This is a genomic window from uncultured Pedobacter sp. (assembly GCF_913776295.1).
Taxonomy (GTDB): domain Bacteria; phylum Bacteroidota; class Bacteroidia; order Sphingobacteriales; family Sphingobacteriaceae; genus Pedobacter.
This window is the reverse complement of record NZ_CAJYOJ010000025.1, coordinates 1-57,671: the sequence shown is the minus strand read 5'-3', so window position 1 is coordinate 57,671 and position 57,671 is coordinate 1. Positions and strand designations below refer to the sequence as shown.

46 protein-coding genes (1 of these 46 running past the window's edge) are annotated in these 57,671 nt (G+C 40.1%); 25 read left to right on the top strand and 21 right to left on the bottom strand.

Going from position 1 to position 57,671, the window contains the following annotated elements; translation table 11 throughout:
* On the top strand, positions 1–166 hold the end of the coding sequence (locus QZ738_RS05075) for a helix-turn-helix domain-containing protein (protein WP_293785290.1). 236 nt of this gene lie to the left of the window's left edge; the window shows 166 of its 402 coding nt (coding positions 237–402); its start codon lies off the left edge, out of view; it ends in the stop codon at positions 164–166.
* A gap of 39 nt (positions 167–205) precedes the next feature.
* Here QZ738_RS05075 and QZ738_RS05070 read toward each other — a convergent pair whose 3' ends face one another.
* Both QZ738_RS05070 and QZ738_RS05065 read right to left on the bottom strand, forming a co-directional pair.
* Positions 206–919 (bottom strand): response regulator transcription factor, encoded by a 714-nt coding sequence (locus QZ738_RS05070; RefSeq protein WP_293785288.1) that lies wholly within the window; start codon positions 917–919, stop codon positions 206–208.
* Between the two features lie 14 nt (positions 920–933).
* Entirely contained in the window at positions 934–2,367 is a 1,434-nt protein-coding gene (locus tag QZ738_RS05065) for a sensor histidine kinase KdpD (RefSeq protein ID WP_293785286.1), read from the bottom strand.
* Positions 2,368–2,602: 235 nt separating this feature from the next.
* Between QZ738_RS05065 and QZ738_RS05060 the strand changes: the two genes are divergently transcribed.
* Positions 2,603–4,009 (top strand): alpha-L-fucosidase, encoded by a 1,407-nt coding sequence (locus QZ738_RS05060; RefSeq protein WP_293785284.1) that lies wholly within the window; start codon positions 2,603–2,605, stop codon positions 4,007–4,009.
* A gap of 70 nt (positions 4,010–4,079) precedes the next feature.
* Here QZ738_RS05060 and QZ738_RS05055 read toward each other — a convergent pair whose 3' ends face one another.
* A complete protein-coding gene (locus tag QZ738_RS05055) occupies positions 4,080–4,589 on the bottom strand; it encodes a sigma-70 family RNA polymerase sigma factor (RefSeq protein WP_293785282.1) in 510 nt (169 codons plus the stop codon).
* 410 nt (positions 4,590–4,999) lie between these two features.
* Here QZ738_RS05055 and QZ738_RS05050 point away from each other — a divergent pair, with 410 nt between their 5' ends.
* On the top strand, positions 5,000–6,007 hold the full coding sequence (locus QZ738_RS05050) for a PAS domain-containing sensor histidine kinase (RefSeq protein ID WP_293785280.1): 1,008 nt from the start codon (positions 5,000–5,002) through the stop codon (positions 6,005–6,007).
* A gap of 172 nt (positions 6,008–6,179) precedes the next feature.
* Here QZ738_RS05050 and QZ738_RS05045 read toward each other — a convergent pair whose 3' ends face one another.
* Entirely contained in the window at positions 6,180–7,067 is an 888-nt protein-coding gene (locus QZ738_RS05045; protein WP_293785278.1) for an AraC family transcriptional regulator, read from the bottom strand.
* Between the two features lie 108 nt (positions 7,068–7,175).
* Here QZ738_RS05045 and QZ738_RS05040 point away from each other — a divergent pair, with 108 nt between their 5' ends.
* Genes QZ738_RS05040 through QZ738_RS05020 form a run of 5 tightly spaced genes read left to right on the top strand, consistent with a single transcriptional unit; the run spans position 7,176 to position 12,371 of the window.
* A complete protein-coding gene (locus QZ738_RS05040) occupies positions 7,176–8,693 on the top strand; it encodes an alpha-L-fucosidase (protein WP_293785276.1) in 1,518 nt (505 codons plus the stop codon).
* A gap of 21 nt (positions 8,694–8,714) precedes the next feature.
* A complete protein-coding gene (gene fucP, locus QZ738_RS05035; RefSeq protein ID WP_293785274.1) occupies positions 8,715–9,983 on the top strand; it encodes an L-fucose:H+ symporter permease in 1,269 nt (422 codons plus the stop codon).
* Between the two features lie 6 nt (positions 9,984–9,989).
* Positions 9,990–10,325, top strand: coding sequence for an L-rhamnose mutarotase (locus QZ738_RS05030; RefSeq protein ID WP_293785272.1), 336 nt, complete (start codon positions 9,990–9,992; stop codon positions 10,323–10,325).
* A complete protein-coding gene (locus QZ738_RS05025) occupies positions 10,318–11,349 on the top strand; it encodes an aldo/keto reductase (protein WP_293785270.1) in 1,032 nt (343 codons plus the stop codon). The genes QZ738_RS05030 and QZ738_RS05025 overlap by 8 nt, the downstream gene beginning before the upstream one ends.
* A gap of 2 nt (positions 11,350–11,351) precedes the next feature.
* Positions 11,352–12,371: a zinc-binding alcohol dehydrogenase family protein gene (locus QZ738_RS05020; protein WP_293785268.1), complete on the top strand. Its 1,020-nt coding sequence runs from the start codon at positions 11,352–11,354 to the stop codon at positions 12,369–12,371.
* A 438-nt stretch (positions 12,372–12,809) separates the two neighbouring features.
* Here the strand turns inward: QZ738_RS05020 and QZ738_RS05015 are convergent, their stop codons facing one another.
* Positions 12,810–13,703 carry a winged helix-turn-helix domain-containing protein gene (locus tag QZ738_RS05015; protein WP_293785266.1) on the bottom strand — a complete coding sequence of 298 codons (894 nt, stop codon included), beginning with the start codon at positions 13,701–13,703 and terminating at the stop codon, positions 12,810–12,812.
* A gap of 102 nt (positions 13,704–13,805) precedes the next feature.
* Between QZ738_RS05015 and QZ738_RS05010 the strand changes: the two genes are divergently transcribed.
* Positions 13,806–14,414: a hypothetical protein gene (locus QZ738_RS05010; RefSeq protein WP_293785264.1), complete on the top strand. Its 609-nt coding sequence runs from the start codon at positions 13,806–13,808 to the stop codon at positions 14,412–14,414.
* A gap of 307 nt (positions 14,415–14,721) precedes the next feature.
* Here the strand turns inward: QZ738_RS05010 and QZ738_RS05005 are convergent, their stop codons facing one another.
* Positions 14,722–15,345 carry a TetR/AcrR family transcriptional regulator gene (locus QZ738_RS05005; protein ID WP_293785262.1) on the bottom strand — a complete coding sequence of 208 codons (624 nt, stop codon included), beginning with the start codon at positions 15,343–15,345 and terminating at the stop codon, positions 14,722–14,724.
* A gap of 153 nt (positions 15,346–15,498) precedes the next feature.
* Between QZ738_RS05005 and QZ738_RS05000 the strand changes: the two genes are divergently transcribed.
* From QZ738_RS05000 to QZ738_RS04985, 4 genes are all read left to right on the top strand, one after another.
* Complete coding sequence (locus QZ738_RS05000; RefSeq protein WP_293785260.1) at positions 15,499–15,756, top strand: hypothetical protein; 258 nt, start codon at positions 15,499–15,501, stop codon at positions 15,754–15,756.
* A gap of 6 nt (positions 15,757–15,762) precedes the next feature.
* A complete protein-coding gene (locus tag QZ738_RS04995) occupies positions 15,763–16,503 on the top strand; it encodes a DUF3667 domain-containing protein (RefSeq protein WP_293785259.1) in 741 nt (246 codons plus the stop codon).
* 473 nt (positions 16,504–16,976) lie between these two features.
* Positions 16,977–17,444 (top strand): ribosomal protein L7/L12, encoded by a 468-nt coding sequence (locus tag QZ738_RS04990; protein ID WP_293785258.1) that lies wholly within the window; start codon positions 16,977–16,979, stop codon positions 17,442–17,444.
* Positions 17,445–17,532: 88 nt separating this feature from the next.
* The gene (locus QZ738_RS04985; RefSeq protein ID WP_293785257.1) at positions 17,533–17,808 is read left to right on the top strand and encodes a hypothetical protein; all 276 of its coding nucleotides are present in this window, start codon (positions 17,533–17,535) and stop codon (positions 17,806–17,808) included.
* Between the two features lie 164 nt (positions 17,809–17,972).
* Here QZ738_RS04985 and QZ738_RS04980 read toward each other — a convergent pair whose 3' ends face one another.
* From QZ738_RS04980 to QZ738_RS04945, 8 genes are all read right to left on the bottom strand, one after another.
* Positions 17,973–19,613: a TldD/PmbA family protein gene (locus tag QZ738_RS04980; protein WP_293785255.1), complete on the bottom strand. Its 1,641-nt coding sequence runs from the start codon at positions 19,611–19,613 to the stop codon at positions 17,973–17,975.
* Positions 19,614–19,765: 152 nt separating this feature from the next.
* Positions 19,766–21,082, bottom strand: a complete 1,317-nt coding sequence (locus QZ738_RS04975; RefSeq protein ID WP_293785253.1) for a TldD/PmbA family protein — start codon at positions 21,080–21,082, stop codon at positions 19,766–19,768.
* A gap of 2 nt (positions 21,083–21,084) precedes the next feature.
* The gene (locus QZ738_RS04970) at positions 21,085–22,719 is read right to left on the bottom strand and encodes a TldD/PmbA family protein (RefSeq protein WP_293785251.1); all 1,635 of its coding nucleotides are present in this window, start codon (positions 22,717–22,719) and stop codon (positions 21,085–21,087) included.
* A 542-nt stretch (positions 22,720–23,261) separates the two neighbouring features.
* Entirely contained in the window at positions 23,262–25,046 is a 1,785-nt protein-coding gene (locus QZ738_RS04965; RefSeq protein ID WP_293785249.1) for a hypothetical protein, read from the bottom strand.
* Between the two features lie 2 nt (positions 25,047–25,048).
* Complete coding sequence (locus QZ738_RS04960; protein WP_293785247.1) at positions 25,049–27,184, bottom strand: DUF4175 family protein; 2,136 nt, start codon at positions 27,182–27,184, stop codon at positions 25,049–25,051.
* On the bottom strand, positions 27,162–28,538 hold the full coding sequence (locus tag QZ738_RS04955; protein ID WP_293785245.1) for a BatA domain-containing protein: 1,377 nt from the start codon (positions 28,536–28,538) through the stop codon (positions 27,162–27,164). The genes QZ738_RS04960 and QZ738_RS04955 overlap by 23 nt, the downstream gene beginning before the upstream one ends.
* A 3-nt stretch (positions 28,539–28,541) precedes the next feature.
* On the bottom strand, positions 28,542–29,429 hold the full coding sequence (locus QZ738_RS04950; protein ID WP_293785243.1) for a DUF58 domain-containing protein: 888 nt from the start codon (positions 29,427–29,429) through the stop codon (positions 28,542–28,544).
* Complete coding sequence (locus QZ738_RS04945; protein WP_367268563.1) at positions 29,426–30,466, bottom strand: AAA family ATPase; 1,041 nt, start codon at positions 30,464–30,466, stop codon at positions 29,426–29,428. Before QZ738_RS04945 ends, QZ738_RS04950 begins: the two co-directional genes overlap by 4 nt.
* Positions 30,467–30,577: 111 nt before the next feature.
* Between QZ738_RS04945 and QZ738_RS04940 the strand changes: the two genes are divergently transcribed.
* Both QZ738_RS04940 and QZ738_RS04935 read left to right on the top strand, forming a co-directional pair.
* The gene (locus tag QZ738_RS04940) at positions 30,578–31,207 is read left to right on the top strand and encodes a DUF4159 domain-containing protein (protein WP_293785241.1); all 630 of its coding nucleotides are present in this window, start codon (positions 30,578–30,580) and stop codon (positions 31,205–31,207) included.
* A gap of 256 nt (positions 31,208–31,463) precedes the next feature.
* A complete protein-coding gene (locus QZ738_RS04935; RefSeq protein WP_293785239.1) occupies positions 31,464–32,255 on the top strand; it encodes a DUF4350 domain-containing protein in 792 nt (263 codons plus the stop codon).
* Position 32,256: 1 nt separating this feature from the next.
* On the opposite strand, the gene QZ738_RS04930 is transcribed toward QZ738_RS04935, so the two are convergent.
* Positions 32,257–32,820, bottom strand: coding sequence for a DUF1543 domain-containing protein (locus QZ738_RS04930; protein ID WP_293785237.1), 564 nt, complete (start codon positions 32,818–32,820; stop codon positions 32,257–32,259).
* Between the two features lie 764 nt (positions 32,821–33,584).
* Here QZ738_RS04930 and QZ738_RS04925 point away from each other — a divergent pair.
* On the top strand, positions 33,585–35,288 hold the full coding sequence (locus tag QZ738_RS04925; RefSeq protein WP_293785235.1) for an FAD/NAD(P)-binding protein: 1,704 nt from the start codon (positions 33,585–33,587) through the stop codon (positions 35,286–35,288).
* Between the two features lie 108 nt (positions 35,289–35,396).
* Here the strand turns inward: QZ738_RS04925 and QZ738_RS04920 are convergent, their stop codons facing one another.
* From QZ738_RS04920 to QZ738_RS04900, 5 genes are all read right to left on the bottom strand, one after another.
* Positions 35,397–36,023: a M23 family metallopeptidase gene (locus tag QZ738_RS04920; RefSeq protein WP_293785234.1), complete on the bottom strand. Its 627-nt coding sequence runs from the start codon at positions 36,021–36,023 to the stop codon at positions 35,397–35,399.
* 210 nt (positions 36,024–36,233) lie between these two features.
* Positions 36,234–38,012 (bottom strand): IucA/IucC family siderophore biosynthesis protein, encoded by a 1,779-nt coding sequence (locus QZ738_RS04915; protein WP_293785232.1) that lies wholly within the window; start codon positions 38,010–38,012, stop codon positions 36,234–36,236.
* 202 nt (positions 38,013–38,214) lie between these two features.
* Positions 38,215–39,561, bottom strand: a complete 1,347-nt coding sequence (locus tag QZ738_RS04910; protein WP_293785230.1) for a SidA/IucD/PvdA family monooxygenase — start codon at positions 39,559–39,561, stop codon at positions 38,215–38,217.
* On the bottom strand, positions 39,561–42,014 hold the full coding sequence (locus tag QZ738_RS04905) for a GNAT family N-acetyltransferase (protein WP_293785229.1): 2,454 nt from the start codon (positions 42,012–42,014) through the stop codon (positions 39,561–39,563). The genes QZ738_RS04910 and QZ738_RS04905 overlap by 1 nt, the downstream gene beginning before the upstream one ends.
* Positions 41,965–43,506 (bottom strand): pyridoxal-dependent decarboxylase, encoded by a 1,542-nt coding sequence (locus QZ738_RS04900; RefSeq protein ID WP_293785228.1) that lies wholly within the window; start codon positions 43,504–43,506, stop codon positions 41,965–41,967. Before QZ738_RS04900 ends, QZ738_RS04905 begins: the two co-directional genes overlap by 50 nt.
* 326 nt (positions 43,507–43,832) lie before the next feature.
* Here QZ738_RS04900 and QZ738_RS04895 point away from each other — a divergent pair, with 326 nt between their 5' ends.
* On the top strand, positions 43,833–46,268 hold the full coding sequence (locus tag QZ738_RS04895; RefSeq protein WP_293785227.1) for a TonB-dependent receptor: 2,436 nt from the start codon (positions 43,833–43,835) through the stop codon (positions 46,266–46,268).
* Positions 46,269–46,369: 101 nt separating this feature from the next.
* Here the strand turns inward: QZ738_RS04895 and QZ738_RS04890 are convergent, their stop codons facing one another.
* Positions 46,370–47,590: a metallophosphoesterase gene (locus tag QZ738_RS04890; protein ID WP_293785226.1), complete on the bottom strand. Its 1,221-nt coding sequence runs from the start codon at positions 47,588–47,590 to the stop codon at positions 46,370–46,372.
* Between the two features lie 213 nt (positions 47,591–47,803).
* Between QZ738_RS04890 and QZ738_RS04885 the strand changes: the two genes are divergently transcribed.
* From QZ738_RS04885 to QZ738_RS04850, 8 genes are all read left to right on the top strand, one after another.
* Positions 47,804–48,250 carry an Rrf2 family transcriptional regulator gene (locus QZ738_RS04885; RefSeq protein ID WP_090499724.1) on the top strand — a complete coding sequence of 149 codons (447 nt, stop codon included), beginning with the start codon at positions 47,804–47,806 and terminating at the stop codon, positions 48,248–48,250.
* A 392-nt stretch (positions 48,251–48,642) separates the two neighbouring features.
* Complete coding sequence (locus QZ738_RS04880) at positions 48,643–50,733, top strand: HEPN domain-containing protein (protein WP_293785222.1); 2,091 nt, start codon at positions 48,643–48,645, stop codon at positions 50,731–50,733.
* Positions 50,734–50,851: 118 nt separating this feature from the next.
* Positions 50,852–51,622 (top strand): uroporphyrinogen-III C-methyltransferase, encoded by a 771-nt coding sequence (gene cobA, locus QZ738_RS04875; protein WP_293785220.1) that lies wholly within the window; start codon positions 50,852–50,854, stop codon positions 51,620–51,622.
* On the top strand, positions 51,606–53,117 hold the full coding sequence (locus QZ738_RS04870; RefSeq protein ID WP_293785218.1) for a TSUP family transporter: 1,512 nt from the start codon (positions 51,606–51,608) through the stop codon (positions 53,115–53,117). Before cobA ends, QZ738_RS04870 begins: the two co-directional genes overlap by 17 nt.
* 2 nt (positions 53,118–53,119) lie before the next feature.
* On the top strand, positions 53,120–53,818 hold the full coding sequence (locus QZ738_RS04865) for a phosphoadenylyl-sulfate reductase (RefSeq protein WP_293785296.1): 699 nt from the start codon (positions 53,120–53,122) through the stop codon (positions 53,816–53,818).
* 185 nt (positions 53,819–54,003) lie between these two features.
* Positions 54,004–54,909 (top strand): sulfate adenylyltransferase subunit CysD, encoded by a 906-nt coding sequence (cysD, locus tag QZ738_RS04860; RefSeq protein ID WP_293785216.1) that lies wholly within the window; start codon positions 54,004–54,006, stop codon positions 54,907–54,909.
* A gap of 187 nt (positions 54,910–55,096) precedes the next feature.
* The gene (locus tag QZ738_RS04855) at positions 55,097–56,347 is read left to right on the top strand and encodes a GTP-binding protein (RefSeq protein ID WP_293785214.1); all 1,251 of its coding nucleotides are present in this window, start codon (positions 55,097–55,099) and stop codon (positions 56,345–56,347) included.
* A gap of 273 nt (positions 56,348–56,620) precedes the next feature.
* Positions 56,621–57,085 carry a hypothetical protein gene (locus tag QZ738_RS04850; RefSeq protein ID WP_293785212.1) on the top strand — a complete coding sequence of 155 codons (465 nt, stop codon included), beginning with the start codon at positions 56,621–56,623 and terminating at the stop codon, positions 57,083–57,085.
* Positions 57,086–57,671 lie beyond the last annotated feature (586 nt).

Genomic DNA, 57,671 nt, shown 5'->3' with positions numbered 1-57,671 from the left:
AGTGGAGTATTCCCTTACTGATTTCGGTCAAACCCTGGTGCCGGTAATTTCTACATTAGGATTTTGGGGCGACGAACATGAAAGCAGGCTGAGAAGAGTAATTTTAAAAAGAATGGAAACCTCACAGGATCTTTCAGGTTATACAAAAGAAGTGTCCACCATATAGCTTTTAAGTTAATTTCTACTCTTGCTCAAAAGGTACATTTCAGGCTTGGTTATTTATCTTCAAAATATATCCCAAACCATATACATTTTCTATACTCACCTGATCTGAAGACTTGAAAAGCCGACGAAGTCTGGAAATGAATACTTCAAGACTTTTTCCACTAAAATAGTCGTCGTTTCCCCACAACGCTAGCAGCAGATCCTTTTTTTTGACTACCTGATTGATATGGCCAGCAAGCTGATCCAATACTTCTGCTTCTCTTACGGTAAGGGAAACTTCTTTACCATTGGGCATCAAAACAAATAACTGATCTTTTTGATACCTGATATCGCCCAGATTGATGTAGCCAGCTTTTGCCATAGCTAGGGTTTTTTGATCCGGTGAAAATTTGTTGATGATGTTTGCGATTCTCAGTACCAGTTCCTCAATTTCAAATGGTTTGGATATATAATCTATTGCGCCGATCTTAAGCCCACGGAGCCGGTCTTGTTTTTCGTTGTGTGCCGTAAGAAAAAAGAACGGTTGGTTAGGGTTTATTTTCACCAGCTCAGCAGCAAGATCAAAACCATTTAGGTCAGGCAATTGTACATCAACAATCACCAGCTTATTTTCAATGGGGTTTGCAGCATAATAATCGAGTGCTGCTGTAGCAGTTTTGAACCATTGTACACTAAAACCCCGTAACCTTAAGTATGATGAGATGACGTTGCCCAGGTCTGTTTCATCTTCAATTATGATGATATCGTTAAGCATAGGGTTGCAATTTATTAATCATTTATAACAATCTTAATCTGCTCTACAGGTATATGCACCAGGAACTCTGTTCCCTGATCAGCCGTTGTTTTTATACTGATTTTCCAACCATGAATATCAAGACATTGTTTAACATAATATAGGCCCAGGCCCAGGCCAGACACTGTACTATCTTTACCTCCACGAAAGAATTTACCAAATATTTTTTCTTTCATATCGTCTTCCATTCCCCTTCCGTTATCCTTGATATGCAGGGCATAACCATCCTTATCTTTAGTAATAAATAGCACGGTCGCTTTAACATCGCTATCGTTATGTTTAAAAGAATTGTCAAGTATATTCTGCAGCATGGTGGTAAACACAAAAGGATCCATCATCACCAGTATTTCCGAATCATGAGGATCAAACGTAAGGCTGTTTGGTTCATGTATTTTTATTTTATAATCGTTGATCAGGGTAAGCACAGCATAATTAAGATCTGTTTCTTCTAAATTGATATGATGGTTCATTTCCGAGACCTCCAACATTTGGTTAATGTGTGAATGAAGCCTTCTGGCCTGTCTTTCAATAATATTTATAAGTGTACTTACACGATTCCGATCGTTGAGTACGTCATTTTCATGCAAGCTTTTGCTTGCTACTAAAATGGTGGTGATAGGCGTGTTAAATTCGTGCTTGATGCTGTTCAGGAAGTCTGATTTGACATCTGTTTCTTTCTTTTGGCGCATCCAGCTCATGTAGGTGTAATAGTTAATGCCTACGATGATCAAAATACACAGTGACACCAATAAAAATGTAGGCAGCATCTGATAAGCCACTTTGAGCATACGGCCCGGGGAATCAACAAAAAGGTTGAAGGTTACCCTATAATCGTAAACCAGTTTATCACTAACAGAGAGATGAGTAATTCTGTTCTGTAGGGTTGGATGAGTCAATGTACCATCAATGATTATACCGAACGGCGTTTTTTGGTTTGCTTTAAAATCCGTAGGGGTATGTCTGTCGAACAGGATAATGTCTCCGATTTTGGTGTCGAAGTTGATGTCGATCTGCTGAAAGGTAAGCAGGTATTTTAAGTTGCTGTCCAGGCCATTTCTTTTCACTATTGATTGGAAAACACTGTCCATAGTGCTTTTCTTTTGAAGTTCCTTCAATAAGTTATTGCTAATGCTTTTCGAAAGTTTGATGAATTCCTTCCGGTTGCTGAGATAAGCTTTTTTAAGCGCGGGCATATTGATGGTGAGGATCGAATCGATAATCTTGCCACCGCCTTTGTAAACTTTATCTTCGGAGATACTGCGGCCATATTCATCGTTAATCAGTGTTTTTTCTTTTAAACTATAATCCCTGTCTCTCAGTACGTAAGAGTTATAAGTTAATCTGAATTGCACGAGAAGTAATATCAGAAAACTGAGCAATACGACTGATTTATATATCCGGTTTTTCATTTTATACTTTAAAAATAGACGTATTATTCCATAAATAGTATGCCGTTAAGCTTTTGTTAGGTTTCTGTTACGTTTTCGTTTGGCAAATTATTGCGATGTTGGACGTAGCTTTGAATAATGAAGATAGACGACGCTTATCAATCAGATTTTTATTGATCAGTCTAATTCTCAGCAACAATAGCAGATAAATCTATTATTCAGAAGATTCACCTTATACTTAAACCCTAAAAAGAAAATGGCCTTTAAAAGGATTTTATTATTACTTATTGTCTCAGCTGCAACATCAATTTATACGGTTAGGGCGCAGCAGAAAGCTGCCAACAAACCCTTATCCGAATTGCAACAGGATTTTGTCGACCTCGGATTGGGTATGTTCATTCATTACGGCATGCCCACTTTTATGGATCAGGACTGGTCGGATCCGGATGCAGATCTTTCCCTGTTTAAATCGCCAAAACTTAATGCCGATCAATGGGCGAAAGCGGCAAAATCGGCCAATATGACCTATGGTTGTTTAACCACCAAACACCATAGTGGTTTTCCGATCTGGAATACCAAAACAACAGCTTACAACGTCATGAATACGCCGTTAAAGCGTGATGTGGTAAAAGAGTATGCAGATGCTTTTCGCCGAAATGGCTTAAAGGTAATGCTTTATTATTCTATACTGGATACCCACCACGGGATCCGTCCAAATCAGATTACACCGGATAATGTGAAAATGATTAAAGACCAGCTGACCGAATTGCTCACCAATTATGGCGAGATCACCGCCCTGATTATTGATGGATGGGATGCACCATGGTCCAGGATTTCTTATGATCAGGTGCCTTTTGAAGATATTTATTACCTGATTAAATCGTTACAGCCAAATTGCCTGGTAATGGATCTCAATGCAGCCAAATACCCTACGCAAGCGCTTTTTTATACTGATATCAAATCTTACGAACAGGGGGCAGGTCAGTTTATTTCAAAAGAAAACAATAAGCTGCCAGCGCTGGCTTGTCTTCCGCTCCAGGCCAACTGGTTCTGGAAAACATCTTTCCCAACAACTGCGGTAAAAAACGTACCTGAACTGGTTAACAAATTTATTATTCCATATAACGGTGCGTACTGTAATTTTATTCTCAACGTGGCGCCGGGTAAAAACGGTTTGATAGACGACAATGCCCTGTCGGCTCTTAAGGAAATGGGACAGCTCTATAAAAAACCTGTAGGTCTCCCCCGTATCCCACAACATGCTGCTCCAATTATTTCCAGTAATATCGCTAAACACGTTAAAAGCAATAGTAGCTGGAGTGATGATATGAATATAATGGATTTTGCCAACGATGATAATTTTGGCTCAAGCTGGTCTTCCAATTATACCGTAAAATCACCATGGTATGAATTGAATTTTGAAAAGGTAGTACCTTGTAATATGGTGGTGCTTACCGCAGGCAATAACCACAAGGCAACTTATCATTTACAATATTATGCAAATGGCCAATGGAATGCATTGCCGGCGAATAACGAAGGCGAAAAAAAGGTGAACATTTTCAGGTTTGAGCGGATCTGGTGCGAAAAAATAAAAGTTACCATTACAGATTTTGACAGTCCACCGGTTATCGCTGAACTCGGTGTATTTAACGAAAGGAAATAAAATAGCTTAGCCGGATCAGTTTTAGTCCGGCTAAATTATTAATACGCTGATCAACCAATTTTTGGCACCATCATGCTATCCTATACTGTTTCAGATACGTTTTCAAAATTTGCCGGGCTTGATGAATATGAGTTTTCACTGTTCCCAATGGAATACCCCGCTCTTCAGCGATTTCTTCATATTTATAGCCTTCAAAATACCGCTGAAACGGGATCCGGTATTGATCAGGTAAACTCTGTAATGCTTTTTGGATGTCATCCATCACGAACTTTCCTTCAGAAGAAATTTTAGTTGAACTTTTAAGCAGGTTAGGACTTGACAAATCTTCATCTCTACTGATCACTGAATGTCTTTTCTGAGCTTTACGATAGTCGTTGATAAAGGTATTTCGCATAATTACATAAAGCCAGCCACGTAAATTTGTGCCTTTATCAAACTTAGCGCAAAATCGAATTCCTTTAATCAGTGTATCCTGCACAAGGTCTTTTGCATCATCTTCATCATGGGTAAACCGCATCGCATGGCTAAAGAGGGCAATAGCATGCCCATCAGCCGCTCTGCTGAATTCATTTTGATTCATAATTTTTCAATTAGGTAGATAGGTTATGTAAGAACAGGAGGAATTAAATTAAGTTTTAATTAATCTTCTCACACAGAAAAATGAGTGCCTGCCTGGTAACCTATATTAAAGATTGAAAACATAAGATTTAGGTATGGCCAGATAGCGTAACAAAACTTTTTTGTATACCACAGTGTTTAAAAGTCCAAATAAACCTACAATAATTTCAATTAATATCAGTATGATTGTTACATACGACTATGAACTTGGGCCAAATCAGCTTTATTGTTAAAGTGATTTGATCGTAACTGATTTGGCTAATTTCTTTTTACAGCTATAGCAAAACAAAAAAATGTTTAGGACGAAATGGATGTTCAAAATATCTTCGATAAATTTGATAGGGCTCTTCAACGGAATTAATTGCTATTAATATGATAAAATCAGCCCATCTTCCTGATCTTTTTACGCTTCAATCCATTTTTGAAGGCATTCAGGATGCTATATACTATCATGACCTTGAATTCAAGATTACCAACTGGAACCCCGCTGCGGAGCGTATGTTTGGCTATACTGCAACAGAGGTACTGGGGAAATCTGTTTTTCTGCTGATTCCGGAAGACAGATATTCAGAAAAGAAAAAGCTGATGCAGGAGATTTTAAACGATAAACGAATCAGACAGTACAGAACTTTCCGCCTTACCCGTTCAGGCAAGAAAATACCTGTTTCCTTAACCTTTTCACCGATCAAAGATCAGGATGGAAAAATTATTGGCACCTCGCAAATTGCCCACGACATATCTTTTGAACACCAGGCCGAAGAAAAACAGTCTATGCTCGCTGCCATCATAGAAAGTTCTGAAGATGCCATTATCAGCAAAACGCTTGATGGAATCATTACCACCTGGAATAAAGGAGAGTTGCAAAAAATGATCGTTTTAGTTACTGATCTTTTTGATGTTTCCAAGATACAGTCTGGAAAATTACAATTGAACATGGAACAAGTTAATCTGGCTTTACTTGTTCAGGAGATGAAAGAATCTTTTTTGCAAGCGCACCCGGAGCATATCTTAAAGATTGAAATGCCTGAAGAAAGTTTTGTTCATGCTGATCGGATGCGTCTTGAACAGGTATTAACAAATTTATTGGACAATGCCGTTAAATATGCGCCTCAACAAAAAAAAATCGAATTAAAGATACTCCATATGGATAAAGTGGTACATACTTCGGTTAAAGATTTTGGTCCGGGGATTTCAGAAGAAAACCAAAGTTACATATTCGGCCAGTTTTATCAATCCAAAGAACATCGAGATAGTTCGTCAGGTTTGGGCCTGGGGCTTTTTATATCAAAGGATATCATTGAACGTCATGGTGGCCAGATTTGGGTAGAAAGCAAGCCAGGTAAAGGTGCTACCTTTAATTTTTCTTTACCGTTGGTTTAATATATTTGAGCTTTAAACAAAGGTCAGATTGCTTTTTTATTTACCTGATGAATAACTAATCCGGAATAAAGGAATATTAACCAACATATTTTGGCAGAGGATATCTTTAAATGCCCATATCATTTTTTACTATTCAGGGCTAAAACTAAGGTTCTGTTCTTAGAGTATTCATTTATAACGTAAAACCTACTGTATAAACCTGTTTCTTATAAGCACTGGGCGACATCCCAGTAAGTTTTTTAAAAGATTTTGAAAAGTAGGATAGATTGTCAAAACCGGTTTGTGTTGCAATTTCTGAATAGGAAAGCCGACTGGTAGCCAATAAATACTGCGCCCGTTCGATCCGTTTTTCAAGGATATAGCTAACCGGGCGTTGGCCGGTAAAGATTTTAAATAAACGGGAGAAATAATCGGGATGCTGATTAACACGTGAGGCTAAACTGGTTACAGATAATTCCTGGTGCAGATTGACAAGGATATAACCCACGGTTTCTACTATCTTGACCGGAACATGTTGCTCTTCAGGTTTGCGTTGTAACTGTGGTTGCAGCAAGCGCCCCATCAGTTGAAGCAGTATGCCCTGGGTTTCAAGGTAACTGGCTAAACCCTGCATGTTATTCAGCTCCTGATATTCTTTATAGTAAATATTTTTCTCGTAAATCTTTGGATCATCAGATCGATTGATGCCACGGCCGGGATTAATTTCAAGCAATCGTTTAAAAAGATCAATATCCATCTGTTTAGCCTTAACTTTCGAAACATTCCGGCTTCGGGCAAAGAGAGAATTTCCATCCACAGATTCTTCAAAGAACTGCACAAAGTACTGGCTTAGATATCCATCACAATGTAAATTACAAAGGGTAAAACTGGGTATAATATAGAGGTATCCGGGTTCAAGTTTTAAAGCGCCCGATTGGTGGGATATCTCACCGCTTCCTTCGTCTATGTAATAAATCCGGAAATAAGGACTGATTACATTTGAGTAATTCCATTTTTCCGATAATTTCACATAATCTACGTTGAGTAGTGAAAAGGTATTTTGCAATACTCGTTTAATCATTTTTAAATGTCGGATTTTTACAACAAATAGTCTAATTTAGTTAAAAATAGATCGGATAACTTGTTTATTTTTGAAATAGCAACCAAATATAAAACCGTTATCACACAAATGAAAAAAAAAATATCCGTAAGCATTATTGCAATTTTCCTGTTGCTAAATGCAAAAGCTCAGCAAAAAAACATTAACCCTGGGCAGGGTAAATTCAATCCTACAGACGAATCTTTGAAGCAATATGAATATCCGGAGTGGTTCCGTGATGCCAAATTTGGTATCTGGTCGCATTGGGGCCCTCAGGCCGTTCCCCGTCAGGGCGATTGGTATGCACGGGGCATGTATCTGCAGGGAAATGATCAGAATAAATATCATGTAGCGCATTACGGTACACCATCCAAATTTGGTTATAAGGACATTATTCCGCTTTGGAAGGCAGAAAAATGGAACCCCGAGCAATTGATGGCCCTTTATAAAAAAGCAGGTGCCAGATATTTTGTAAGCATGGGCTCACATCATGATATGTTCTTTTTATGGAATTCGAAAATCCATAGATGGAATTCGGTAAAAATGGGCCCCAAAAAGGATATAGTTGGACTTTGGCAGAAAGCGGCAAAAAAAGAAGGCCTCCGTTTTGGAGTTTCTGAACATCTGGCTGCAAGTTTCAATTGGTTCCAGCCCAGCCATGGTTCCGATAAAACCGGACCGTTTGCAGGGGTTCCGTATGATGGGCATGACCCGCAATACGCAGACCTGTATCATTTGCCAGCTGACTCCAGCGATATAAAAGAATGGCTGACTAATAATCCGGTATGGCATAAAAAATGGTTAACCTATGTAACCGAACTCATTGATCATTACCATCCTGATCTGCTTTATTCAGATAGCAAAGTGCCTTTTGAAGAATATGGCCGTAAAATGGTGGCACATTATTATAATCAGGATCTGGCTAAAAATAAAGGTAAACTGGAAGCGGTTTATACACCTAAAGAAGCTTCAGGAGGTAAATGGGCACAGGATGTAGAACGCGGGGTACTGGATTCGATCAGTCCTTTTCCCTGGCAAACCGATACTTCAATCGGTGATTGGTACTACAGAACAGGACAACGTTACAAAAGTACAAATGAGATTGCCCAGCTATTAACTGATGTAGTTAGTAAAAACGGAAACTTGCTGATTAATGTGGTGCAAACCCCTGAAGGCGACCTGGAACCTGATGTTATTAAAATTGTAACGGAATTAGGCGAATGGACCAAAACTTATGGAGAAGGGATTTATGCCACAAGGCCCTGGAAAGTATACGGAGAAGGACCATCTACGATTAAATCCAACCAGAAAAAAGGCGATTTTGGTGGATTGGCGGATACACGTGATTATGAAGCTACGGATATCCGTTATACTACAAAAGGCGGCAACCTGTTTGCATTTTGCATGAGTGTGCCAAAAACGGAGATTAAAATGGAATTACTGGGAAAAAGCTCTAAATATCTCGAAAAAACAATTCGCTCGGTTACCCTTTTGGGCAGCAAGGAAAAACTAGACTGGACACAAAACGATGCTTCACTGGTGATCAGAAAGCCGAAAAATTACCCTGCCTGGGCTGTTACAGGATTTAAAATTGAATTTAATAAATAACAATATACATAATATTCTCTGATGGAAACCAAGCGCCCTGCACTGGCCGTAATATTGATTACCTCACTGTTTTTTTTATGGGGATTTGCCCATAATCTCGATCCGATATTAATTCCGCATTTAAAACGGTCATTTACGCTCACTACGGTACAGGCCACACTGGTAGATTCGGCTGTTTTTATCGCCTATTTTGTGATGGCGCTGCCGGCAGGCATCATCATGAAGAAGTATGGATACAAAAGTGGAATCATTATCGGCCTGCTGATATTCTCGGTAGGATGTTATCTGTTTTTGCCTGCAGCCGAGGTACAATCTTACAACTTTTTCTTAGCCGCGCTCTTTATTATTGCCTGCGGACTTACTATTCTGGAAACAGCAGCAAATCCATATATCACCTTAGTTGGAAAACCGGAAACTTCTACTTTCAGGCTAAATCTTGCCCAGTCTTTTAATGGGCTTGCAGCTTCACTAGCACCTATCATCGGAGGTAAACTGATCCTGGTAGAGGGTGTACCAGATAGCGCGCTTGCCAAAATGGATTTAGCTACAAGAAAATCTGTGCTGGCATCAGAAGCTTCCTCTGTTCAGGGACCATACTTTGTATTGGGAAGCATATTGGTCCTACTGGCGGCTATATTTTATTTTATCAAACTTCCCGATATCAGGACAAGTGATGAAGGCCGTGGCAGGCACAGTTTTTGGCAAGTTTTTAAACATAAACATTTATCATGGGCAATAACTGCACAGTTTTTTTATGTTGGTGCACAAGTATCTGTATTTAGCCTGTTTATCCTTTATGCAACCAAATCAGCGGGCATTACAGAAAAAGAAGCAACTTATTATCTGGGTGTATGTGGTTTTGCATTTCTGATCGGACGTTTTTTTACCACTTTTCTCATGCGCTTTTTTAAGGCCCAATATCTATTGGTTACCTATGCCTTTATCAGCGCATTGCTCTGCTTTATTGCCATAATGGCATCTGGCATTACAACGGTGTATGCCGTTATCGGCATTTGCTTTTTTATGTCGGTTATGTTTCCTACCATTTTCTCTTTGGGCATTAAAGACCTTAAAGAGGATACCGAACTGGGAAGTAGTTTAATTATCATGTCGATTGTAGGAGGTGCAATACTTCCACGTTTTTTTGGATATTTAAGTGATGGAACGGGCAATATCCAAAATGGATATTATGTGCCAATGGTTTGTTTTGTTATCATTATGCTATTTGGTTTAATGGGGCAAAAAACGACAAGAAAAGACATCATTAATCAACCTAATGAAATTTTATAATTAAAAATGAAAAGATACTGTTTGGCCCTTGATCTGGTTGATGATGAAAAACTGATCGCAGAATATGAAGCTTACCACGAAAATGGATGGCCTGAAATTAAAAGCAGCATAACCGGTTCGGGTATACTGGATATGGAAATTTATCGTGTTTCCAACCGCTTGTTTATGATCATGGAAACGGAAGACGATTTCAGTTTCGAAAATAAGGCAATTATGGATGCTTCTAACCCAAAGGTACAGGAATGGGAAACATTGATGTGGAATTACCAGCAAGCATTGCCATTCGCAAAACCAGGAGAAAAGTGGGTATTGATGAAAAAAATATTCGAATTAAATGGTTAGCGATAATGGACAGCTGGAGCCGGGCCAAAGGCTGCCTCCGGTTATTTTCGGGACCAGTAGTTTGGGAAATCTCTATCAGGCGGTAGATTATGGCATTAAACTGGAAATAGTAAAAGCCTGTTTAGCCTCCTCAAAACCGGTTGCATTTTTCGATTCTGCCGGAAAATATGGGGCAGGTCTCGCCTTGGAATCACTGGGGAAATGTTTGGCAGATTTAAAGGTAAATCCTCAACAGGTAGTCATCAGTAATAAACTGGGCTGGTACAGAACGCCGCTTCTAACTCCCGAACCTACCTTTGAGGCCGGTATCTGGAAGGATATCGAACATGATGCAGTGCAAATGATCAGTTATGATGGGATCTTAAAGTGTTTTGAACAAGGGAATAAACTGTTGGGTACTTACCAGGCACAGATGGTATCCGTACACGATCCTGATGAATATCTTTTTGCAAGCCATAATGAGGAAGATTATAAAGAACGTTACCAGCAAATCCTTGATGCCTATAGGGCATTGGCAGAATTAAAAGCTGCTGGTTTGGTATCTTCCATTGGGGTAGGTGCAAAAGACTGGAAAATTATCCAGGCCGTTGCAGCAGATGTTGATCTCGACTGGGTAATGATTGCCAACAGTCTCACCGTCAAATCGCATCCTACTGATCTGATTACGTTTATAAAAGAACTTAACCAAAAAAATATCAAAGTAATTAACTCTGCCATATTTAATGGTGGCTTTTTAACCGGCGGGGATTTTTATAATTACCAGCCGGTTGATGGAAATAGTTCGGCGGGAAAAGCACTTTTAGATTGGAGAGATAAATTTTATCAGGTTTGTAAAACTTTCGATGTACTTCCTGCAGAGGCCTGTTTTAGTTTTTCTGCAGGTTTCCCCGGAGTAAAAAGCATTGCCTTAAATACTACCCGGCCTGATAAAGTAGCTGTAAATGCGGCGTTGGCCCAAAAAGAAATTCCTGCCGGGTTTTGGCAGGAAATGCAAACACAGGGATTGATTGAATTTTTAAAATAAAGATGAAAGCATTAGTTTGTAATACACCAGGAGAATTTAGCTATATCAATAAAGAGATGCCAGCTGTTGAAGATGGAATGGTATTGCTCAAGATGCGAAGATTAGGGATTTGCGGTACCGATTACCACGCATTTGAAGGCACTCAGCCATTTTTCGAATATCCCAGAATCCTCGGCCATGAGATTGCTGCCGAAGTGGTAGATGCAGGGGAGGGGGCAGACTTTAAATCCGGAGATCTGGTTACCATTAGTCCATATTTTTATTGTGGAAAGTGCATCGCATGCCGAAGCGGCAGAACCAATTGTTGCGTAAACATTAAAGTTTTCGGTGTTCATATAGACGGTGCCATGCAGGAGTACATCACGGTTCCTGCATCCTCAATTGTTAGTGGCGAAGGATTAACAGTAGATGAACTGGCACTCATAGAACCATTGGCCATTGGTGCGCATGGCGTTAGTCTGGCACAACCGAACAAAGGCGACAATGTGGTGGTCCTTGGCGCCGGACCGATTGGTTTGGGTACTATTGCATTTGCCAAAATCAGCGGTGCCGAAGTGACAGTTATAGATGTGAATGACAACAGGCTGTCTTTTTGCAGGGAACGTTTCGGCATTACAAACACCATTAATCCCTTGGTAACAGATGCTGTAGAGCAGCTGTCAAAAATTACCAATGGAGAAATGGCGAAGGTGGTTATTGATTGTACCGGAAACTTAAAGGCCATTAACAATGCCTTCCGGTTTTTAGCGCATACTGGTAAATTTATCATGATAGGCCTTCAGAAAGGTACGATTGAAGTGGTACATCCTGAGTTTCATAAGCGCGAAGCCGTATTAATGAGTAGTAGAAATGCGCTGCCGCACGATTTTGCCCATGTAATTGATTGCATTAGAAACGGACTGGTTAAACCGACTGATTTTATCACCCATCATGTTCCGTTTACGGAGGTAAAAGAAAAATTTAATCATCTACTCCATGCAAATGATTCGCTGATCAAAGCATTGATCAGTTTTGACGAATAACGCCAGGTATTTAATGTTGATTTGAAAAAGTAATTTCAGTATTTAAAGAGCAGGACTAGTTTTGCCTATCAAATCTAGTTTTGCTTTTTTATCTATTATTTCGACTACAGCCTGGAATTGTAGTGCAAAAGCTGTTGTTTACATTCATTACGAAGATAAATTACCTAATCATTGACAAATTTACCCGTACGGTCGTCATTTCCGCACATGCGGCAATCTTAGGCGGGCTGCACTATGGCTCTCTTCATGGCTATACCAGACGGATCTGGCAAACAAATCGCTTTTCTGCTTATAGTCTTAATTTGTAAGCTTCAAACCTGAGCTTACTAAATGGCCTTCCTGGCATACACAGCTAACTATTTTAATAGTGGGTAAACTCACCTGAACAAATTGTAGGTGAAATTAATTATAATATAGCTTCTTATCCATATTCGCTATTTAACCTTTAATTTCAAGCCTATATCCCTTAGTGCGGATCACAACGATATTGATATGAGGATCGGCTTCCAGTTTTTTTCTAAGCTTTGATATAAACATATCCAGGCTACGGCCCACAATAACACCTTCATCTTCCCAGATCTCTTTTTGCAGCCGACTTCTCTCAATGATTTCGTTGGGAGACTTTGCAAAGATGAGCAACAACCTGGTTTCGGTACCGGTTAATTGCATTACCTTTTCATTTATGGTGAGCTTTCGGCTTTCCGTGTCAAATACAGCTGCACCTAACGTAATCAGGTCTTCGTGTTGATTTTTATTGTATGAAGTTTTTTGAGGCTTAACCGATCTAAAAAAGATAAAGCCAACAAATGCCAGAAATGGCAGACTGCCCAGAAGATATCCATTTTTCTTCGTGATAATTCCTTTTGGTTTCAGTTTAATGTCGATGATATAACTTGCTTTTGGCTGCTTTCTTCCTATGCATGCTATAATTTCATCTTCTTTATGCTGAGATATTGCATATCCGTAAGTAACACTGGAATCCTTTAAATTTAATACTTTAACTACATAATTATTTGCCATCGGGTCTTTCACCAGCAAACGTTTAGTCGTGCTTATCAAGGTAATCGGGTTGAAAGTGAATTCGTGATCAAACTGAATTTGATATTCGTTTGCTGCAACCTTTTTTATGGGGAGTACCCTGGATGTCCTGTCGCCCGATTGTAAGAGCAGTTCATGTCCGATCTTACGGAGCAACATCTCCCTTCTTGCCAAATCAAACCCCTCATTGTCGGTCATACCGGGAATCGCGCAAATGAGCGCAATAAACAGCACTAGCATCAATCCAAAAAGATATTTTCCTTTTCCGGAGAAGCGAATTAGGCTATCAAACATATTGTCAAGGGTTTATTTACAAAGTTTACAATTTTATTTACAATTCTTCCTCTTCAGACCGAAAAATATCGGGGTAGTTTTGTTACAACAAATTAAAAAGATATGAAAAATAAAGAAAATTCCTTTAACAGCTCCGGTTTATCATCGGATAGATCAGCGTTAGTTGCGCCAAAAACGGCTAAAAAAGTCATGTATGGATTTATTTTGCTGCTGGCAGTGGCAAGCGGATTAGCATTTGCTAACCAGAAGATTCAAAATACGAAGATGCCAAAGCCAAAACCGCTTTCCGCTCAACAGAGAGATGCCGAAAGGAAGAAATGGGAGGCAAGCCCCGATGGCGTGAAATTTAAAGCATGGGAAACATCGCCCACAGGTAAAAGAGTGAGTGCCAGTGCTGCGAAAATAAAGGAGGAGATAAATGCCTTTATTGATATGGATGCTGTGGTAACCGGATTATCGCTTCCTCCGGGATCGAGATTAGGGTTCGGTATAATGGCCAGGATTAACGGTGCTGATTACATTGTAAATTTTGAGGCGGAAAGATCGCAACTTGCACAATTGCATAACATCAAGGTTAACGATAAGATCATGGTCAGAAGCCGTAACCTCTCATATGCACCTAAGTACGCCTATCCAATCGTATCAGCTGAATATGCAGAATGGGATGGTAAAGAAATTTTTAAACGTCTACCCCGAAAAGGAGGTTGCTAAGCAATAAACAACGAGGCTGTATCAGCATTTTAGATTTATAGCTTGCAAAGAAATTCTATTTGGCGGTGTCGTCATGCTTAGCTGATCCGAAGGGCATCCTGTGATCTGGCAATGACTTACTTATGTGCCGTTAGATTGTTTTTAGGGTTTCCCTTTTCCCGGGAATGACAACCTTTCCGAATATTATTGCAGCAAGAATCGCCAAAAGCACTTCTGATACAGCCTCAGCTTCTGATAGAGGAACCAGTAAGGTTTATCTGCAAGAAAAAAATGAAAGGCAGGTTCCGGGAACTTTACTTCATTTTTTTTACTCATAAGTTTTATCGACCAAAAAAGAAATGGCGTTTTCAATTTCTGACCTTCCAGACGTACTTTTAAGGTCCAATCCACAAAAGGTACAGTCGTTTGTGGCGGCGTAAATGTCCAGATAGTAGATTCCCGAAATCAGTAATGCAATAATGGCCCTGTATCGTTTGGCATTTTCTTTAAAATGTGGGTCGGTAATGCCTTCAAATAATCGCGCTCCATTTTCCTCGCGATCGTTTGCCAGTTTTCTTAGCGATTTACGGTTCTCTATCAATCCCCAAAGCAGAATTTTTTGTATATTTTTATTCTTAAAAATATAATCAAATTGAGAGAGTAGCATGGTTTTCGAGAATTCTTTTCCCCCATCGTTTATCAAAGTCTCACCTGATTCATCTTTTACATTGCTCCAGAAATCCTGTGAACGGATATATTCATCAATCAAACCATCTTTTCCACCAAAATAATTATAGATCAATTTTTTGTCCAGGCCTGCAGTACGCGCAATATCATTAACCTTAAGGCCTGAGAAACCCTTGGTGTGAAGTATTTTTTCTACAGCAGCTAAAAATTTCTGTTTGCTTTTTTCTTTGTTTCTTAACGATTTCGCTTCTGTTTTCTTTTCCATATCATAAAAATAACCGTTTGGAAAATTACGCAATCATTTTAAATATTTTTATCACCAATTGGTGATATGTTGTATATTTGTCTGGTCGGGGAGATGCCTGAAATAATGACGAAGCTCCACGACACCCAAACTACATTAATCTGAGCAAACAATATGAAAAAGGAGACTTCCATTTCGGCAATACCTGTAGAAGAATTGTATAAAAAGAAAAAAAGTTTGCAGGGTGCACTGTTTGGACTTGGCCTGGTATTGCTTATTGCTACCGCTGTTATAATTTATCTGGCCTTTTCATCTAATATGCCCAAAGTACTGATGATCGTTCCATTCTGCAGTTCGCTAACACTTTTGCCAACTTTGATCAGCTTGTCTCAGATTAATACTGAACTTAAAAACAGAAACGCCAAATCGTAGCCAGCCATGTCAACAGATTGCCTGAATTGTGGGGCTCCGGTGATGCAGAATTACTGTGCTAACTGTGGGCAAAAGTCTACTACACATCGTTATTCTATTAAACACTTTGTCGAACATGACTTTATTCACGGGGTTTGGCATGTAGACAAAGGCATTTTATTTACCCTAAAAAGTCTGTTCACCCGGCCGGGGCACAGTGTCCGCGAATACATTCAGGGCAAAAGGGTTCCTTATTTTAGTTTTGTTACGCTCATCCTGCTCATTCTTACGGTATCAGGTCTCATAGCGCCCTATGCACATGGTAATATGTCCGATCTGATGCCTAAGGGGAGCAAAGCAATGATGAACGATCTCGAGAAATTCATTTCTCATTATCCTAAACTAATACTCATCATCACAATTCCCATTTATTCGTGCTTTAGTTTAATATGGTTTAGAAAAGCGAAGCTCAATTTTTCAGAACACCTGGTTTTAAACTCTTACCGTGTGATTGTGGAAATGATTATCGGTCTTCTTGTTTCGGTGTTGACCATATTCTATCATAATACCCAGGTGCTGTTATTTCTATACTTCGGTGTATTAAGCTTTTTCGGTCTTTTCTATAGCATTTTGTTTTATTATCAGTTTTTTTCGGTCTTTAACTATAGTAAGGTAGCCTTGATTTTAAGAAGTATCCTCGTTCCCATATCATACAATTTACTAGCGCTTATACTGGGGATTGCTTTCGCTGTCATTGCAAAACGTTGATTTTAATAGGCCAACACCGTTTAAACCAGGAAGTTTATATTTCATTGCTAACAGAATCAGTGCTAAAGCCAATTTTTTTAGGTCCGGATCTGGTTGCTGCCTGGTATAAAAGAAATGTGATTATGTAGGCAAACTTGCATAACCAGGTTTTGCAGGCAGATAAAAATGTGGTGGTTATTGTGGGAATGGGGCAGGCTGCTGTGATGGAAGATTTGATTAAAAATTGATCCCTGTTTTAATTTAACAAAGATTAATGAGACCCTATAGATACATATTTCTTTAACAGAAAGGAAAATCTGTCCTTTTTCTTTAGTTGGATACTGCTTTTAAAATGGAAAGATTTATCCGGAAGATTACTTTATTCAGAATGACTGTAAGGTCTGTTTTCTGATGAAATTTGAACAAGATAGCTTGATCTTAGAATCAAGGTCAAAATCTCTTTTTTCGGAATATATTTTGCTAACTTAAAAATTATGATTCATGTTAGCCCCGAAGCAAAACAACAAGCCTTAGTATTACTCGCAAATGATCAGAAAGTAGCAGCTGTTAAGATAATCAAAGATCATAGTGGTTGTGGTTTAAAAGATGCCAAAGATTATGTTGATAGCTTAGAGGGAGGGATACAGGAACCGATAGCCAATCTCCCCAATCTGGATGCAGAGCTGTTGGCTATCTTGAGGAATGGCAATAAATTAAATGCTATCAAACATTATAAAGATGCCACAGGTTTGGGTTTGGCGGAAAGTAAAGACTATGTTGAAAAGTTGCTCCGGTATAAGGTTACCGGCAATGTAGTGCGGCAAAGCAGGGATACGGAAATCAAAGATCTCGTTGCTGACCACGTAGCGGCTAACCAAAATCCCATTCGAAAATTTTTGATAAAACTATTGCTTATTGTTCTGGCTGCAGCAGCTTTAACCTGTATTATGTTTAACATTTAGTAAAAAGTGATGCAATATTTCTGATAGAATTAAAATGCGTGAACTAAAATTATTAATTTGATTTCACACACAAATAAATCTTAAGAATATGAAAATCACATTGGATTCCAAATCCCTTTTATTGGGATTTTTAGGCGCTGGCATCATGTTTACCGCCATCAGTTTTAAAAATAGCCAGGATCAAACAGGCGGAAGGTACCGCACTGAAGTAAATGCCACCAACATGGTAGTGATCCTTGATAGTGAGACAGGGAATTACATCATTGCGCCAGAGATGAAGGATTTTGGTAAGGTGCAATGGATCAAGGGTGAATTTTACAAGACTTTTAATATTGCAATAGATAATGCAAAGGAATCGAAATAAAACATAACTGGTGTTTTTACAGGGTATGTGGGCTTACTGAACAATTATTCTGATGCAACGGAGGATCTTTAGACGATCAGCAGTCGCCTGACAAAAGATTCTTCATTGCATTCAGAATGACAGCAGAAGTCTGGAACTTACAAAAACGATGTGTATACGGAATGCTAACCTAACCTCCTGCCGGTATTGATTACATTAACGCCATTAAAACGGGTGGTAGGGCTACCATGCGAAACTGCGCTTACCTGCCCTGGCTGACCTTTGCCATCCGAAAATGTCCCGCCCAGGCGGTAATCATTTCTGTCGCAGCGTTGCACGCATGAATTCCAGAATTCCTGGGTATTGGCTTGATAGGCGGCATCTTTTAGCATGCCAAAAATCTTTCCTTCTTTAATTTCGTACGCCAACTGCGCGCTGAACTGGAAGTTATAACGCTGTTGATCGATAGAATAAGAATTCCGGCCGAACATATAGATGCCTTTCTCTACCTTTTTAACCATTTCGGCAGCGCTTAAAGCCTGATCTCCAGGCATCAACGAAACATTTGGCATCCGCTGAAACTGAAGGCTGTCCCAGCTGTCGGCATAACAACAGCCCTGCGATGCTGCCAAGCCTAAAATATGTGCCTGATCGCGGATGGTTTGATAATTTACCAGAATCCCATCTTTAATAATATCCCATTTACCACATTTTACGCCTTCATCGTCATAACCCACCGCACCTAAGGAACCTGGTTCCAGTTTGTCGCCGATAATATTTACTTCTTTGCTGCCAAAGTTGAATTTTTTGGATTCCCATTTATCCAATGTCAGGAAACTGGTTCCGGCATAATTGGCTTCGTAGCCCAAAACCCGGTCGAGTTCGGTGGGATGGCCGACAGATTCATGTATGGTTAAAAATAGATGTGACGGATCTAGAACAAGATCGTATTTGCCCGGTGCTACGGGTTTCGCCTTTAATTTTTCGTCAACATGTACTGCAGCTTCACGCACATCTTCAAGGATATCGTAGCGTTTTTTGTACATCGTAACCGGTCCGCCTTTTATTTTTTCTTCATCTTTCGGTTGCAGATATTCAAAGCCCATTCCCATGGGTGCGCTTAAGGCATTTCTGGTTTCAAATTTTCCGCTTGCCGAATCCGTTTTGGTTAGGGTAAAGGTTGGCCATATCCTGTGAATATCCTGATCAATATACGATCCGTCAGTAGAGGCAAAATATTTTTGTTCATTGACCATGAAGAGATTGGAACTGATATATTTAGCGCCACCTTTCATGGCCTCGCTATTTACATTTAAGAGGAGATCAACTTTGTCGGCAATGGGCACTTCAAAGGCATTGATTTCAATGGGTGTTTTCCAGCTTACCTCGCCAAAACCCTTTTGCGCGGCTAGTCTTACAGGTTCTTCCATTAATCTGGCATTTCCTTTAGCTATGGCCACAGCAGCTTCAGCAGCCTTGGCAATGCTGCTGTCGTCCATGTTGTTTGTTGCGGCAAAACCCCAGCTTCCATTGGCAATCACACGTACACCTAAACCGTATGATTCAGAATTGGAAATGTTTTCTACCCGTGTTTCTCTGGTGGCTACAACCTGGTTCAAATACCTTCCTATACGAACATCAGCATAAGTGGCACCTTTGCTTTTTGCTGCATTGAGTGCAATTTCAGCCATTTTTTTCTTTAAGGCAACATCAACAGGCGTTAAAGACTCTTCAACAGAAATTATTTTGCCAAAAGCAGGAATGTTAGGCAGCACCCTGGCGCCAAGACCAACACCGGTCATGTATAGGAAATCTCTTCTTCTCAATTTTTAGTTGTTTTAAATTCTTAAGTTGGTCATCATTCCCAACTTGATTGGGAATCGTAATGCAATAGCTTTAGGATTCCCGCCTGCGCGGGAATGACGAATCGCTTATGTCTGTACTTCAGTCTAGATGACGATATGTAGGCTGGAGCTAGTTAAACCGCGTCTGATAATGAAGTGAATGTAAAATCCCTGATTTTCATTGGCGGTATCAATCCGCTTCCTGTTCTTACCGGTTTACCCAAAGCTTCCACGTTGTTAAGCATGATTACCGGGCTTTCGTTAAACCTGAAATTTTTGATCGGGAATTTAATTTCACCGTTTTCGATATAAAAAGTACCATCCCGTGTTAATCCGGTAAGTAATAAGGTTTGCGGATCAACCGAACGGATATACCAGAAACGGGTGACCAAAATGCCTTTTTCTGTGCTCTTAATGAGGTCTTCCAACGATTGGTTGCCACCTTCAATAATCATGCTGCGGCTAAAAGGAAGTGGTTGAACATTTTTTTGTGCGGCCCAATACCTTGAATAGGATAAGTTTTTCACTACTCCTTTTTCCACCCATTGTGTTCTTTTTACCGGTAAACCTTCTCCTGTGAATGTGGATGATGGAATTTCAGCGTTCATCGGGTCAGAATAGATGTTTACATTTTCAGAGAACAGCTGCTCACCTAAACGTGTTCCACCGCCTTTTTTGCTCATAAAACTCCGGCCTTCATCCGCACTGCGGGCATCAAATCCCCTGAACATATTGCCAATGATATCGCTGGCAGCCAGTGGCTCCAAAATAACAGTATACTTACCTGGCTCTATGGCTTTGGCCCCTGCCGAGCCATTGGCTTTGCTTGCCGCAATTTTACTGAGTGCCAGGGTGTCCATTTTGTCCAGATCATTAAAATCCTGCTCCACATAACCAGAACCTGTTCCCTGTTTGTTTCTCACCGTAACTGAAAAAGATACATTTGTCCCTTTATTATAAGCAAACAAACCTTTAGAATTCATAATGGCATTAAAACGCGTAGCATTTTCGAGGAAACCAGCGGCATCCAGATTTGCAGCTTTAGACACGCTCAAACTCTTAGCCACCATTTCCGCCCGGGTATCAGGTGTAATAGCAGCTGTTTTATCATTATAGGTATTCGATTCTGCAAAGGTTTGCGGACCCAGGGGTGGCATAAATTCGGGATTCTCTGGCGCCAGCATGGCCAGCTCTTCTGCTCTCTTTACTACTTTTTGCAAAGAGGCATCATCAAATTCATTTATAGAGGCAGAACCGGTCTTCTTGCCAAAGGTGGAGCTTACGCCTAAGCTCATTGTGCTGATTTGGCCTGCGGTAGAAACGGCATTACGGGCATAACGGATGTTGCCACCATCAGAGCCGTTTAAACTTACTTCACAAAAATCGGCTTTCGAATAACCGACTACTTTTTTTAATATCGCCTGGGCTTCTTCTTTACTTAATATGGCCATAATTATATTTTTCTTGCTGTATTGATAACATTGACTCCGTTAAACCTGGTGGTGGCACTGCCATGCGACACGGCACTGCTTTGAGAAGGCTGACCTTTTCCATCATTGAAAGAGCCGCCCAAACGGTAGTCGCTTTCATCGCAGATGGCATTGCAGGAGTTCCAGAACTCTTGTGTGTTAGCCTGGTAAGCTACATCATTTAGCATGCCTACAATCTTACCTTGCTTAATTTCATAGAAAATTTGTCCGCCGAACTGGAAATTGTAACGTTGCTGATCAATAGAGAAACTTCCGTCGCCGATGATGTAAATGCCTTTTTCAACGTTTTTGATCATCTCATCCACAATTAGTTTTTCTTTGCCCGGCTGTAGTGAAACATTTGGCATGCGCTGAAACTGAACATCATCCCAGCCTTGTGAGTAACAGCAGCCGTTCGATTCGGTTAAACCGATAATATGTGCCTGATCGCGGATGGCCTGGTAACTGACCAAAATACCGTCTTTGATCAGATTCCATTTTTTGCATTTTACACCCTCATCATCATATCCTACAGCACCTAACGATCCAACCTGCGTTTTATCGGCCACAATGTTTACTTTATCGCTGCCAAATTTGAATTTTTTCGATTCCCATTTATCCAATGTCAGGAAACTCGTTCCGGCATAATTGGCTTCATAACCTAAAACGCGGTCTAACTCTGTTGGGTGGCCAACCGATTCATGAATGGTTAACCATAGGTGCGAAGGATCTAAAACGAGGTCGTATTTGCCTGGTTCAACGGATTTTGCTTTTACTTTTTCTGTAGCTACACGGGCTGCTTCCTTTACATCTTCGAGCATATCGTAACGACCTTTATAGCGCGTAACGATACCGGTAACTTTATCTTCAGGTCGGGCGTGCATATATTCGTAACCCATACCAGAAGGAGCACTCAACGCATTACGGGTTTTAAATTTACCCGATTCACGGTCAACCTTGGTAACGTTAAAAGTAGGGTAAATGCGATGAACATCCTGATCGATGTAAGAACCATCGGTTGAGGCGAAGTATTTTTGCTCATTCACCGCGAAAATAACGGAATTCACAAAATTGGCGCCATTTTGCATGGCCGCATCGTTCACATTTAAAAGCAGGTCTACTTTTTCCTTTACCGGAACTTCGAAGGCATTAATTTCGATGGGAGTTTTCCAGCTTACTTCTCCATAACCTTTTTGGGGTGCCAGTTGAACCGGTTCACCCTGTATTTTGGCATTGGCTTTTGCAACTGCAACTGCTTGTTCGGCTGCTTTGGCAATGGCATCTTTGGTTACATTGTTTGTAGCGGCAAATCCCCAGCAACCATTAACCAACACACGGATGCCCACACCATACGATTCGGTATTGGCTACACCTTGGACCCGTTTTTCGCGGGTGGCCACAAATTGGTTCAGGTAACGCCCGATGCGGATATCAGCATAACTTGCGCCTTTTGATTTCGCTGCATTTAGTGCAACATCGGCCAGTTCCTTTTTAATTTTTACATCTACACCTTCTAGCGCCTGTAAGGGGGCTATTGGAGTTCCGAATGCAGAAAGGTCGGGCAGAAGCAGGGCACCCATACCCATTCCGGATAGGTAGAGAAAGTCTTTTCTTTTCAATTGGTTGAGTTTAGTTAGTTTACGTTTTCAATATAGCCAATTATGCAGCTAAAAATGGAAATTTGATTATAACATTTTAGTTTCAAAGGGAAATAAGAGATGTTTTTTTCTGTTTAGGTGTTTTTAATGTAGCTCATTTCGTTATTTCGACTGAAATTACTGGGTTTTTCATCAGTTGTGTAATGGATAAGGCTATAATAAAATCTTTCCCCGCCTGTACGGGCAGGCCTGTCCGCACAGGCGGTTTTTCGCCCGCGCTCGCTTCCAAACGAGCGCAGAAATAGTTTTGCGGTTATATCGTTATAAACGATGAATTATTAAACGCTCGTTAAAAACGAGCGTGAGCAGCATATATTTGTTGTCACTCTGTGCGCAGCGAGGAATCTTTTATTAATGTAACTTATAATGCGCATCATTAATTTTTCTTGATTGCTTGTTTTAATGAATTCAAAAATAGCTATACGATGCCATTGTGATAAACGTCGTACTATTAAACACTCGTTAAAAAACGAGCGTGGGCAGCATGACAGCTAAACAAATTCTTAACCAGCCAAAATCCTTCCCTCATACCATAAAAAGCTCGCAGCCAATAAAAATCCGATAAAAAACCACCACTTCGAAACCTCTTCTTCTAAAACGTCGTTGGTTACTTCGCTTTTAGTTTCTGTCGTACTGCGGTTTTTTACAAACTGATTTGTTTCATCCAGCTTTTGCTGGTTTTTGAGTGCTTGCCAATCGGTTTTTTTATAAATGTATATTGGTTCGATGATTTGATTCACTTGCAAATTCGTCCAACCTGGCTTTTGCGGCCAGTAAAAAGCATCCCATTGAAAAGGAAGTACCATATTTTGCCGTGGACTAAGTAAAATACTATCCATTTTTAATGTTGGTATTCGATCTGATACATCCAAATCTGTAACAATCCGCAATTTTTGATTGATCACGGGGAATTGCGGAATAACATTTACGGTGAGCATATCATTCCTTTTTCTTGCTGCATTGGCTAAAAGCTTAGACCAAAAGGTGGCATAATCAGTTTTTTGCCCTGATAGTAACCAATGGTATGTAGCAGAAAGGGTAGAAACCAACACTTTACCATAACCGTTAATGGAGCTACTGACCACTATTTTTCCATTGGGCTCCATCATAAGAGGCTGATCATTTGGATCAGACTTTAAAAATAAAGCTTGTTCTATCGGCAATGGGTTAAATTTGAAACGATCTGCTGCAAATGTCAGATTTAGGGTCTTCCCTTTTAAGGCAGGGGATTCGAACCTGCTAAACCTGGCACTGAGTGTTGTTGAAGCTTTCAGGTCAGCCACCCTGATCAATAAACCCATTCCGCTTTGAACGGCAAGATCTATTGATGACTTTTCATCTGGACTGATAGCAGCTAATTCTTCTTCATCAATAACAAGCACATCGAATTTTTTTAACGATGAAGTATTGGTCCTGTTAAGATTGACGCTATCAAGATTCAGAAAGTCGAAAGCATATTTGTTTTTACTGATCCGGCTTCTGAAAGCCAATGGATATTGGTTTTCAGAAAGCCAGTTTTTTAAAAATTTATATTCAAAATCTGGAAACGAGGCCAGTAATAATAGCCTCATCGGTGCTTCGTCAACAACTTCTACAGGCACTGGTTCTTTTGCCAGTGTATCGTTTTTCTGCAGACTAACGAATTCGTAAACAGCATTTCCCGTTTGTTTTGGGGTCGTTTTAAAGGAAAAGGTTTTCTTCGATTTTGCTCCAATAACGATTGAATCTACGGTTTTGCCCAGGCCTTTAAGCAAAAGTTTAACGGTTTCGCTTCCTGAATTCTGGTAAGTGCCCTGAACCTGCCATAATTCGGAGGTTTTTAATTTGCCTGGCCAATTGGCCGCGATTATCCCGGTGGGATTAGCCGAGGGGTGGAAGGTGATCCGATACCCTTCGAGTTGTGCCAATTCAGCTGCATTTAATCCGTAGCCGTAAATGCTCAGTTTCCTGATATTTGGATTTGATTTTAAGAAATAGGAGAGATCAGGAATGTTTATTGTTTTCGTATTTTTTATGTTCGAGGGAGATAATGCATATTTTTTTCCTTTCAGGCCGCTAATCGAATCCGGATGAGTGCCAGCGGTGATTAGAATAACCTCATCTGCACTTTGTGGCACATGCGTTTCGTATCTGATTGGTACCATTAAAAGTACAAAACAGCTTACTGCAATAATACTGGCAAGAATACGCCAGATCAATCTTGCTTTATTTAGCCTACGTAGCTCTTTATAAATCAGAAAAGCCAACAGAATCAAGCCTGCCAACATAGCGATATATTTAAATTCCATAGCTATCTGTCGGTTTTATTTAGGTTTTTAAAATAGTTTTGATACAAAGCCGAGGCCGGGGCAGCATGCTGCATCAGCGGTTTTGGGATTTCGGTACTGATCATTTTTTGTATGGCTTGTTGAACCTGATCTATATCGCTGATTATCGGATTTTTGTTTGTGCTCAATTTCCTTAAACTGCTAAGTGCATTCAGATAAGTAGCGGGATGATCGGCAGCGGCACCAATCATGTATTTTTCCGTTTGGTTGAGTATGAACTGATCTTGCGCTGTAAATTTTTTGCCTGTCTTCCTGTTTTCTAATCGTGCTAATGCTATTTTAAGTGTGGCTATTCTCTTTTCTTTTTGCTCAAAAGACATTTTTTGTACCGGCTGGGTAATTTTATCCAGCTCACCACTTAAACGTTTTTCAGGTTTTAGGGCTGCCGTTTTCACCGTCGTTTTAGCTACATAGGCACGCGATTTCTGTTGCAGATCTTTCAGTAACCGGAGTGCTTTATATTCATAAGGCAAAGCTTCCTGTGGTTTATAAGTTCGCAAACGTAGTTCAGCATTCCACATTTCGGTTAAAACCGCTTTTAACTGTGCTTTTATTTCAGGCTCGAAAAAGGTAGCGTCTTCCGCAATATCATGTTTATGAGCGTATTTGTCCATAATGTTGGTCACATCACCAAACTTTTCATCCTCAACCTTATGGGCCGCATGTTCGTCGTGGTCATCATGATCGCCACCAATTTCAGTTTCGTTCTCTTCGCTCAAAAACTGTCCGTAACGTAAGCGCAATAGCTTCTGGTCAATACCAATGTCGTTACTTCTGTTTTTAAAGGTTTGTACGGGTATGGATGATTGTTCTTTTAATAATTTTTCGGTATCGATAATGATCTGCCTTTCACTTCTGAAATATTCCGGAACCAGATTAACACCATTGGTCATTCCGGCTAAACTCATTAATTCAGCAGTATCTGCAATGGAAACGAAATACACATCCGAACGGCTTGATTGGCCATGGTTGTCCATCGCTTTGATGAAAAAATAAAGTTCATCGCCGGGTTTCATGCCCAGGCTTTTTAAATCAATCAATTTCTCCAGGGAAATGCTCTTCCTGTTGCCAAAATTTTTATCAAATGATAGTTTTTTCTCAGTAAAGCTCACGCCCTCACCTTTGCCGCTGGCCATTGTAGCTGATATAAAAGCATCGTTAATGCCATAATCATCCGTTAGCAACACCTTCAGGTTAATCTTTTGTGGCTGGCCGATGTCAATAGTCGTGTGCTGTTTTGGCTGGGTAATTTTAATATTTACCGGCAGGTCTGGAATGACTTCCATCTGGTAGAGATCTGATTTTCTACCATCAAGATCCAGCTGGTAAAAACCAGATTTTTGGACGGTTTTGCCGAAAGTCCATTGTGTGTGTGCAGCGTTTAAAGCTTTTAAAGGCACAGTTTCACTATTGTTAAAAATAAGTTTCAATTTTCTAATACCGATATTCGTTTCTATGTTCCAGTTTATTCGGGCACCTGTTTCTGCAGTAATGGTAAACTGTTTTTGCTTACGCCCGGCTTTTTGAGTGTAGGCTGGCGGAATGATGGTCACATTGAAAGCGGAAATCTCTGCCGGGATGTTTTCTTTGATCGGTTGCGTTTGATCTGCCTTTTCGCGGTCTTTTAAAAAAACACTTTTGCGCAAGGGTATCTGAGTAACACCAAAACTGAGCAGTAGGCCTGCTAACAGGATTACTAAGCCTGAATATAATTTTTTGACAGGCTCTTTTGGCTGCGCCAGTGTAGTAATGATGTTTTCGATCTTGTTGCGCTGTAATTGTTGTAGCAGGGATAAATCAGCCTGATTTTGCAGTAGCAGATGGGCACTTTCTTCCAGCTCTGGATATCGGTTATTTATAAAACGCGAAATATCGTTCTCGTTGATTTTCCAAATGGGTTTTATGTATAAAAGGATGCCCAGCACTACAGGAAAAACCACTGCAAAAAGCCATGGAGAAAAATGTAGCAGGTAAATGCCAATAAAGGATAAAACCAAAGCGATGGCCAGGGCAATGGAAGCCATGCCAATCAGATAAAAGCTAATCCATTTTATCCTTAAGTTACGGATCCAATTTTTACCTTCCGTTTTTAACATCATCTGGTTTTTTTCTGAATGATAAAATCCGTTCAGTTACAAAAATCAATAAGGCAGCTGCCCAAAATAAAGGTTGAATTGGTACATTTTGGACGATTTTTGTTATGGGATTGGTTTTGTCGGTCTGAAACACATTATTTTGTCTGGCAGATACACGTCGCTGATCGGCAGGGCTGTTTTCAAAGCCAAAATCTGCCGTATTTTCAGGGCTGATTACCATTGGCATTAATGCTTTCACAAATAAACCATCCCAAACCAGCTCATTCCATGCCGGATTGAAGCGGCTGTAAAAGTGGAAAATACGTAACCCATCAGCTTTTTCTTTGGTCAATATGGCATTCCCGAAACCATCGCTCCATATTTTTTTGGTGTTATTGGCTGAGGCAATTCTTTTACTCAATTTAACATGGCGACCGTCCAGGTTGATAAATGAAGGCTCGTCAATTACTTTCCCGTTTTTATATTGCAACAGGATTCCATTTGTGGTGATAGAAGATTTGAATTTGGCGGTCGCTGCATCACCTGATAGCCAAAAACCAATATCAGCTTTTGCAGCGGGTGAATTGATCATGATTTTCCGGTTGGTGAAACTACCGATTGCTTTTAAGGCAGCAATAAGATATTTGCCATCTGCAGTTCCCGGAGCCTGATGTAAGGCAACATTTATCGGTTTTAAATCTCCTGAATTTAAATTTCGGTAAGTAGTACTGGATGGGCTTGATTTCGCTTCATATTTTTCTTCTGCATATCCGGTAATCCAGCTGCTTAAGCTATCGGTTTGATTTAAAGGGACCCAATTCAATTTGTAATTAAGGACCGGTAGTTCGTTGCCAAAATAGGTTAAGCGCCGATTGGCAAATAAATAAACATTCGCCCTTGCCGGAACGAACTGATCAGCTGCATGGAGTAAGGCAGTAAAGCTGAGGTTAGTTGCTGGTTTTGTTTGATCATCAGCCGTATCTTTTAAAGTTAAAGTCTTAAAGCCCACATTAAAATCATGGATTTCGTATCCCTTTTTTAGCAGTGAATCGATCGTTTTTTTATTTGACTCGAAAACCTGTTTAAAAGTAGCCCTATCGAGCAAAACCCAGCCGGTTCTCTTTTCGGCCATGGCTATTTTTTTTAAATATGGCTTTGCCATAAGAAATGCCAATAGTGCCAAAAGCAAACAGCGAAGTAGCAACAATAACCAGTCGTTAATTTTAAAGCTTCTAGCGCTTGCTCTCGAACTTTCACCAAGCAGTGCAATGCTGCCAATTTTAATGGTTTTGCCCTGTTTAACATTCCACAGGTGAATAATGAACGGAACAATTAATCCGGCCAGTGCCAATAAACCTATGGGATATAAAAAATGCACGGGTTAAATTCTAAGTTTACTTCTTTGTTTTAAAAAATCTCTTAAAGCCTCATCTAAAGGTTCATCGCTACAAATGGTCCGGTAAGAAATCCCTCTGTCGAGCATATTAACCCTCGTTTTCTTTAAATAAGCAGCGAATTTATTTTTATAATCGGCCCTTGCTTTTTTCTGGTCAATCTGGATCGTTTCGCCCGTTTCTAAGTCTTCAAAGGTGTTGTAACCTTTAAAATCGAGATCAAATTCATTTCTCGATAACACATGAAAAACCACAATCTCATGCCTTAACGAATTTAGCGTGTCCAGTAATTTGAAAATCTCATCGTCTTTTTGATAAAGGTCAGTCAGGAAAATGAGCAATTCGCGTTTTTGGGTACCGGCAAATAATTCTTTATAATGTACAGGTTGGGTAAAAGTTCCATCAGGAACGATCTGTTCCAATTGATAAAATAACCTGGCCAAATGCTGATAATCCTGCCTGGCTGTCATAGAAAAGATGCCACTATTCTTGAGTACATACAGTCCAATCGCATCCCCCTGTAAATTGGCCAGGTAAGCTAATGACGCACCGAGATAGCGGGCATAATCTATTTTTTTGAAATCGCCGTCGCTATGGTTCATCGATGCACTGGCATCTATCAGAATACGCACGGAAATATTGGTTTCCACTTCCGATTCACGAATATAATAGCGATCTGAACGGGCAAACATTTTCCAATCGAGTGAGCGCAGATCGTCGCCGGGTTGGTAACTTCTGTATTGACTAAACTCTAACCCCGCACCTTTTAGGGTACTTTTATTAATACCATTCATAAACCCATCAATCGTCATTTTAGCCGATAAGGAGAGGTCTTTAATGGCCATTAATATTTTCGGATCGAGCAGCTTACTCATTCAATATTGACTTTTGGTTTCGAAATGCCTTTGATCAGTTCGTTGGTAACCTGATCTGATGATATATTTTCGGCCTCTGCCTTAAAGTTCATTAATATCCGGTGCCGCAATACCGGATAGGCCATAGCTTGTAAATCTTCGGTAATTACCGCGTATCTGCCTTTAAATAAAGCTCTTGCTTTCGCTGTTAAAATCAGGGCCTGCCCGGCCCGCGGACCTGCACCCCAGCGTACCCATTCTTTTACAAAATTTACCGTGGTGGTATCAGGCCGGCTGGCACGGATCATTTCGCTTACATAGGTAATGAGGTCGTCGCTGATGCTTACCTCGCGGGTGATGGCCTGGAGTTCCTGAATTTCCCCGGCACCGATAATCGGGTTGATGATAACTTTTTTACTGCCCGTAGTACTGCTTAAAATCTGGGTTTCTTCAGCAGCAGTAGGGTACCCGATTTTGATGTATAACAGAAAACGATCCAGCTGCGCCTCGGGCAGCGGGTAGGTTCCGGCCTGTTCAATAGGGTTTTGGGTAGCGAGGATAAAAAACGGACGGTCTAAAGGATAAGTTTGCCCGCCATAGGTTATTTCAAATTCCTGCATGGCCTCTAACAAAGCCGATTGTGTTTTTGGGGGAGTCCTGTTCACCTCATCAGCCAGAATAATATTGGCAAATAATGGTCCTTTATTAAATTTAAAGAAGCGTTTTCCGGTCACATGATCTTCTTCCAGTATTTCAGTACCTACAATATCGGTAGGCATTAAATCGGGCGTAAACTGGATTCTTCTGAAAGAAAGATCTAATGCCTCAGATAGGGTTCTTACCATTAATGTTTTGGCTAAACCAGGTACTCCTTCCAACAGGCAGTGCCCACCAGCCATCAATGCAATCAGCATTTCTTCGATAATTACATCCTGACCAACAATTACCTTCTGTATTTCGCTTTTTAACAGGGAGATCTTACCGATCAATATTTTTAGGTTGTTTTCTGAACGCTCCAAAATGGTTGACTTTTTACGTATAATGATATGGAGCTTCAATATAGCGCATATTGACAGATAGTTTTAGTCATAAAAGAAGAATATCAAAAAATTTACAAGATAATTTGGTTAAAAAGTACGAATAATAAAAAATGAAGGTAATTTTAGACTGTGCAACGAGCTAAATTCACATTTGCGAGGATAAAATATAATTCAGGCGACTGGGATACCGACCAGCGCATGCCCTCTAATCTGTTAAATTCTTTGTTGGAATATACTACCATTCCGTTAGATGAAGAAGAGAAAATTGTAGAATTAAGCAGCCGCGATTTATTTAAATATCCTTTTTGTTATTTAAGCGGACATAAACTGGTTCAGTTTACGCAGCAGGAAGCTGTGAATTTTAAAACCTATGTACATAATGGGGGTTTCGTTTTTGTTGATGATTGCAATCACGATATTGACGGTTTGTTTGCCCGATCTTTCGAAACCCAGATGAGTAACCTTTTTGGCCCTCAGGCGTTAAAGAAAATTCCCAATAACCACGGGATTTACAGCGCATTTTTTAAGTTTGAGAAGGGGCCACCTACCACTTCTTTCGAACTGAACGGCTGGGGCGATGATCTGGTGCACGATTATCTGAAAGCCATTACCGTTAACAACAGGATAGGGGTATTGTACAGCAATAAAGATTATGGTTGCGAATGGGATTACGATTTCAGGAACAAACGCTTTTTAGCCGAAGACAATACAAAATTCGGGGTAAATATTATCCTGTATGCCATGGGTGTTAACAGTTAGCTACAGTTTTCAGTGAGTAATTTTCAGTTAATTAGTCTCAGTGCTGTCAGATTTACCATCTGCCAGGCTTTAATCTTTTGCTTGATGAGTTTCAACAGCCTTGAATTGTGATAGCTATCGCAACGTTTTCAAAAAATCCAGTCCTGCACACATCGTTCAACGTTTTATCATCAAGATATCTTTAAAAGCCACATATAACGTTTCATTATCGCTAAATTTTATATTTTTGGGTGATTATAATTAATCCGATATGTTTATGAAGATGCTTTTTAGGGCTTGCGCGCTCTCTGTTTTAATCTGTTCTGCTATTGTGGCAAGTGCGCAAACAGTTACTTTAGATTATTTCTTCAATCGCGAAACCCATAAAGATAAACAGGGTAAAGACGTTCGTTTTCATTATCTGTGGGGTGAGCGCGCAATGAGCGGTTTTTCAATTTTAGGTAGTGTATTTAAAAAAGAAGGATTTAAATTGGATTCTCTTGAAACAGCCCCAACATTGGCCAATTTAAAGGAAAGTGATGTCTATTTAATTGTAGATCCAGATCGTTTGAAAGAAAACCCGAAGCCGAATTACATCGAGGCTAGCCATGTTGCTGCAATTTCTGATTGGGTAAAGCAGGGTGGCGTATTGGTAATGTTTGCTAACGATAGCGCTAATGTAGAATTGCTGCACTTCAATAAACTGGCCAATGTATTTGGCATGCACTTTACCAATGATCTTCAAAATTATGTGATTGATGACAATCATTTTGAAGACGGAGCTATTTCTATCAAAAATAATCCTGTGTTTAAAACCGCGCAAAAAATATTTATGAAAGATGTTTGCGCCATTGAAACCAAAGGCGCTACCAAACCAGTATTAAAAAATAATGCCGGCGCAACAGTTATCGCCCATGCTCAATATGGCAAAGGTAATGTAGTTTCCATTGCCGACCCCTGGTTATACGATGAATATGTTAATGGCCGTTTGCCAAAAGAAATGGGCTTTGAAAACGATAAAGCAGCTGTCGATCTGGTAAAATGGTTAAAAAAACTTGCCCGTAAATAATTTAAAGTTTATCCAGCTTAAAATAACCTAACTGTATTTCATCTTCGGGTAAATCGCCTGAGGATGGTTTTATTTGAATATGATATTTTTGTTTTGATTGATCACTCAAAATATCTTCAATCTTATAAATATCATCTACATCAATGCCATACTTTTCGTCAATATGAGAATTGGCACCTCTAATGGAATTGGTTTTAAAAAACACCGTTTTCTTCGCTTCCTGTATCGCTTTTGCCCTTTCATCGTGTACTGATAATACAATATGATGCTGTTCGTATAACTGATTACTTAAATAGCCGCCAAGGTTAATAAAGAATAATTTATGTAGAGAAGGTAGGGTATGCTCATCACGTAACCCGATTTTTATTTCATAATCATCAACTTTATTTACTTCCCGCCAACCGTCAATGTGCAGGCTGGTTCCCGCCTCAGGCCAGAATGCTTTAATCTCCGGAACAAGATCTTTTAGTGAAGGGGCTATGCCAAAGAAATAATCATGTTGCTCTACATTTCGTTTTGGGGCTTTTGAGCCCAATAAAATCATATATAATTTTAAATCGTTCATCAGTATATTAGTTCATTGATACCTTCCGGCGTTTATCATTCAATTTCGATCATTAATAAAAACTTACCTCTTTTAACAGCATTAAGCCAAATAGGTTCTTAGATTTTGGGATTTTCTTCGTTTTTTAAGCAGATAGACGTAGAGATCAATTTGCAGCGTGCAATGGGTCGAAGCATCTCATGCTCAATAGCATTTCGGAATTTTGATCCTAACTGATCCTTCGAGTTCGCTACCATTTACAGCATCCAATTTTATCTTATCTTCTGTTTTCTCATCGACCGAAATAAATGGCATATTTAGAAAATGAACGAATGTGGTTCTTGGCGGTAGGTAGTCCCGCCATTCGCTATAGCTCCGATAGAAAAAATCGGAGGCTGCCGCTGTTGTCGGGTTTAGGAACAAAGTTTATGCGCCCTGCCAGCACTAATATGAAATACTGTCGAAGTCACTTAGCCCTCCTGCCCGTTGCAGGCGGGGGCTGAAGTGTTACCCTGCAGCAACGAGGCACGAGGAAGCGAAGCGTAAAAGCGAAAGACGGGAGCAATCGCCTATGTTTTGCAAAAGCCCTGCGCTCCGGATAAAATTTAATCAAATATTGACGCCAAATAGAACAAGCCAATAGGCGGCGGTGGATCGGTACCGTTTTTGAAAATACCGCATTGGGAGGGGGAACTAGAACAAATATGTTGTTTAATTAATCATCTCATTTTAATTTTCCATCAATCCAAAACAATTTCCTTTTTTAAAGATTGTATCTGTTACAAATGGATACGAAAACAGCAAAAAAGAAAATTGCCATTATCGGTGGCGGCCCAAGTGGTTTGTTCATGTACAAAAGATTAATTGAATCTAAAAACCACAACTTTGAGATCGAGATATTCGAACGCAAAGACTATTTGGGGGCTGGCATGCCTTATAGTGCCGAAGGGGCAGATGTTGAGCATATTACGAATGTGTCTGACAATGAAATTCCGATTATATTCAACTCCATTGAAGATTGGGTGAAAATCGCGCCAAAAGAAATTTTAAAAAAGTTTGATATCGATGCAGATAGATTTAACGAGTACAAGGTATTACCCCGATTGTTTTTTGGTGAATACCTTTCCGCTCAGTTTAGTTTGTTAAAAGAAGTTGCAGAAAATAAAGGTATTAAAACCCATGTGCATTTAAACTGCACAGTGGATGATATTATCGATTCTCCTGCAGATCACCAGGTCGCGGTAAGCGTTCAAGGGCAGGAAAAAGCCTGTTTTGATCTGATCATCATCTGTACAGGTCATAATTGGCCAAAAAAATACGAAGGTAAAATCCCTGATTATTTTGATTCTCCCTATCCACCCAAAAAAGTAGCATTGGAGGTGAACCACGCCGTTGGCATTATGGGTTCATCATTAACTGCGATTGATGCCTTAAGAACCCTGGCCCGGAAAAACGGAAAGTTTACCGATAATGAAGATGGTACCTATTCTTACCAGACAGATAATAAGGGTTTTAAAATCGTGATGCACTCGCGCAGCGGCCTATTGCCGGCGGTGAGGTTTCATCTGGAAGATTCTCATTTAGGCAAAGAAGAAACACTGAGCAAAGCAGAAATCCAGCAAAGCATAAAAGAAAATGGAGGTTTTTTACCTTTAGATTTTGTATTTGAGAAGAATTTCAAAGAGATGTTCATTGAAAAAGATCCTGTTTTTTATAAAAAGATCAAAGATATGGACCTGGAAGAGTTTGTCGGCGCCATGATGGACTATCGTGAAAAAATGGAACCATTTGACCTTTTCAAAAAAGAATACGATGAAGCAGAAAAATCGATCGAGAAAAGGAAATCCATATATTGGAAAGAAGCGCTCGCCATTTTAAGCTTCGCAATGAACTATCCTGCAAAATACCTTTCTGCAGAGGATATGGAACGTTTGCAAAAAGTATTGATGCCACTCATCTCCATTGTAATTGCATTTGTGCCGCAAAGCTCGTGCAGGGAGCTTTTGGCCCTTCATGATGCAGGCGTATTAAGCATTGTTGCCGTTGGCGATGATGCCGAAGTAGAGCCCTTAAAAACTGGGGGTGCAGATTATCATTATAAGGTAAATGATAAAAAGGTCACCGTCCATTTTGATACCTTTATTGATTGTATTGGCCAGCCTCATCTTTCTTTTGACGACTTCCCTTTTAAAAGCTTAATAACCAATAGCACTATTAGTCCGGCGAAGCTAAAATTCAAATCTGCCGAAATAGGGGAGAAGGAAATGAAGCGCAATGATTTGGTAATCAAAAATGGCGAGGATTATTTCTTAACCGTTCCCGGTATTACCATCAACGATCATTTTCAGGTGGTTGATGAAGCTGGCCATGCGAATGAAAGAATCTACATCATGGCCGTTCCGTACATAGGAGGTTATAATCCGGATTATTCCGGCATCGATTTCTGTGAAGCAGCATCAGGAGCGGTGTTGGACCGTATTTTGAGCTAAAAATTCCAGTTATTTTCACTTAAAGAGTATAGATAGGATCTAATTTTATGGACTATCTATACTGGTTCCTCAATACCTTTGGTAAAGGCCTTGTTTTTTAATTTACAGCTATTTGATGTGTTCCTTTATAAATACCTGAGGATTATAAAACCGTTCATTCAATTGCGTATTATTAAAAGTTAACCAGCTTGCACAGCCATAATCATCAAATTTTTTCCTGATTTCCAAATGAAGATGGTGGTAATCGCCACCATACTTTTTACTTTCCTGCGGTGTAAATAACCTTGCTAATTTCGTATTTTGATCTACCGCCTGACCGTTGCTTACATAAACTTCTTTCAGGTGTTTGTAAGAGGTAAACATCATTTGGCCGTTAGGGAGTTTATGTTTAACCACCACAGTACGTTGATTTTCACCCAAATGTACAGAGCAAACTATTCCGTTCGCCATGGCATAAACGCCAACGAGTTTGGTTTTGGGTTGAGTAGGATTGATATCTATGGCCGTATGGATATGGCCTTTAAAATAACTGTCGCGGTGATCGCCAAAAATGCTGATGATTCTGATGTTATTTACTTTTTTTCGGTTAACCAAATCAAAGGGTAGGAACCACTGATCGGCTGTTTTTGCCGGAGACGCATCCGTGTAATAAGGTTTCCAGCGATCGCGGTCTTTTTCAATGGTTGGCGTTTCGAATAATAAAATAGATAAAAAAAGAAATAATTTTGTTTTCATGCCAGGGATTAATTTAGGGCAAGATAATGATTTTTTAGGGTAAACTATTTTTATAGTTTAAAAAAAGGATCTTCATCTCGATTGCGTTTTACTACGCTCGAAATGAAGTTCCTTATTAGATTTTCGCGGTGGTAGATGGTAACATCTGCCACTGATTCAAATAGTTTAGGCAGATACAGTCAGATGGTAACTAACTCCACGGTAAAATAATTACACCAAAATATCCTCTTTCAAAGCTTCCGCAGCCGGGTTAAGCAAAGTGCCAATTAATTCCGGAACCGGAACATCGGTACTTTCGCTGTAACCATGTGTCAACAACCTTACCCTATTAATGCAAACCCTGATAAATTCAGGTACAAAAAGGTCGAATTTTTCAAATTTTGAGGCTAATTCTGGGTTTTCCTGTTGAAATGCTAGAATTACATCTGCCACCTGACGCCAGAATTGTTTTTCGTCCATTCCCACATAACTGTGGAAAATGTTGCTTAGATACCTAAAAACGGCATCAAAGATGCCCGAAAGAATAAATAAAGGCGCCAACTCATCATTAATTTCTCTTAGAATATCCACCAGGTCATTCGGTAACTTTGATTTTGATTCTTCTGTTAACACAATCTCCTCTACAAAATCTTTGATGATAATGCGTTGTGGTATGCCGTTTTTCATTACCAAAATGGTGTTTTCTCCATGTGGACTGAAGAAAAAAGCATGTTTGTAAAAAATCCTTAACACTGGTTTCAGATAAGCTGATAAATAGGCATTTAACCAGCTGGACGCATCTAATCCTGATTTTTCGATCAGTGCTTCAACCATACTTTTGCCCTTGTCATCGACATAAAGTAAACTGGCCATCGTCATCATGTTTTCGCCCTCAAGCAAGTAATTTTCTGCACTTTCCCGCCAGATTGCACCTAAAAATTCCTGGTATTGATAAGGTGAACCAGGTATTTCACTGTATTGCGGATGTGTATAGGCTACGGTTGCTACCTCTCCTAAAAGTACCACCCGTGTCTGTTTTAAATATTCATCGCCTTGCAGCATATCTTTTGCCCATTGGGTTACTCTTGGCGCAATAGCCAGTTTTTTTGGCGATAACCCTCTGAAAATGGAAGTATTTAAGATTGATATGGCCGTTTTTACGTAGTGCTTTTTGGGTTGACTTACGTTAAAGAAAGTACGGATACTGTTCTGGCACATGTATTCATCATTACCAATACCTACCGGAATAATCAGCTGATGGGCGATATCGTGTGCAAGCTGTAATACGATTTTATTGTTCCATTGCCATTCGTGCACGGGTATAAAAAGATAATCATCGGGCCGCAGCTGCTGTTGGATCAATACCTGATTAAAATCGTGCACTTGCTTTAAGCTGAGTTCTTCATTATAGAAAGAAAATGGAGAAATACTTTCAATACTTTTAAAGGTTGCCCTCGATTGATGTACGGCTAACCAGGCCAGTTGTGTTTTCTGCGCGGCTTCAGGCGCATATTTGCCCTGATCGCTATGGTTAAAACCGATCCTCCCTTTATTGATTGTTGCCCAGGGATGTCCATCCATCTGATGCTCAATGGTTTGGTAGTCGGAGTTGGCCAGTTCATCAGCTGTTAAACGGCCTTTTTCGTGGATATAGGCGTCCGCATATAAGGTATTTAGTGTTTCTTCAATAAAATGGGCCAAGGTAAAGGGTTTAACCCCAAAGGTTTGCTGTAATTCGGTATAAAAAGCAGGTGCATTGTTTACGGCTACGCGCTCACCGTCGACAAATTTTTTGATACTCTTTTTATCAATATGCAGATAATCTAAAGCACGCAATTGACCAGAGAAAGTATAATAAACATGATTGGTATCTGTAGCCAGACGGAACTCAGAATTTCCCTGTTCATCCGTATTGATCAGCGTTGGTTCAGCTAATTTCTCGTGCATCAACTCCACAATCGATTTTGCTATATAGTTTAGGTTTACCCTATCCCAAATTTCTTTTTTCAAAGGTTTTATGTGATTGAAATTGTTGTAATTCATGGTATTTTTTAAGTTATTGTTAGTCCGGATTTGTAATCCGGATTGATTTGTTTTATGAAATCAATTCTTTATGGTCGGGATTACAAATCCCGACCAACATAGTTGTTAGTCCAGATTTGCAATCTGGATTTTTTGTATTCCTGATTTAAAATCCTGCTCACTGGTCGGATTACAAATCCCGACCAGCCAATTGTAAATCTGCTTCCGCAAACTCATCTTCCTGCTGCTCCTCATCTACACTAAACTGTTGAAACGCAATTCGTTTTTCTACCGGATAGATTTCGAAACCGAATATGGCATTAATGATGGAGGCATTGCGGTAGGCGCCCATGCCCAGGTCCGGTGTCACGAATCCATGGGTATGCAATTCGGCATTTTGAACAAAAACTTCGTTTCCGTTTACATCAATAGCATAGTTGCGGTGTACGTTGAAAAGACCATCGGCATTGCGTGTTATCCGATCATTGATGCCGGATAAAAAGCCAGGTTCATTATATTGGTAACCAGTTGCCAATATCACAAAATCAGTGTCAACATTAAAGTCTTTTTCGCTTTCGGTATGGTAAAATTCAAGTTGGTATTTACCACCGGTATTTACTGTTAAGTTGTTCAGTTGGCAGTTGGGCATCAGCTGTGCATTCACCTTTTCACCATCAACACTCAATTCGTAAAGTTTATCAAAAATCTGGTTAATCAGTTCGAAATTTATTCCCTTGAACAAAGAATTTTGTTTGCCCAACAGTTGTTTGCGTTTGGCATCATTCAAATGATAAAAATGATCTACATATTCGGGGGAGGTAAGCTCCAGTGTCAGTTTCGAATATTCCATAGGGAAAAAGCGATCTGGTCTCGTAAACCATTTCAGTTTTAATCCATTTTCAGTTTCGGGCAAAAGATCGTAGAAAATTTCTGCTGCACTTTGTCCGGAGCCGATAATGGTTACGGTTTTTTGATTCAGCAAGGTGGGTTTGAATGTTAAATATGCAGAAGAATGGATCACATTTTGATGTTCAAACGGATCAATAAAATTGGGTACTTTTGGCCCCGTACCGGTTCCGAGTACGATTTTTTTAGTCAAAATGATTTCTGTTGCGCCGGTTGCCTGATCAACTTTTTCTACCTGATAAATGCCGTCAGCGTAATTGATATGACTTACTTTCTGCCCGAAATGGCAGTTCTGCAGGTGATTGATTGCCCATCTGCAATAAGCGTTATACTCTTTGCGAAGCACAAAAAAATCTTCCCTGATGTAGAATTTATAGAGGCGATCTTTTTGTTTGAGGTAGTTTAGAAAGCTGTAGGCACTGGTTGGATCGGCCATGGTAACCAGGTCAGCCAGGAAAGGCACCTGTAAAGTGGCATCGCTCAGCATCATTCCAGGGTGCCAGTTAAACTCGCTGGCCTGATCTAAAAACAAGGTGGATAAACTATTGATGGGCGCGCATAAAGCCGCCAAACCTAAATTGAAGGGGCCAATTCCGATCCCAACAATGTCATATATTTTCTGTTCCTGCATTATATTTCCTCCGTTTCAAATTGTGCTGTTTTTAGCATGGCATAAGCTTTGGCCTCAGGGAATTTTTCCCAGTACCAATCACGGTAACAGAAGGTTAACGTGGCCGTTTTGTGTGGCATTTCAATTACTTTTTGGTACCTGTAGCCCAAACGTGTACCAAACATATGCATGGCTCTGCTTTCTACCGCTGCCTCGCCGATACATTTGCCAACCATACTCTGGTCAAAAACAAAATCCAGCATGGCCTGTCCGGTTGGGAAACTAAATTTTTTGTCTTTTTCAGTAGGCGCAATCAACAGGTGAGAACCATAGTCAGAGCTCAGGGCTTCATAACAAGCGCCAACACCATCCCGCATGGGCCAGTAAGGTTCGATAGTAAAATTAGGCTCTCCGTTAATTTCACCTATAAAACTGTGCGAAGCGTCGCCGGGAATTAAGGTGCGGTAAAAAAGTTCCAGCGCTTTAATCGGTCCGTCCATTTTCCAGATCGGTTTCGCATGTTCCTGGTTAAACCAGTCGTGTACCATTTCCAGATCGCGGTCTATATCGAAAGAACGGATCGTAATGGTAATATCCTCTTTAGGAAAGAACCTACTATACATGGCCTCCATGGTTTTCGGTTTGATCAGGTTGTCACAGAAGAAATATTTGGTTAAAGGATTCGGGAACGCGCGGTAAATAGCAGGATTTTCGATAGGGGCGCTCGCTTCGTCTATGTTGCATAAATTGGTAAGCAGGTTGCCTTTAACTTCCCAGTCGCGGCGATTGATGATATAATCGACCAGGCCAGTGGTATCGCTGTTTTCGAATTGTTTAAATTCGAGGTAAACCAAATCTACAAGGCTTTTTTCTTCGGCCAAACCATTGCTTGCAATGGCATTTACCACACCCAAAATATTGTTAATAAGCAGATAATAAGTAAGTTTTGGCAGAATGTATGCATTTGGAACAATCGAGCCGCTTTCTGCAGCAATACCCGGACACGCCTTTTCCAGTGCTTCTGCCCGGGCATCGCTAAAGAAAAAACCCTGATTATCTCTGAAATAAAGTTTGGCAGGATAGTAATTTTTATCCAGTTCTACCATTACATTTTGCTGATGGAACTCAAAGGCCATCCCAAAATTATTGTAAAGGCCAACAATTGGCGTTACACACAGATGTAGATACTGCTTAAACCAGTTTACAGCGGTTTGCGTAACGGTTTTGTTTTTACTGATGGCAGCTTCTTCGATCAGGTTTACCATTCTTGGCTTTTGGCCCGGCAAAGCATCCTGGCAAAGTGCTGCTAATAAGGTCACATTTTTTTCTGCTTCTTCTCCTTTAAAAGGATTATGCCTGATGCTGATATTGAAGCCATCAATGTTTTCGCCCTTATAGTTTACGGTGATAAAGGCAGGGTCGGTAATGAATTCGATTTCAGGAAATTCTGCCTTGGCAGCCTTTCCATAGGCTGTTTTTAACAATCTGCTTACGTCATAACCGCGATGAAGTTCCCGCACCAGATTAACCCTTTCTGAATTGGTTATTTTTACATGTAAAGAAAATTTAAGCATCCAATCGCTTAAGGCGTGGTAAACCGTTCTAACAGAAGATGTTGGGGTATACCATTCTCCGAAATGCCCCAAAAAGACCAGCAGTTTTTCTTGCTGCATCGCTTTTACATTCGGAAGTTCAAGCAAGTGTTGGGCCTCCCAGGGGTGCATGGGCACTACTTTATGATTGGGATGCTGATCGAGCAAGCTGATTATTTCCGTATGATTGCTATCTAATAACTCTATTCTAAAAAGATCGGTCATGTCAAAACCTTCTGCATTTTTCTCTATAATGTTTTCTGCTGAGATCAGAAAATAAGCCAGCTGGAAAGACCCCTGCGTTTCCGGCGAATATTTTAAAAGGTCTTCTTTACTGTTAAAACCAGACCTCCCTTTAGGAAAGGGGTGCGCATTGTGACCTAAAAACAGAGATTGCTCTGCTTCGATGAAGCTCATTTTGGCAAAATTTACAGGCTTGCCATTTTGTTTAAAAAATGATAAAAATGCTTCGAGGTTTTCTATGCTGTTGGCCAAACGCTGTTTAACCAGATCGGCATCAACAGCACCGAATTCCTGCGCACTGAACTGGATAGCCAGTTCCATGAACCGGTATATCGTGATGGGATTGATGGCATCTGTAACAATATTTCTTTCAATTACAGGGAAATTAAATACATGCCGGCCACTATCGGCATAAAATTTCAAAGGTGCATATACTTCGTAACCAATAGCACTAAAATCGAATCGAATGTGCAAACGGTCATTCGTGGTAAGCAGGTAATTGGCTAAAGGTTCATCATATTTTGGGACGCCTATATAACGGCTCCAGTTGGTAAATTCCCGACAGTAACTGTTTAGAAGCGCATTAAAATTAGTTTCTTCTGAAATCTGCTGAAGCCTGGTTGAGTCTAACATATTCATTTCCATGTTTTTTAATGATTTTAATAATGTTTTCAATATCGCTGATGGTAGTTAGCGGGTTAAGTAAGGTAAACTTAAGGTAGAACTGTCGGTTAATTTTGGTGCCGGCAACCAATGCTTTTCCTTGATTGAACATGGCTTTTTTGATGTATTGGTTCATGGCGCAGACATTCAGGTGCAGGTTTTTTGGGTGGTAACGGAATACCAGTGCACTCATGTCGGATTCGTTCATCAGCTCAAAATCTTGATCTGAATGTAATAGTTCGGCAATTTTTGCTGCGGTCTCAATAATCGTATTAAAATAAACACCCAGTTTGTTTCTACCCATCATTCTGAGTGTGAACCAAAGTTTAAGGGCATCAAATCTGCGGGTGGTTTGTATCGATTTGTTCACCTGGTTCGGCAAACCATCCTCATCATGGTCTTTTGGATTTAAATAGTCAGCATGATGCGTTATCAGGTTGAAGAAGTTTTTATCCCGCACCAGGAAGCCACTGCTGCTTACCGGCTGGAAGAACGATTTATGATAATCAACAGTAACCGAATGTGCAAGCTCGATACCATTGAGCAAGCTTCTGTACTTGTCTGTCAGCAATAGTCCACAGCCATAAGCCGCGTCGATATGGAACCAGGTGTTGTATTTTTGACTTATGGATGCAATTTCTTTCAGCGGATCAATATTTCCGAAGTCGGTGGTACCTGCTGTACCTACAATGGCAATGGGAATATTGCCCTGAGCAATTTCCCGCTTAATGGCATCTTCCAGTAAAACCGTATTCATCCTGAAACTGCGGTCGGTTTTGATCTTGACCACTGATTTTTCACCCAAGCCTAATAGTGAGGCGTTTTTCTGGATACTGAAATGCGCTTTTTCAGAGACAAATATTCTGAAACGGGAAGCTTCCCGGGGTAGTCCCTCAACCTTAATATTGTGGTTTAACACTGTAATGGAATAATGATCGCGGGCCAGTAAAAGTCCCATTAAATTGCTCTGTGTACCACCGCTGGTAAAAATACCATCGGCTTTTTTGCTGTAGCCAATCTGATCGCAGGTCCATTCAATTAGCTTTTGTTCAATCAACGTACCACCTGCACTTTGGTCCCAGGTATCTATAGAGGAATTAATGGCCGAAATCATGATTTCCGCAGCTACCGCCGGAATCACGATGGGGCAGTTTAAATGCGCAATATAAGCTGGGTGGTGAAAGGCAACCGCATGACTGGTGTAAAGTTGTTCAACTTCTTGCAGCAAAGCATCGTAGTTGGCATGTGTTTTTTCGAATTCGATCGAATCAAACAGTGGTCTTAATTCCGACGGCGATACCCCACTAAAAGGTTGCTGATTTTTAAGGAGGAATTTTTTTACCGCCTGGGTAACTTTTCCTACCGCATGCAGATATTCTGCTTCATTTTCGTGGTGAAAGATTTCCTTGGTCGGACTTTCCGTAAGGAAATCAATAAGTTCATGTTTTTCTAGGTCTGATGTAAGCATTTGGTTTCAATTTTTCAAAAAGTAAAAGGTGAAAGTTTAAAGGCAATAAGTAACAGGACATAGGAAGCCTAAATTTTTGGTTGAAAGGGCTAAAATAAAGGTTGCAATTCCAAACCTATCTCGACTGCTAAGATATATCTTTATTTAGATTGATTAAAAATAATATTGAAAATATTTTTAACATTTGGATATTAAATTATTCAATTAAAATGAGTTAAATGATTTATTGTTGAAAAAAAAATAAAAACAAAAAAATTATTTGGATTTAATCTAAATAAATTATTGCTTTGCGGGAAATATTCGGTTAATGCACTAAACAAATAAAAATGAAAAATCTATACTTAATTATAATCCTGATTGCTGGATTTATCGTTACCAGTGAAGCGCAAACGATTACCGGGAAGGTAATGGGCGAAACGGCTCCACTTGCCGGAGCAAATATAAAAGTGGAAGGTAAAAGCGCTTCGGCTACAACCGCTACTGACGGTAGCTTTGAAATTAAATTAACTGCAGGTTCCTATCAATTACAGGTAAGTTATGTAGGCTATACTACCATACAACAAAAAGTGAGTTTGGTTAAAGATCAGACCGTTAATCTAACCCTTTATTTAAGTCCAACGGCTAATATGCGAGAGGTTGTAGTGGTTTCATCCCGTAAGCCGACAAAAATAAGCGAGATACCAGGTACCGTTTGGGTAGTGGACGGTGCAAAAATCCAGGAACAGGCCAGAGCCGGAGTTCCCCTTAAGCAAACTCTGGCGCAATTGATTCCAAGTTTGGATGCCGGCCCCGAAGGGCGTACCAATTATGGGCAGAACCAGCGGGGGAGGGATGCATTGGTAATGATTGATGGCGTATCGCTAAACAGTACACGTGGCGTAAGCCGTCAATTCGAATCGATAGATCCGTTTAATATTGAAAGAATCGAAGTTTTATCTGGTGCAAGTGCTGTTTATGGCGGGGGTGCAACAGGTGGTATCATCAACATCATCACGAAAAAAGGGCAGGATAGTCAACCCAGTTTTACTACACAGTTTGGTGTACGTAGTGGTTTGAAAGAAAAAAGCGATCACGATGTACGTGTAGCACAGGCTATTTCTGGCGGTAGCAAAGATTGGAGCGGGCGCATCGGTATGGCTTTCCAGAAAAATAATGCCGCCTTTGGTGCAGATGGAAAGCAGATTTTTACGGATATTACCCAAACTGATTTACAGTACAACCAATCTTTTGATTTCTTTGGAAGTACTGAATTTAAATTGACAGATTATCAAAAACTATCTGTAAATGCCCAGTATTATAATTCGGGTTACCGCGGTGATAAAGACCTTTTCTTAGGGGCAAATTATGGTGGCTTATTATCCAATCCGGCGCTTTTGGAAATGAGAAACGGTTACGCGTCAGATGTCGACCCAAAAACAAACAGAGCCAACATCAATGCCAATTATCAGGCAAGCGAAATTTTAGGCGGACAGACATTGTATGTACAGGCCGCTGCTAGAAGTGAGGAGCTTAGCTTTCACCCGTTCCCGGGCCAGGCGGCTATACCACAACGGCTTTACAGTGGTTCATCTATCCAAAACACCAGTTACAGTGCTTTAAAACTGGTATTGAACAAAGATTGGAACAAGCTGAACCTTACTTATGGCGTTGATGCAGACAACGAAAATTTTAACGCACAGCAGGCTTTGTTTGATAGGGCAAAAGCCTTTGCATCTGGTGGTTTAACTAATACTACAGTAGCAACAATTGCACGTTATCCTGATTTCAGGGTAAATGGTTTATCTGGTTTTTTACAGGCGCAATTTAAGGTAACTGATTTCTTAAGCCTGTCGGGAGGTGTACGTCAGCAACGGATGTTTGTTAAAGTGGGCGATTTTGTGGGTACCGCTGCTGCGGTGCCTTTGGCTTATGGCGTTGGCAGAACCGCAACGGCTATTGCCGGTGGCGAAAATCATTACGACGTAAACCTGTTAAACGGCGGTTTGGTATTTAAAATCAACACAGCTCAACAGGCATGGGTTAATTTGTCTCAGGGCTTTAATTTAGCTGATCCTGCCAAATATTACGGACAGGGCAGTTATACCCTGGTAGGTACCAACTACAATTTAGGCAATTCGATTAATGTTGGAAGTTCGCCTTTAACCGGTATTAAAACAGAACAGTACGAAGCCGGTTACCGTTACCGCACAGGCATATTTAATGCGCAGGTAGCGGGTTTTTATGCCTTATCTGATAAAAATGTAAAAACCAACAGCACATTCAATATCGAGGTTTTCGATGAACATGTTAGAAATATCGGAGTTGAAGGTTCGTTATCATTGAACCTGAAAAATGGCTTCGAAGCGGGTGTAAACGGTTTATACATCAAAACACAGAAACAAAATGCTGATGGTACCTGGTCGTTGCAGGATATCACGGTTGCCAGTCCATCAAAAATTGCAGGCTACCTGGGGTATAATGGAAGGGTTTTTGGCATAAAGGCTCAGGCTTTCCACTCCTTTGATTCAAAAGGTTATGCCACAGTTGCAAATGTTGTGGTACAAAATGAGTTGAAAGGCTTTACCACTGTTGATTTGCTGGGATCGGTGAAGTTATTTACGGGAAGTTTATCATTTGGTGTACAAAACCTGCTGAACAAAAACTACCAGACCATCTGGAGCCAGCGTTCACAGTTTTTATATCAATCTTTAGCAAAGAAAGAAACGTTTTATTATGCTGGCCGCGGCCGTACGTATAATTTAACCTATACGCTTAATTATTAATTTTTTAATCTAAATCGTCATTGCTTCGTCGGCTGAAAAGCCTTCTCGCAATGACGATTCTACTATAGACAACAAATGCCCCAATTCGGGGCATTTGTTGTTTACTTCTTCTTCAGTTCAATCACCGTAATCTCCGGCCAGATTCCAATTCTACCCGAAAAGCCGAGAAAACCAAAACCTCGGTTTACATTCAGATATCTTCCATTTTCGGTTTTGATGCCGGCCCAATGTTTGTACCGGTATTTTACCGGACTCCATTTAATTCCAAAAGCTTCAATGCCAAACTGCATGCCGTGTGTATGGCCAGCCAGTGAAAGCTGGATTTTTGAGGGATAATTTTTAACCTGCGCATCCCAGTGTGAAGGATCATGCGAGAGCAAAATCTTGAAGTCGTTAACATTAGTGTTTTGTAAAGCCTTATTCAGATCGCCACGTTCTCCAAAACCAATTCCCCAGTTTTCTATGCCCGCTAATATGATTTTTTCTCCATTTTGATGTAGTTCTACATGTTCATCTAATAAAAGTTTAAAGCCCAGTTCTCTGTGGTAAGCTTTTAACCGATTCAGGTTCTGTATTTTATCTGCTTCCGTGGGCCATTTGATATAATCACCATAATCGTGATTGCCTAAAACAGAAAATTGTCCGAATGGTGCTTTAATCTGCGAAAAATGCCCGATGTAGGGGGCAATTTCAGCAGCGGCATTGTTGACTAAATCGCCGGTAAAAACAAACAGATCGCTTTTTTGTGCGTTGATCATATCAATACCTTTTTGTACGGCCTTGGGGTTGGTAAAACTTCCGGCATGTACATCCGATATTTGTGTCAGGGTAAAACCATCAAAGCTCACGGGCAGATCATCAAAATATAAGGTATGTTTGATTACCCGGTAAGCATATTTTCCCTGAGTAATGCCGTATGCAAACAGGGCAATGGTTAAACAGAACATTACAAAAGCAAAATCTACCCAGTAATTGTTGCGCCCGGACATATGGAATCCACCTGGTTCAAAATTGGTAGCGAGTGCCATCAATAATCGTAAAATGTCGCCGAGCAGCAGAAAAAATGCGAAGACAATTTCTGAAGCAAAAACAATCAGAAAAGCATGACTGACGATCTGGAAAAACTTATTGATGCCTTGGATTCGCACCTGCTGAATGGCGAATAATAAGGAAAAAGTTAAACCGATAATAAAAACCCAAAAAATAGGACTTAGTAGGCTGGATTGATTTAGGGTACCCAGGCCAGATAAAACATAGGCGTTGAGGGATAAAAATATGATTGCGACTATAATGAGCGGCAATGGATTGAGTTTTCTTTTCATAATTAGAAATCGGTAAATCGGAACAGGATAAAATAGAATTTAAACGCAAAGAGATACTTCCTGTTACGACAGTCTGTTATTTTTACGCTTCTTTGATTAAAGCAATTTCTATTTTGACGCGTTATATTTATCAATATGATAGTTAGTTGAATTAAAATCAACTTCCTGTTGCATATTTTATAATTTACTTTCTTTTATTAGCTTTGTACAAATATGCTATCCAAAAAAACAAAATATGCCATAAAAGCGCTTGTTGCGCTGGGCAAAAATTTAGATAAACCGCCCATGCAGATTTCTAAAATTGCAGAGGAGGAGCATATTCCTAAAAAATTCCTGGAGCAAATTCTGCTCGATCTGCGTAATGCAGGCTTCTTGTACAGTAAAAAAGGTGCAGGTGGTGGTTATAGCCTCAATAAAAAACCGGAAGATATTTTATTGGTGCATGTAATGCGCGTAACCGACGGGCCGATTGCCATGGTTCCGTGCGCAAGTTTAAACTTTTACCACAAATGTGATGAGTGTGTAGATGAGAAAACATGCGGTATCAGAAGCGCTTTTATTGATGTAAGAGATGCTACGCTTAAGGTTTTAACCGAAACCAGCATTGCAGACGTGATTGGCCGTGAGGATAACCTGAAAATCGGTATCGTTAATTTATAGTATTTATTTTATAAATAATGCTTGCGCTCGTTTCCAAACGAGTGCATCAATAGCTGTAAATGATAATCTCACGAAAGTTAGCAGTTATTAGTTGGCAGTTTGCAGGTATTCCTGTCTGAATTTAATACCCGGATTTTTCCATTCCAATATGCTTTAGTTGAAATGATGTTTTATTAGCGTAAATTTTTTCATAATAAATTACTACTATTCCTATATACTTTATATATTTGGCGTATGAACTTCAATTTTATACCTAATCAGTTAACCGCTACGCAAATGATGTGCTGTTGTTGTAAAACACAGTAACAGGAGCCTACAGATAATTTTAAGTATAAAATATGGAATGCTTCTCGGTAACAGGGAAGCATTTCTAGAATAAGCTAACAACACATATGCAAAGTTTCAGAACAGAACTCGAAAATCCGGTTGTCGAGCAGGACATTATCGATTTGGAGAATAAGATTAAAGCTTTCAGAGATGGAACCATCCACGAAGAGAAGTTTAGAAGTCTGCGCCTGGCTCGCGGTGTTTACGGACAAAGGCAGCCAGGTGTGCAGATGGTGCGTATTAAACTGCCGTTTGGTAAGGTTACCTTTAAACAGTTGTTGCGTATTGCCGATATTGCCGATGAGTACGGAAGTGGCAATTTACACCTAACAACGCGTCAGGATATCCAGATTCATTATGTGAGTTTAGACCGCACGCCGGAGCTTTGGGCTAAGTTAGAGCAGGATGATATTACCCTTCGTGAAGCCTGCGGAAATACGGTGCGTAATGTAACCGCTTCTCCCAACGCGGGAATAGATGCAGAAGAACCTTTTGATGTTTCGCCTTATGCACAGGCAGTATTTGCCTACTTTTTGCGTAATCCGATCTGTCAGGAAATGGGCCGCAAGATTAAAATTTCTTTTTCTTCGAGCGATAGGGATACCGCATTTAGCTACATTCATGATTTAGGTTTTATTCCTAAAATTAACGAAAATGGCGAACGTGGCTTCAAGGTTTTATTTGCCGGTGGTTTAGGGGCACAGCCCTTTTTAGCCAATGCCGTTCACGAGTTTTTGCCTGAGGATCAGTTAATTCCTTTTACTGAATCTGTTCTTCGCGTGTTCGACCGTTATGGCGAGCGAAACAACCGTAACAAAGCACGGTTAAAGTACCTGGTGCAGAAATTAGGCTTAGCAGAAGTGCTGCGTTTGGTTGCGGAAGAACGCATTGCCAACAAAGTAAAAACATTTAAAATTGATGTTAACGCTGTTCCACAGCCACTCTTACCTTTAGAACAAGAATATCCTGCGGTAGAAATATTGAATGAAGCCCATTATAAACACTGGTTAGCCACCAATGTAGTGGAGCAAAAGCAAGCTGGATTTTATGGCGTTTATGTAAAAGTTCAGGTAGGCGATATCAAAACAGATAAAGCAAGGGCATTTGTTGATGCCATCAGGTTATACGTGGCTGATGAAATCAGGATTACCCAAAACCAGGGCTTATTGTTAAAATTTGTGCGTAAGGAAGCGTTGCCTGCCCTATATACCGCATTAAACAAAATTGGCTTTACTACAGCCGGTTTCGATAGTTTGGCCGATATTACTACTTGCCCAGGAACGGATACCTGTAATTTGGGCATATCGAACTCAATGACGCTTGCCGAAGTTTTGGAAGATGTGATTTATACTGATTTTCCGGAGTTTATTTACGAGAAAAACATCAAGATCAAAATCAGTGGTTGCATGAACTCTTGCGGTCAGCACGGTTTGGCCGAAATCGGTTTTCACGGAAGTTCGGTAAAAGCTGAAGGAAAAGTGGTGCCGGCTGTACAGGTCATGTTGGGCGGCGGAACGGTTGGTAATGGTGTGGGCAGGGTAGCCGAACGTGTAATCAAAGTACCTTCTAAAAGAGCAACCGGTGTTTTGCACTTTATCTTAAATGATTTTAAAGCCAATAACCTGGCCGATGAAAACTTCCACCAGTATTATGACCGAAAAGGTAAAGACCATTTTTATCAGCTTTTAAAGCCTCTGGCTGATTTAACAAATCTTCAGACAGAAGAATTTGTAGACTGGGGGCATGCGGAAGAATTTGTAACTGCCATTGGCGTGGGAGAGTGTGCAGGTGTAGTGATCGATTTAGTGGCTACTTTATTGCTGGAAGCGGACGAAAAATTTGACTGGGCGAAACAGAACTTAGATAAAGGTGCTTATGCAGATGCTATTTACCATACTTATGCTGCATTCGTAAGCGCAGCAAAATCATTATTATTAGATAAAGGAGTAAATAGCAGCACACAGGTTGGCGTGATCCGTGAATTTGATAACCACTATGTAGAAACGGGTGAATTTAATTTACCAACCAATTTCTCTGACCTGGTGTTACAGATCAATAAAAACGAACCAACAGCAGCGTTTGCGCAGCAATATTTTGAAGAAGCCAATCAATTTTTAAATCAGATTAAGGAAAAAAGAGGGGCATCTTTGAAATGAGGTTTGAGATAATAGATCTCATACAATAGATATGAGCATTGAGAAATGCAGACGCCAATCGCTCTGCGCTAAACAACTCTTTATCCAGTTTTTCAAGATAGAATAATTAAAAAGAAACATGGTCAACCAAAATATAGAATCAAGAATTACACTTTTAGGCGCAGGCCCCGGAGATCCGGATTTATTAACCTTAAAAGGTGTTAAAGCATTGCAAACTGCTGATGTGGTATTGTATGATGCTTTGACTAATGAGGCTTTACTGGAGCATGCCCCTGCAGAAGCCATTAAGGTTTACGTAGGAAAACGTTCTGGTGAGCATTCTTATCCTCAGGATACCATTAATAAATTGATGATCGATTATGCCTTAAACTATGGTCATGTAGTGCGTTTAAAAGGTGGCGATCCATTTGTTTTTGGCAGAGGGTACGAAGAATTGGATTATGCCGCCTCTTATAGCATTCCGGTCAGTGTTATTCCTGGTATTTCAAGTTCGATCGGTGTGCCGGGCTTGCAGCAGATTCCGGTTACGCACCGCGGTATGAGCGAGAGTTTTTGGGTAATTACCGGAACAACTACTTCTGGCGAAGTTTCGGCCGATATTTATCAGGCAGCACAATCAAAAGCCACGGTTCTGGTACTGATGGGACTTAAAAAACTATCTAAGATTGTAGAAATTTTTAAAGCTGCAGGCAAGCACAATTTACCAGCCGCTGTGGTTCAGAATGGATCTGCAGAAGATGAAAAATTAGTTGTCGGCGTAGTGGAAACCATCGAAAGTTTGGTACAACAGGAAAACATTAAAGCACCTGCTTTATTGATTTTTGGAGAAGTTGTATCATTGCATCCCTCATTCAAGGACTTAATTAAACAATATGCAAGTATTGCCTAACCAACCTGATGATGTAGCACCTTTTTCTGAAGAAGAAAAAGGTAACCAGCTTTTTCCGGTTTTTATAAAGCTGAATAAGCTGCGTACATTATTAATCGGGGCAGGGAATATTGGGTTGGAGAAATTAACAGCGATTGTAAATAACAGCCATAGTGCTACTATTACTATTGTCGCAGAAATCGTCTCGCCAGAAATTTATACACTTATTGCAAATTATCCACATATAAAGGTGAAGCAGAAAAGTTTTGATATCAACGATCTGGATGATATTGATATCGTTTTTGCCGCAACCAACAACTATATTTTAAATGACGAGATCAGGAAGGTAACGCACGAGCGCGGTCTGCTGATCAATGTGGCTGATAAGCCCGAACTTTGCGATTTTTACCTTGGATCGATCGTTCAGAAAGGCGATCTAAAAATTGCCATTTCCACCAATGGAAAATCGCCAACCATTGCCAAACGTTTAAAGCAGATTTTAAATGAAGGTTTACCTGCAGAACTGGATGAAACGCTGCAGAACATGAGTGCTTTGCGGCAAACCTTAAATGGCGATTTCTCGGCAAAGGTTAAAAAGCTGAATAAGGTTACCCAAAGTTTAATTAACCCTAAAAAGAGTTTTGCAGAACGCAATATCAAATGGTTAATTTGGTTGGCTGCAGTTTTACTGCTTGGTGCAATCGGGCTTTCGCTTTGGAATACCGAGCCCGAATTTCAATCATTCCTGATTAATATCGATCCATTATTTTACTGGTTTTTAGGAGCAGGATTTGTATTTGCATTAATTGATGGTGCCATTGGGATGTCATATGGTGTTACCACGGCATCATTTTCGCTGGCTATGGGTTTACCTCCCGCATCAGCAAGTATGGCGATCCACATTTCTGAGGTGATGAGTAACGGAATTGCAGGCTGGATGCATTACCGCATGGGCAATGTAAACTGGAAACTTTTTAAGATCTTAATTCTTCCGGCGATCATCGGTGCGGTACTGGGCGCATATATTTTATCTTCACTAGAACACTATAGTGCTTATGTTAAGCCGGTTGTGGCCGTTTACACCCTGTTTTTGGGTGCTGTTATTTTAATGAAAGCCTTTAACATCAAAAGAAAGAAAGCCGATCAAAAAATTAAGAAAATTGGTTTGTTAGGCTTTTTTGGAGGTTTTATCGATGCAGCTTTTGGTGGCGGCTGGGGTTCAATCGTATTATCCAGTCTGATTGCAGGCGGCAGGCATCCATTGTTTTCTTTGGGGACGGTCAAAATCAGCCGCTTTTTTATCGCCACTTTGAGTTCGCTTACTTTTTTCACCATGTTGGGTGGCAAACATTGGGAAGCCGTTGTAGGCTTAATTATCGGTAGTGCAATCGCATCGCCGATAGCCGCAAAAGTATCCAACAAAATTTCTGCAAAAACCATTATGGTTGCTGTGGGGATCATTGTAATGATCGTAAGCTTGAGAAGCGTAATTATGTTTATTTTAAAATTAATATAGTGATGGGGAACCTGGAGAAGATCAAAGCAGCACTGAAAGGTTTAACTACTATAGATAAGCTGAAATTTTTGGCTAATGAATATGCCGGAGGTATTATATTTTCGACCAGTTTTGGCTGGGAAGACCAGGCAATTACCCATTTAATTTTTGCCAATAATATCCCGATCAAGGTTTTTACTTTAGAAACCGGACGTTTGTTTCCGGAAACTTATTATGTTTGGAACCGCACATTAGAAATTTATAATAAACCTATTCATGCCTATTATCCGCAGAACGAACTGTTACAGGATATGGTAAACACGAAAGGTCCCAACAGCTTTTACGAATCGGTAGAAAACAGAAAAGAATGCTGTTACATCCGCAAGATCGAACCTTTAAAAAGAGCGTTAAAAGGGAACGACATCTGGATAACAGGCATCAGGGCCGATCAGAGTGCCAACCGCGAAGATATGCACGACCTGGAATGGGATGAGGGAAACCAGTTAATTAAATTTCATCCTATTTTCGACTGGACTTTGGATGATGTGAAAGCATACATTAAAGAAAATAATATTGTATACAATACCTTGCATGATAAAGGTTTTCCGAGCATAGGCTGCGCACCCTGTACAAGAGCAGTACAGCCGGGTGAAGATTTTAGGGCCGGAAGGTGGTGGTGGGAAGACCAAAGTAAAAAAGAATGCGGTTTACACGCAACTTAAGGTATAAGGCGGAAGGCTTATAGGGAAAAGGTTGATATTTTTTATAAAGAAAATATTGGAATATCTGAACACTCAAAGTCTACCACAATTTTTGACAACAATAACAAATACAAATAGTTGAAAAAGGAACGGTGCTGGCGCGCAACTTTCCAACATTTCAACAATCAAACATTTCAACGTATAAAATGAGTACATATAATTTTGATTATTTAGATGAGCTGGAGGCCGAAGCCATTCACATTTTACGTGAAGTTGCAGGTCAGTTTGAAAAACCAGCCCTGTTATTTTCAGGGGGAAAAGATTCGATTACCCTGGTTCGTTTAGCAGAAAAAGCTTTCCGTCCGGGGAAATTTCCTTTTCCACTGGTACATATAGACACAGGTCATAATTTCGAAGAAACCATTACCTACCGCGATCAAATGATAGAAAGAATTGGCGAAAAACTCATTGTTGGTTCTGTTCAGGAATCGATCGATCAGGGAAAAGTTGTGGAGCAGACCGGAAAAAATGCAAGTAGAAATGCCTTGCAGACGGTGACCTTGCTCGATACCATCGCCAAATATCAGTTTGATGCCTGTATTGGTGGTGCACGTAGAGATGAAGAGAAAGCCAGGGCAAAAGAGCGTATTTTCTCTGTTCGTGATGAATTTGGCCAATGGGACCCGAAACGCCAGCGCCCTGAACTTTGGAACATTTACAATGGTAAAATCCACAAAGGAGAAAATATCCGGGTATTTCCGATCAGTAACTGGACTGAGCTGGACGTATGGAATTATATCCGTCGCGAAAAAATAGAATTGCCAAGCATTTACTTCTCTCACGAACGTGAGGTAATTACCCGCAACGGACAATTGATGGCTGCCTCTCCGTTTTTAAATATGGATGAGGAAGATGTGGTAGAACGTAAACAGGTTCGTTTCCGTACGGTTGGCGATATGTCTTGCACCGCCGCGGTAGAATCGGACGCATTTTTGATCGATGATATTATCTCTGAAATCAGTGCCTCCAAAATTTCAGAACGTGGCGCACGTTTAGACGACAAAGTTTCTGAAGCCGCCATGGAAGACAGGAAAAAGGGAGGATATTTTTAAAGGGAGATTTGAGATTTTAGACGTGAGATTTGAGAACCTTGCATTTGTATAGCATCTCAAGTCTGTTATCTCAAATCTAAATAAATCATATTAAAATTTTTAAGGGAGATTTGAGCCTGATGATGTGTGATTTGCTAATGTTGTGTCTGTCTCATATCTATGGTCTCATATCTCATATCCAAAAAACATGAACATATTAAAATTTTTCACAGCAGGCAGCGTAGATGATGGTAAAAGTACCTTAATCGGCCGTTTGTTATACGATACCGATTCCATTTTGGCTGATCAGTTAGAAGCTTTACAACGCTCTAACCGAAAAAATGATGATGGAACAATTGATTTAGCTATTTTAACTGATGGTTTAAGGGCAGAACGCGAACAGGGAATTACCATTGATGTGGCCTACAAATACTTTCAGACAGAAAAACGTAAGTTTATCATCGCGGACACGCCTGGTCACATCCAATATACCAGAAATATGGTTACAGGTGCTTCCACGGCTAATCTGGCTATTATTTTAATTGATGCCCGTAATGGTGTGGTAGAACAGACCATCCGTCATTCCTATATTGTTTCTTTATTAGGCATTAAACACGTGGTGGTTTGTATCAATAAAATGGATATGGTTGATTATAGCGAAACTGTTTACAGCGCCATTATAGAAAAATACAAAATTCTGGCGCAGCAATTAAAACTGGCTGATGTAACCTATATTCCGGTAAGTGCATTAAAAGGCGATAATGTGGTGCAAACATCAGAACATATGCGATGGTATGAAGGCGAAAGTTTGTTACATTTCTTGGAAAAGGTAGATACTGATCACTTAGACCGGTCTCAATTGGCACGGATGCCCGTACAATGGGTGGTTCGTCCGCAAACAGCAGAACTGCACGATTACCGTGGTTATGCCGGACGTGTGTTGAGTGGGACCTTCAATCTAAATGATAAAGTTACCGTTCTTCCTTCAGGAGCAAGTTCAGTTGTAGAAAAGATTGAATTTTTTGATGAGGAACTTGCTGCCGCACACGCCGGTCAGTCGGTTATTATTCATTTAAAGGATGATGTGGACATTAGCCGTGGTGATACCATTGTAAATGCATCGGCACTACCGCAGGAAACAAAACTGATTGAAGCAGACCTTTGCTGGATGGATACCCGTGCGTTGGATACTTCCATCATGTACAACATTCAGCATAACAGCAAGGTTACCAAATGTAAAATCAATGAAATCCTGCATAAGGTAGATATCAATACCTTAGAAAAACATCCTGCAGAAGAATTCAAATTGAATGATATTGGTCGTGTGATAGTGAAAACCGCTGATGCTCTAGCGTTTGATTTATATGATGATAACCGCGCAAACGGTTCGGCTATTTTGGTTGATACCCGTACCAATTTAACGGTTGGGGCGCTCATGTTCAGGGCGGCAGTAGAGTAAGATGTGATATGGATAATGTGAGATGGAAAATGGAAGAGGTAAGATGTAGCAATAATCAAATAAATATTTTATTAACTGATCCTAAAATCTTATCATTCCTAAACAATAGAATTACAACCAAATATAGTAATGAAAGCTTTAGATTGATCTGAAGTGAAAGCAATTTCAGTGGGGTGCCAGCGGTATCCCATTTTTCATTAAAGGGTTTTTGTATATTTAACTTATGGAAATGTTTAAAAAGAACATCTTCTTTTATACCATAATTATAACAACATGAAAAGAAATTTCTTATACCTTGTTCTTGCAGCTATTCCCTTTGTTTTTGCCTGTAATCAATCAGCTAAAAAGGCTGATACCGCAAAAAAGGATTCAGTAATCAATCAAACCTGCTACGCTGCTTTCTTCGAAAAAGACAGCGCAGCGATGATTGTAAAAACGATGGCATCTGGTAAAGTAACCGGTTCACTGTTGGTAAAATATGCTGACAAACCCGAAAATAACGGCAAAATCAATGGAAAGTTTAATGGTGATACCTTGCTGGTTGATTATCGTTTCAATACGGGCAAAGACACCACAAAAGCATTTACCAATCCACTGGCCTTTCTAAAGAAAGATGGTAAACTCCTTATGGGGGTTGGACAGATTGAAACCACTTTGGGCAGATCGTATTTTGTTAAAGGGAAACCCATTAATTACGAAGCGGGTAAATTTACTTTTTCAGAAGTAGATTGTAAATAATCCCCAACGGTGTCATCCTGAGCGCAACGAAGGATCTTTCATTCCAAATCATACTCCAAAGATTCTGGTCTTAGCGTCTCGCTAAGACCTTGTTCAATTTCTTTTGCCACGTTGGTAGAGAAATCAAGAAGCTATTTTCTATCGCGAACCGTCACCTGACTGATGGCTCGGATTTATTTCAGGGGGGCGTGCTAATCATTGTCACCCTGAGGGATAATTTATTTTATAAAAATCAATATAGATGACGTCACTAATTACTTATGCCATACAGCCCAGTCTTGCCTCGGCTTACCGCCGCCGAATGGCTCTTACTTTTTGGCATCAAAAAGTAACAAAACCGAGGCATTGCCGAGCTCATTAATACAAATAAAAACAATAGACAACCATTAATAAAATGCGGACTGAAAATTTATTCATTTGTTGTTATATTTTTCAGCTGCATTCATGAGGGCTATGCCGTTTTCTTTCAAAGCCAGTAATAGGGCTCGGTCAGTGGAATCCGAAAAATTTGTTAGGCCGGATTTAAGTAGAACGGGGGCACAGTGCGAAGGCCTTGTTAGACGGAAATGCATTGTGCACAAGTGTC

What these genes read in the sequence shown, in the direction of transcription:
- QZ738_RS04920 (WP_293785234.1), bottom strand. Translation starts at nt 36,023, where the DNA reads ATGAAAACAAAATTATTTCTTTTTTTATCTATTTTATTATTCGAAACG.
- QZ738_RS04885 (WP_090499724.1), top strand. Translation starts at nt 47,804, where the DNA reads ATGCTATCCAAAAAAACAAAATATGCCATAAAAGCGCTTGTTGCGCTG.
- QZ738_RS05015 (WP_293785266.1), bottom strand. Translation starts at nt 13,703, where the DNA reads ATGTTTGATAGCCTAATTCGCTTCTCCGGAAAAGGAAAATATCTTTTT.
- QZ738_RS04985 (WP_293785257.1), top strand. Translation starts at nt 17,533, where the DNA reads ATGAAAATCACATTGGATTCCAAATCCCTTTTATTGGGATTTTTAGGC.
- fucP (WP_293785274.1), top strand. Translation starts at nt 8,715, where the DNA reads ATGGAAACCAAGCGCCCTGCACTGGCCGTAATATTGATTACCTCACTG.
- QZ738_RS04880 (WP_293785222.1), top strand. Translation starts at nt 48,643, where the DNA reads ATGCAAAGTTTCAGAACAGAACTCGAAAATCCGGTTGTCGAGCAGGAC.
- QZ738_RS04905 (WP_293785229.1), bottom strand. Translation starts at nt 42,014, where the DNA reads ATGAATATGTTAGACTCAACCAGGCTTCAGCAGATTTCAGAAGAAACT.
- QZ738_RS04990 (WP_293785258.1), top strand. Translation starts at nt 16,977, where the DNA reads ATGATTCATGTTAGCCCCGAAGCAAAACAACAAGCCTTAGTATTACTC.
- QZ738_RS05060 (WP_293785284.1), top strand. Translation starts at nt 2,603, where the DNA reads ATGGCCTTTAAAAGGATTTTATTATTACTTATTGTCTCAGCTGCAACA.
- QZ738_RS05030 (WP_293785272.1), top strand. Translation starts at nt 9,990, where the DNA reads ATGAAAAGATACTGTTTGGCCCTTGATCTGGTTGATGATGAAAAACTG.
- QZ738_RS05055 (WP_293785282.1), bottom strand. Translation starts at nt 4,589, where the DNA reads ATGAATCAAAATGAATTCAGCAGAGCGGCTGATGGGCATGCTATTGCC.
- QZ738_RS04890 (WP_293785226.1), bottom strand. Translation starts at nt 47,590, where the DNA reads ATGAAAAGAAAACTCAATCCATTGCCGCTCATTATAGTCGCAATCATA.
- QZ738_RS05070 (WP_293785288.1), bottom strand. Translation starts at nt 919, where the DNA reads ATGCTTAACGATATCATCATAATTGAAGATGAAACAGACCTGGGCAAC.
- QZ738_RS04930 (WP_293785237.1), bottom strand. Translation starts at nt 32,820, where the DNA reads ATGAACGATTTAAAATTATATATGATTTTATTGGGCTCAAAAGCCCCA.
- QZ738_RS05025 (WP_293785270.1), top strand. Translation starts at nt 10,318, where the DNA reads ATGGTTAGCGATAATGGACAGCTGGAGCCGGGCCAAAGGCTGCCTCCG.
- QZ738_RS04870 (WP_293785218.1), top strand. Translation starts at nt 51,606, where the DNA reads ATGCAAGTATTGCCTAACCAACCTGATGATGTAGCACCTTTTTCTGAA.
- QZ738_RS04995 (WP_293785259.1), top strand. Translation starts at nt 15,763, where the DNA reads ATGTCAACAGATTGCCTGAATTGTGGGGCTCCGGTGATGCAGAATTAC.
- QZ738_RS05020 (WP_293785268.1), top strand. Translation starts at nt 11,352, where the DNA reads ATGAAAGCATTAGTTTGTAATACACCAGGAGAATTTAGCTATATCAAT.
- QZ738_RS05005 (WP_293785262.1), bottom strand. Translation starts at nt 15,345, where the DNA reads ATGGAAAAGAAAACAGAAGCGAAATCGTTAAGAAACAAAGAAAAAAGC.
- QZ738_RS04895 (WP_293785227.1), top strand. Translation starts at nt 43,833, where the DNA reads ATGAAAAATCTATACTTAATTATAATCCTGATTGCTGGATTTATCGTT.
- QZ738_RS04855 (WP_293785214.1), top strand. Translation starts at nt 55,097, where the DNA reads ATGAACATATTAAAATTTTTCACAGCAGGCAGCGTAGATGATGGTAAA.
- QZ738_RS04900 (WP_293785228.1), bottom strand. Translation starts at nt 43,506, where the DNA reads ATGCTTACATCAGACCTAGAAAAACATGAACTTATTGATTTCCTTACG.
- QZ738_RS05050 (WP_293785280.1), top strand. Translation starts at nt 5,000, where the DNA reads ATGATAAAATCAGCCCATCTTCCTGATCTTTTTACGCTTCAATCCATT.
- QZ738_RS05065 (WP_293785286.1), bottom strand. Translation starts at nt 2,367, where the DNA reads ATGAAAAACCGGATATATAAATCAGTCGTATTGCTCAGTTTTCTGATA.
- QZ738_RS04960 (WP_293785247.1), bottom strand. Translation starts at nt 27,184, where the DNA reads ATGATGTTAAAAACGGAAGGTAAAAATTGGATCCGTAACTTAAGGATA.
- QZ738_RS05010 (WP_293785264.1), top strand. Translation starts at nt 13,806, where the DNA reads ATGAAAAATAAAGAAAATTCCTTTAACAGCTCCGGTTTATCATCGGAT.
- cobA (WP_293785220.1), top strand. Translation starts at nt 50,852, where the DNA reads ATGGTCAACCAAAATATAGAATCAAGAATTACACTTTTAGGCGCAGGC.
- QZ738_RS04965 (WP_293785249.1), bottom strand. Translation starts at nt 25,046, where the DNA reads ATGGAATTTAAATATATCGCTATGTTGGCAGGCTTGATTCTGTTGGCT.
- QZ738_RS05000 (WP_293785260.1), top strand. Translation starts at nt 15,499, where the DNA reads ATGAAAAAGGAGACTTCCATTTCGGCAATACCTGTAGAAGAATTGTAT.
- cysD (WP_293785216.1), top strand. Translation starts at nt 54,004, where the DNA reads ATGAGTACATATAATTTTGATTATTTAGATGAGCTGGAGGCCGAAGCC.
- QZ738_RS04975 (WP_293785253.1), bottom strand. Translation starts at nt 21,082, where the DNA reads ATGGCCATATTAAGTAAAGAAGAAGCCCAGGCGATATTAAAAAAAGTA.
- QZ738_RS05040 (WP_293785276.1), top strand. Translation starts at nt 7,176, where the DNA reads ATGAAAAAAAAAATATCCGTAAGCATTATTGCAATTTTCCTGTTGCTA.
- QZ738_RS04910 (WP_293785230.1), bottom strand. Translation starts at nt 39,561, where the DNA reads ATGCAGGAACAGAAAATATATGACATTGTTGGGATCGGAATTGGCCCC.
- QZ738_RS04950 (WP_293785243.1), bottom strand. Translation starts at nt 29,429, where the DNA reads ATGAGTAAGCTGCTCGATCCGAAAATATTAATGGCCATTAAAGACCTC.
- QZ738_RS04865 (WP_293785296.1), top strand. Translation starts at nt 53,120, where the DNA reads ATGGGGAACCTGGAGAAGATCAAAGCAGCACTGAAAGGTTTAACTACT.
- QZ738_RS05045 (WP_293785278.1), bottom strand. Translation starts at nt 7,067, where the DNA reads ATGATTAAACGAGTATTGCAAAATACCTTTTCACTACTCAACGTAGAT.
- QZ738_RS04925 (WP_293785235.1), top strand. Translation starts at nt 33,585, where the DNA reads ATGGATACGAAAACAGCAAAAAAGAAAATTGCCATTATCGGTGGCGGC.
- QZ738_RS04935 (WP_293785239.1), top strand. Translation starts at nt 31,464, where the DNA reads ATGAAGATGCTTTTTAGGGCTTGCGCGCTCTCTGTTTTAATCTGTTCT.
- QZ738_RS04850 (WP_293785212.1), top strand. Translation starts at nt 56,621, where the DNA reads ATGAAAAGAAATTTCTTATACCTTGTTCTTGCAGCTATTCCCTTTGTT.